Raw genomic sequence first — 56,215 nt, 5'->3', positions numbered from 1 at the left:
ATTCGGTCATTCGGTGTCTCCGTCCTCGTGTCGACCGGTCGGGGTCTCCCGATCCGCGCCATTGCCTTTGCGCTTGCCGTTCGACTTCTCGCCGTCGGCGTTCTGCGCTTTGTCTGTCACCTTGCGCACCACCACGGTGTGCACCCGCACCCGCCCGCGCGCGTCCGCGCCGCCCTCGCCACGCAGCATCAGCCCGTGCACCACGACCTTTGACCCGGGCAGCGGCACTCGGCCGAGCTCGTGCGCCATCAGCCCGCCGACCGTGTCGACGTCCTCCTCCTCGATGTCGAGCCCGTACAGCTCGCCGAGGTCTTCGACTGGAAGTCGCGCCGATACGCGGTAGCGGCCGTCGCCGAGGTCTTCGATGGGGGGCGTCTCGTCGGTGTCGTATTCGTCGGCGATCTCGCCGACGATCTCCTCGAGCACGTCCTCGATGGTGACCAGCCCGGCGATGCCGCCGTATTCGTCGACCAGCAGCGCCATGTGGTTGCGCCTGCGCTGCATCTCGTCGAGCAGGCTGTCCAGGGGTTTGGAGTCGGGCATGAACACGGCGGGGCGCATCACTTCGCGCACCAGCACCTTGCGGCCCCGTTCCGCATAGGGCACAAGGTCTTTCAGGTACACCACGCCGAGGATGTCGTCGACGTTCTCGCCGACCACCGGTATGCGTGAGTGCCCCGATCGCACCGCGAGCGACATCGCCTGTGCCGCAGTCTTATCCGCTTCGATCCAGACCATCTCGGTACGCGGCACCATCACCGCGCGGGCGGCGGTATCGCCGAGTTCGAAGACGGACTGGATCATTCGGCGTTCCTCGTCGGCCACCACGCCGCGCTCGCTGGCCATCTCGACCACTTCGCGCAACTCGATCTCGGACGCGAACGGGCCGTTGCGGAAACCCTTACCGGGTGTGATCGCGTTACCGAGCAGGATGAGCAGTCGGGACAACGGGCCGAGCAGCGCGCCGATGAATTGCAGCGGCAGCGCGGCGGCCAACGCGATCGAATACGCGTGCTGGCGACCCAGGGTTCGCGGGCCGACCCCGATCACCACGTAGGACACCAGCACCATGACGACGGCGGTGACCAACAGCGCCCAGTCGTCTTCCCAGACCGAGATCAGTGCCGCGGCCAGCAGCACGGTGGCGCCGATCTCGCACAGAATGCGCAGCAGCACCATGAGATTCACGTAGCGGGCGCGGTCCCCGACGATCTTGCTCAGCCGCACCGCGCCGGGCCGGTCGGCCCGCACCAGATCGTCGACGCGGGCCTGCGAGATCGTGTTCAACGCCGAATCGACGCCCGCGAACAGTCCACCCACCGGGACCAGCAGGACGGCGGACAGGATCAGGGTCAGCGAATTCACGCGGGTCCTAGTGCGTCACCAGGTGTGGTGAAGCCCGCCTTCCCCAGCAACCTGGCGTCTCGGGCGGCGAGCTCGGCCCGCCGCTGTGCCTCGCGCAGGCTCTCGTACCACTCTTCGAGCAGGGTGGCCTGCAGCGCGAACATCTCCTTCTCCTCCTCCGGCTCGGCATGGTCGTAGCCGAGCAGGTGGAGCACGCCGTGCACGGTGAGCAGCGCGAGTTCGTGGTCGAGTGAGTGACCGGCCTTGCGGGCCTGGCCCGCGGCGAACTCGGGGCACAGCACGATGTCGCCGAGCATGGACGGGCCGGGTTCGGGGCTGTCGGGGCGGCCGCCCGGCTCGAGTTCGTCCATCGGGAAGGACATGACGTCGGTCGGGCCGGGTAGGTCCATCCAGCGCATGTGCAGGTCGGCCATGGTGTCGAGATCGACGAGCACCATCGACAGTTCCGCGGCGGGGTGCACATCCATCCGGGTGATCACGAAGCGCGCGACACTGACCAGATCTTCTTCGGGCACGTCGATACCCGACTCGTTGGCGATCTCGATACTCACCCGGTCAGCCTAATGCCGCAGGTCGACACCCAACGCCGTTGGGTGTCGACCGAATGACCGACATTGTGCGCAACTCAGTGTCGATCGCCTCGACTCGCGGCACGACGCTGCGCCCGGTTGCCCGGATAGTGCGCACCGACCTGCGGCGCCCGCTCCGACTCGGCCCGATCGTAGGCGTCGACGATGTCGGCGACCAGTCGATGCCGGACTACGTCGCTGCTGGTCAGGTACGAGAAGTGGATGTCGTCGATATCGGTGAGGATCTCGCTCGCCGCCCGCAAACCGGAGCGCGCTCCGGTCGGCAGATCGACCTGGCTGACGTCACCGGTCACCACGATCTTCGAACCGAACCCGAGCCGGGTGAGGAACATCTTCATCTGCTCGGCCGTGGTGTTCTGTGCCTCGTCGAGCACGATGAACGAGTCGTTCAGCGTGCGACCACGCATGTACGCCAGCGGCGCGACCTCGATGACACCGGCCGCCATCAACTTCGGAATGGCTTCCGGATCCATCATGTCGTGCAGTGCGTCGTAGAGCGGGCGCAGATACGGGTCGATCTTCTCGTTGAGCGTGCCCGGCAGGAAGCCGAGCCGCTCGCCGGCCTCCACCGCGGGGCGGGTGAGGATGATCCGGGTGACCTGCTTGGTCTGCAAGGCCTGCACGGCCTTGGCCATCGCCAGATACGTCTTGCCGGTGCCTGCGGGGCCGATGCCGAACACGATGGTGTTGGCGTCGATCGCGTCGACGTAGCGTTTCTGGTTCAGCGTCTTGGGCCGGACGGTCTTGCCGCGCCGGGACAGGATGTCCAGGCTGAGCACCTCGGCCGGGGACTCGGAGGAGCCCTCCGTGAGCATCGAAACGGTGTGCCGCACCGCTTCCGGGGTCACCACTCGGTTCCGGCCGGTGAGCGCGACGAGCTGTTCGATCACTCGCTCGGCGAGGGCGACGTCGGCCGCCTTGCCGGTGAGGGTGACGGAATTGCCGCGGACGTGAATGTCCGCGTCGAGCAACTCTTCGAGTTCACGCAGGTTCTGGTCGGCCGAACCGAGAAACGGGAACACGGATTCGGGAGCGAGTTCGATACTTGAACGCACGGTGCGTGCTGCGGGACCCGAGGTGTTGTCGTCAGCGGTGGTACCTGCTGCGGAGGTTGTCGGATCGCCGATCTCGCCTTGTGTTCTCAAAAGTGGCTATAGCCTGCTTTCCGGTCTCGACGTGCTGCTGTGTTGATGAAAGTTTAACGCGCCCCACCGACACCGCCCAGTGAATAAGCCGCTAACGGAGGGACCGGATGATCAGGGGATTCCCCGGCGCCGCTGCGCCCAATCCTCGGTGAAATCACGAAACCGTCGCGCCGCCCCCGGAGCGGACGTCGACGCGGACCAGACCAACCCGACCTCCCGGGTGGCGCCCGCGTCCGCGAGCGGGATCAGCACCGGCCCGGCCAGCCGCACGTCCGCCTTCACACCCGCCACTCGCGGGGCGCTCGCCGGGCCGATGTCCTCCTCCGGCAGCACGCCGACGCCCAGACCTGCGGCGACCAGCCCAGCAACGGTGATCAGGTCGCTGGCCTCGAAGGCGATGCGCGGGCGCAGGTCGGCGGCGGCGCACAGATCGTCGACGATGCGGCGCATCCCGAAGCCCGGATGCATGGCGATGAAGTCCTCCTCAGCGACTTCGTCGAGGCGCACCTGCCTGCGGTTGGCGAGCCGGTGATCGACCGGCACAGCCAGCGCGAGCCGCTGCCGCAGCAGGCCGCGCCAGCCGATGCCCGGCATGGTCGGGCGCGGCGAGACGATACCCAGATCCGATGTCCCGTCGAGCACATCGGTGGCCACCATTTCGGCGGGGCCCTGGCGCAGGGCGAAAGTGATTCTGGCCGAACGGCGGCGGAATTCACCGACCAGTTGCGGAACGAGCCAGCCGCCGAAGGAATGCAGAAAGGACAGGCGCACAACACCGTTGGCGGGACTGTTCAGATCGGCGATGGACTTGGCCGCGGTGTCGAGTTCGGCATGCGCGCGGCGGGCATGTTCGTAATAGATACGGCCGAACTCGTTGAGGACGATGCGTTTGCCGCGGCGGTCGAACAGCTCGACGCCGAGCCTGCGCTCCAGCCTGCCGAGCATCCGGGACAGGGTCGGCTGAGCGATGTGCAGGCGTTCGGCGGCCGCGCCGACTCGTTCCAGTTCGGCGAGCGTGGTGAACCATTCGAGGTCTTCACTCAGCATGGGGTGCCCACCTCCTCAGGCCTGGTGACACGTGTCACAGCGCAGCTCGGAGCGGCATCGACTGCCCTCCCTATATGCGCTCAGTGCATGAACTCCACCATCATTATGCATTTCCCTTCGGAAGGGGTGGCCGGTGATGCTGAGGGCCATGACCTCGACGAAGACCCGGTCTGCCGCCGGGGGCCGCACGTCGCACGAGCGCCGGATCACCACCGCGCTGTTCGCGGCGGGATTGGCCACCTTCGCGACCATGTACAGCGCGCAGGCGTTGCTGCCGAGCCTGTCCGAAGCGTTCGGGGCGACGCCCGCCCATGCGGCGCTTGCGGTTTCGCTGACCACCGCGTTTCTCGCGTTGGCGATCATTCCGGTGAGTGCGCTGTCGTCGCGGATCGGTCGGACGCGGGTGATGACGATTTCCGCGGTCAGTTCGGCGGTGATCGGGCTGCTGCTGCCGTTCAGTCCGTCGCTGGAGGTGCTGCTGACCGGGCGGGCGTTGCAAGGGCTCACCTTGGCCGGGGTGCCTGCCGTGGCGATGGCCTATCTCGCGGAAGAGATCGGCACCGTAGGGCTCGGGGCCGCGATGGGTGTTTACATCGCGGGCACCAGCATGGGCGGGTTGGCCGGGCGGGTGATTCCGGCGTTCACCCTCGGGCTCGGGTCGTGGCGTTGGGCCGAGGCGACCATCTCGGTGGCGGCGGCGGTGTGCACCGTGTGGTTCGTTCGCAGTCTGCCGCCGTCGCGTGGTTTCGTCGCGCGGCCTGCCGGAATCCGCACTGTGCTGGGCGATCTCGCTGTTCAGTTGCGGAACCGTGGGCTGCTCGCGTTGTTCGGACTGGCGTTGGTGCTGGTCGGTACCTTTGTCTCGCTCTACAACTTCCTCGGCTATCGGCTTACTCAGCCGCCGTTCGAATTGCCTGATGCGGTAGCGGGTTTGGTGTTTCTGCTCTATCTCGCGGGTACTGCGGTCGCGACAGTGGCCGGTCGGCTTGCCGATCGTGTCGGCCGTCATCGTGTGCTGGCAGGCACGGTGGTGCTCATGGGCGTCGGGTTGGCGTTGACCATCCCGGACAACCTGGTGACGCTCATCCTCGGCATGTCTCTTTGCACCGCAGGGTTTTTCGGTGCGCACACGGTGGCGAGTGCTTGGGTCGGTGTGCTGGCGTCGGGCAATCGTGGCGCCGCTTCGTCGCTGTACCTGTTCTCGTTCTATGTGGGCAGCGGGGTTGTCGGCGGCGCGGCGGGTATCGCGTACACCCAGCACGGCTGGATGGGACTCGTCGTCTGTGTTGCAGCCCTGTTGGTGGTGGCCTTGATCCTGGTGTCCACCTTGGCGTTTCGCGCCGAGACCCGGTCCTTCCGTGCGGAGCCGTTGCCGAGCAGCTAGGCGCCCGAAGACTCGCTTGCCACACCCGCACACCTTCTGACATACGCACGCGTGTCAGGGCGGCGATTCGGGGTGCGCGGAATCAGAACGTGTGCGGCTGTTAGGACCAGCGGGGCGTCAGGGCGCCGAGCGCGCCCAGGGCAACGGCCGCCGCGGTCGAGGTGCGAAGCACCGTGGGGCCGAGGAGGACGCTGTCGGCACCGGCCTCGGCGAGCGAGGCCAGTTCGGAACCGTCGAGCCCACCCTCGGGGCCGACGATCAGCACGACTTCGGGCACGCCAGCGAACGGCAGTTCGGTGAAGCGCCCCGTGCCGGATTCGTGCAGCGCCGCGACGATCGCGCCGTCCGCCTTGGCTTTTCGAATCAGATCAAGCAGGTCGCGGGTGCGGTGCAGGTCCGCTACCTCGGGGATGTAGGGGCGGCGGGATTGACGGGCGGCCGAGCGGGCGGCGGCACGCCACTTGTCAACGGCCTTGCCCGCCTTGCCTTCCCAGTTCGCGATGCAGCGGGCGGCCTGCCACGGGACGATGGCGTCGGCGCCCGCCTCGGTCATCAGCTCGACGGCCAGCTCGGAGCGATCCGATTTCGGCAGGGCTTGCACGACCGTCACGCGCGGCGAAACAGGTTGCGCCACAGTACGATTCAGAACTCGCAAATCCAGCCGGTCCCGTTGCGCCGCAACGACTTCCGATTCGGCGAGCACACCGCGCCCGTCCGACAACGTGATCGGCTCGCCGACCCGGATGCGGCGCACCGTTGCCGCGTGCCTGCCCTCCGGGCCGTCGAGCACGGCGATGGCGCCCGGTTCGGGCACCTCGTCGAGGTAGAAGACCGTCGCGGCCAATTAGCGCCCGCTGAACGAGGCCCGCAGCCTGGCGAACAGGCCACTGTTGTGCTCGGACTGGGTAGACATGACCTCGGCGCGTTCGCTCGGGCGCATGCCCTTGTACTTGCGCAGCAGCTCAGTCTGCTTGCCGTCCAGCTTGGCGGGGATCACGATGTCCAGGTGCGCGAGCAGGTCGCCGCGCGCGCCGGAACGCAGCCGCGGCATGCCGTGACCGCGCAGCACCGAGACCTCGCCCGGCTGGGTGCCCGGCGCGATGGTGAGTTCGGTGGGGCCGTCCAGGATGGTGTCGATCACCACGGTGGTGCCCAGCGTGGCGTCGACCATCGGGACGCGGATGGTGCAGTGCAGGTCGTCGCCGTCGCGGACGAACACGTCGTGCGGCTGCTCGACGATCTCCACGTACAGGTCACCGGCGTGCCCGCCGCCCGGGCCGACCTCGCCTTGCGCGGCGAGCCGCACCCGCATGCCGTTCGCGACACCGGCGGGGATCGGCGCGGCGATCTCGCGACGCGCGCGCACCCGGCCGTCGCCACCGCACTTGTGGCAGGGATCGGGGATGGTCTCACCGGCGCCGCGGCAGGTCGGGCAGGGACGCGAGGTCAGTACCTGACCGAGGAAGGAACGCTGCACGGATTGCACTTCGCCTGCGCCGCCGCAGGTTTCGCAGCGCACCGGCTTGGATTTGCCGTTGGTGCCCGCACCCGTGCACACGTCGCACAGGATCGCGGTGTCCACGGTCAGATGCTTGGTCACGCCGACCGCGCATTCGGCCAGGCTGAGCCGGGTCCGCAGCAGCGAGTCCGCGCCGGGCTGCACCCGTCCGCGCGGCTTGCGCGCGCCGCCCGAGGAGCTCATGCCGCCGAAGAACGCCTCGAACACGTCACCGAGTCCGCCGAAACCGGCGCCCGAGAAACCGCCGCCACCGCCACCGGACTCGAGCGGGTCGCCGCCGAGGTCGACGATGCGCCGCTTCTCCGGATCCGACAACACCTCGTAAGCGGCAGACACTTCCTTGAACTTGGCCTGCGCAATCTCATCCGGGTTGATGTCGGGATGGAGCTCCCGCGCCAACTTGCGGTAGGCGCGCTTGATCTCCTGGTCGGTCGCGTTCTTCGCGACGCCGAGCAGTCCGTAGTAGTCCCGTGCCACTTGAGTTCTCTAGTCCTTGGTCGTTCTCGACAGTGCCGACGGTGCTTCACCGTTCCAACCGCATGCTGATGGCCAGCATTAGTCGGATGCACTCAACTTTATCCGGCCGGAAGTACGAGGGTATCAGCGGCATCGGAGCCGTCAGCGTTCGGCGAGGACCTCGCCGATGTACCGGGCAACGGCCGCGACCGAGGCGATGGTTCCCGGATAGTCCATCCGGGTGGGGCCGAGCACACCCATGCCGCCGAGGATCGCGCCGGATGTGCCGTAGCCGGTCGACACCACCGAGGTGCCGCGCATCTGCTCGACCTGGGTCTCCTCGCCGATGCGCACGGTCACGGTGCCGGGCTGTTGCGCGGCGGCCAGCAGCTTGAGCACGATCACCTGCTCTTCCAGGGCCTCCAGCACGTCACGCAGCGAACCGGGGAACCCGAAATCGGCCGCGTTGCGGGTCAGATTCGCGGTGCCGCCGAGGACGAGTCGTTCCTCCGGATGCTCCACCAGCGTCTCGACCAACACCGTCGACACCCGGATCAGCACATCGCGCAGGCGCAGCGGCGCCCGCTCGGGTAGCTCCGCCACCGCCGCCGAAGCGTGCGCCAGCCGCTTGCCGTCCATCGCACCGCCGAGCATGCCGCGCAGGGCGGCCAGATCCTCGTCGTCGATCAGCGCGCCGAGCTCGACCAACCGCTGATCGACCCGGCCTGTGTCGGTGATCACCACCAGCAGCAGCCGCGCGGGATTCAACGCGACCACCTCGATGTGCCGCACCGTCGACGCGGACACCGACGGGTACTGCACAACCGCGACCTGCCTGGTCAGCTGGGCCAGCAGGCGCACACCGCGGCGCAACACGTCGTCGAGATCGACCCCCGACTCCAGGAATTCCATGATCGCTCGCCGCTCCGCCCCCGACAGCGGCTTCACCTCGGCGATCCGATCCACGAACTGCCGGTATCCCTTGTCCGTGGGAATGCGCCCGGAGCTGGTGTGCGGTTGCGTGATGTACCCCTCCGCCTCCAACACCGCCATATCGTTGCGCACGGTCGCACTGGAAACACCCAGATTGTGCCGCTCCACCAGGCTCTTCGACCCGATCGGCTCCTTGGTCGCGACATAGTCAGCGACGATCGCGCGCAGGACCTCGAAGCGCCTGTCCTCGGTGCTGGACATCCGCCCCACCTCCTCGCTTCGTCGTCGGGAACGCCGCCACCGGCGAACCCTCATCGCACAACACCATGCGAATCCCGGTCCGTCTGCTCAATCAGTCTAATTGCCTGTACCCGAATCGCCCTGCTTGCACACTGGGCGGGGGCTGGGTCCTCGTCGGGTTGCTTCGAGTTGGCGGCCGGTGATGGAATTTCGGAACTCGGTGGAACCGATCGCCGACTTACTGCGTCGGTAGTAGATAACGGATCGAATCTCGAAACAGGGGGGCAGGCCGGTGGATGATGAGCGCCGTGAGGCAGCGCGAGTGCGCAACGACGAGCTGCGTGGCCAAGTCGATTCGCTGCTGGAGACGTTCGAACAGCAGCGCAGGGACCTGGCCGAGGCGCAATCCACGCTGGCGTCGACCACGGTGACGGCATGGTCCTCGGACAACCTGATTCGTGTGGTGAGCAACGCGGCGGGCGTTCCGGTGGAGGTCCATGTCGAGCCGGAAGCATTCAAACGCTCCAGCCCCGAGAAGCTCGGCCGTTCCATCACCGAGGCCGTGCAGGCCGCCGCTCGGCAAGCCGTGGACGCAACTCAGCAGGCGATCGCGCCGATGGAGGACGTGACCGCGGGGCTGCCCGACCTCTCCGATCTCGTTCCCGGCGCGCCCAGCATCCGCGACCTGGTTCGAACGATGTTCCCGGAACCGCCCACCCCGGAGGCGGCACCTCTACCGCCCGATGACGAAACCGAGGACGAGTACTACCGCAACCGCTCGTATCTGCAGGACCGCCCATGACCGACTTTCGGGCAGACCCAGATGCGTTGCGAGCCACCCGTTCCGGATTCACCGATGTCTCGGACCGAATCGCTGCCGCCGCCAAGAACTTGCAGCGGGTGATCGATGCCGAAGGCGAGTGCTGGGGTTCCGATCAGATCGGCCGGAGCTTCGCCAAGAACTACACGCCGAGCGTGCCGAAAGCATTGAAGGGCGTCGACGGTCTCAGCAAAGCCATGAACAATCTGGGCGACCGCATGGTCACGACGGCTAATACGCTGCAGAACCGCGATCAAGCCAACGCCGCCAAGCTCAACCAGATCCAACCCTGATGGGTATCGAAATCCCGGAGTCCCTGCAGTGGGTCGCCAAATGGATTGTCGGGGCCGGTGATTGGCCCGAGGGCGACGAGACCGCGATGTGGCGCGTGTCCGATGCGTGGACGGCGATGTCTTCGGCGCTCAACGAGCTCGACGATGACGCCGGACACGTAGTCGCGCAGGCGCTGGCCGCCATCGATGGCCAAACCCACGACGCGATCGCCGCGTACTGGGATCAGATGACCGGGGAGAAGGGCTCCTGGACCGGTCTGATCAAGTATCTGGACAGTCTCGCCGACCAAATCGGTGACGGCGCAGCCGATATCGAGCAAACCAAACTCGTCATCATCGGCACGATGGTCATCTTCGCGATCGAGATGGCGCCATTGCTGGCGACCGCGTGGACCGGAATCAGTGCCGCGGGCGCCGTCGCCCTGCGGGTAGCCACCCAGGTCACCATTCGGATTGCGATCAAACAACTGATCGCCCGCATGCTGACCCGCGCCGCGGCCAAAGCTGCCGCTCGGGCCGCGTTGCACGGCGCCATCTACGAGGCGATCGAAGAAGGTGGCCTGGAAATAGGCACCAAGATCCTGCAAGTGGGGATCGGCCACCGCGACGAAATCACCGCCAAGGATTGGAAAGACGCGGGCGTCTCGGCCGCCGCAGGGGCCGCGGGCGGCGCGGTGGGTGCGGGGCTCGGCACCGGTCTGTCCGGTGCCGCCGACGTCGCGGCGACGCGCATCGGCCGCGCCACCGTTGCGGCAACGTCTGAAGCCACGACCGGTATCGCGGGCGAAATCGCCGGTGCCGCAACCGCTGCCGCTCTCACCGATCAGCGCTTCAACCTCACCCTCGACAGCATTACGTCCTCGGCTGCCCAGGGCGTCCCCGCGGGCATCCACTCCGTGAGTAACCATCACAGCGATACCGATGCGCCGAACATCGACGATCTGGGTAATAACCCGCCTGCGCCGCCGAACACTCCGCAACTCGACGGCACCGAGACGGCAGCCAATAACCCGGACACACAAGCCAACCCGAGCGATACGGAGCATGGCACCCCCGCGCCGAGCAACGAGAACACCACACCCGCTCAGACGCAAAACCCCACGGCGCCAACGCCGGACACCACCACTCAGCCGAGCAATACTGAGGCGAAGAGTCTCTCGACACCGAGTCAGGCCGACACCACCAGTCCTGCCTCGACCAATCCCCAGTCGCAGAGCCCCGCCGCCACCAATGTCGGCACCGAGGCGACTGCTCCCAGTAACACCAGCGCGCCGACCGACAGCACTGTCGGGCAACCGAATTCGAGCCCATCGCAGCCGAGCGATACTGCGACCGACGCTCCCTCAGCGCCGAGCCACAACGACACCCCTCAGTCGCAGAATCCGGCCACGAACCTCGCTACCGAGGTAAGCAATCCCGCGCCTACCAGTGCGCCGACCGACAGCACTGTCAGCCAACAGGATTCGAGCCCGTCGACAGCAAACAGCACCGAGACCAGCGCCCCCTCGGCACCGAATCACCCCGACACCCCCGCTTCGAACAGCCCTCAGCCGCAGAACCTCGGCACCGACGCGAGCAATCCGGCGCCAACCAGCGCGCCGACCGATAGCGCCGTCGGCCAACCGAGTACGAGCACGTCCGTACCGAACAGCACCGGAACAGAATCGGTCACGCGTCCCAACGATGCCGCAAATGCCGACCCCAACCACCAGAACCCGGCCGGGACCCCGAGGCCTGCGGATACGACCCAGGTGCCCAGCACGGCTGCCGGGCAGCCGAATCACCCGAGCGCACCGCAGGATTCGACCGCTGCGGCGCCGAGTACGCGCGACAGTCAGCCCGCGACCCCGGTCCAAGCCGACAACGCCGCGAATCCGACACCGCCGACACAGCACACCACTCCGGACCGAGTCGATTCCCAGCCAAGCCAAGCCGCGCCGTCGACCAGTACGCTGCCACCGTCGGCTCCGGTCGGATCAACGCAAAATCAGAACGCAAACTCCACGGCCACAACAACTCCCGAATCCACCACAACCAGCACCGCAACCGCGACGGCGCCGCCCATCGGCACCACGCCCGCGCCCGCCACGCCGACCACATCGGTCGCTCCGACCGCAGACACCACGCACCGCCCAACGACTCCGGCGTTCGACTCAGGCAGCCCCGTCCAGCAGACAACGGCCAGCCCGGCACCGGTCAACCCGGCACAACAGACGCCCGCCACTCCGGCACAACAGACACCGGCTAGCCCGGCACAACAGACGCCCGCCGGCCCGGCACACCAAACACCGGCCAGTCCGGCGCAACAGACACCCGCCAGCCCGGCACATCAAACACCGTCGGCTCAGCAAACACCGGCCAGCCCGGCGCCCGCCACTCGTGGCGTCCCGCAAGCCGGCACCTCCGCACCTGTCGGACCCACACACACCACGGGCGACCAAGCGCGCCCCGCACCAGTCAGCCCCACACAACCCACCGTCGACTCGCGACCCACTCCCCCGAGCCCGGCGCAATCCGCGGCCGACCCAACGCGGTCCACCATTGACCCGACCCGGCCGGCACCCACCAACCCCGCACCATCCATGCCCGAGCAGGCTCACCCCGCACCAGCCAGCCCGACTCAGCCCACGCCGGACCGCACTGCCCCCGCATCGCTCTCCTCGACACCTCGGCCGTTGCCGACCGATCGACCCACGCCTGCGCAACCCCTCACTGCGCCAACAGAATCCGGCACACCCCCGCCAAATCCGACGCAGCATGAAGGACCAGCGCAAACACAGCTCGACAGCCTTCAATCGGACCGCGCGGGTACGGACCGCTCACCCGACCCACACACCGAAGAAACCAACCCCGGCGACCAAAGTCCACAAGACCCCACGCACCCCGATGACACGGCTCATCCTCGCGACGACGCACTCCGAGGAACAGAAGATGGCACTACTGATCTACTACAACCAGATCAGGAACGACCCGACCGAGATGGAGTACCGGTTCGGGCCGACGAGGGACAACCTCGATCGCACCCTGATCATCGACAAGACGACCAACACCGTCCGGACGAACCAACCGGAGGACGGGATCTTCCGCGCCACAGCGGGCCGGATCGCGATTCGAGCCCAACGCGAGAGAACCTGGCCCCAGAGCGGCGTGATCGCCTCGTAGACCCCGCCCCACCCACCCGCGCGACACCCGAGACTTCCACTCCCGCACAACCACACTCGGCGACACCGACGCACACGAACCCCGCTCCACTGGCTGCGGACCACACCCTCGCGCCGGCCACTTCGACGTCGACGCAACCAGATTCACCAACACCGACGCATACGCCGCCCCGCAATACAGCCCCGGCGACCCCCCACCAAGCCACGCCCAGCGTCTCGTCGCTCCCCCCGGGCTACAGCCACCTCGACCCCACCTTCCACCAGCAACAGTCACGCCTACCCGACTGGTGGCCCCGCCAGGCCAACCCCACCCCCACACCCCAACCGGGCGACACACCGACCCACCGCGATCCAGACGCGAACCCCAGAAACCGACCGGACCAACCCCGCCCGGTCATCGATAACTTCATCGCTCGCGCCCCGGAATCCCTTCCGCCGCAACGCCACCCCGGTCGCGACGCGACCCCCAACCGCCGCCCACCCCAGCCGCCCCAAACACCTGCCCACCGTCCGAACCCGGCGACCCGCCAAGCCGATCAAGCCCGCGCGGCCCGCGAGTTCTTCCGACACCAAACACCCGAGGCAGGCCGGGTCACCCAGGTAACCCCCAACGGCAACCCCCTCGCCACCAACCGACCGGCCTTCGACATCCGCCGCTTCCCCAACCAAGCGGTAAGCGTGCTCACCCTCCGAGTACACCTCGCCCCAGGCCAATACACCTCACCCCTGGACATCCAAAACCTCATACAGACAGCCCAAACAGCAACCGACCGAGCCTTCAACACGGCCCCCCGCCTACTCAACGGCGACCGCCTCCTCGTCGACATCGTCTTCACCACCGACCCCTCCACCGCCCACCTCCAAGTAACCGCCACCCAGGCCCCCGGCAACCTCAACAACTGGTCCGTCCACGCCCACCCCGACACCCTCATCGACAACATCCGCCAACAAATCGGGCTGCCCCCAACCCAATCCGGCACCAACCCGAGCCTCAGCCCGACCGACCTGCGCCAGATCAGCAACAATATCGCCGAAGCGAACACCCCAACTTCCTTCACAAACCTTCCCGACACACGGGTCATCGACCACCACCGGCTCGACGATCTGGAATACGCGGAACACCAAGAGGCGGTCGAGGACTCGCTGCGAGACGGTGACCGCTTCACCCGAGGTGCTGACCCCCGAACCCACCCCTACGGCCGGCTGATCAATGACGGTGGGACAACCGTTTCGGGACGCCGCAACAACTGTCTCGACAACGCCCTGGCAGCACTGTCGTCATTCTTCGGTCGCCCGCAGGTCGCCCTGCCGAGATGGCCGGATCTCCTTTCCGACGGGACCATCGACCAGAACAGTGGCGAGGACGGAGGGCTGGAACGCGCGGCCAATTGGCTCGGCAGCTGGATGTCGAGCTACCGGAATCAAGGCCTGTCCCTACCCGAACAGTTCGATGCCGTCCACGACTGGATCGACCAGTTGGGCCCAGGCTCTGCAGCACTCGTCGTCAATTCGTGGCACGCCCGCGACGCCAACAACGTATTCCAGTACGACTCGAACGGAAACCCGATCTCGAGCGGCAGTCACGCGACCGTCATCGTGTATCCGCTCGGCGCGACCGGGCCCGTCTGGTGGGATCCGCAGTCAGGCGCCATATCTGACCACCCACCGGCCTGGATGGTCGACTATTCAACCGATCTAAGGTTCACACCGATTCCACCGGACCAAGGAGCAGGCAATGCCGGAGCAGTATCGAACCAAGGACCAAGTGGAGCAGTACCTGGCACAGATCTTCAATCCCAATCGGAAGTACCGGCTCAATCCGTTCGAGAACGGGTGGGTCTGCAGTTCGATCCTGACGCAGGAGGAGATCGCAGCAGGTCGAGGGTTGGGCTCGACGAGGCTGGTGATCGATTCCGAGACCGGAGTGGTGATCGAGTATCCGAGTTGGTCGGACCAGATGGTGATGGACGACTACAACGAAGCGAAGCGGACCGGACGAGCACCGATGGGCGGTCAGGTGTACCCACCCCGGTGGCAAGTGACCATCGACCGGATTCGGGAGGACCCGACCGAAGTGGAATACCTGGTCCACGTGTCCTCGCAGACGCAACCGGCACTACGACACCAACTGATCATCAACAAACAGACTCTCCGGTCCCGGACCGAAACGTCGGCGATTCCTCCGGCGTGCGCGCAAGCGAAAGCTTGGGCATACGCGAACCGGAGCCCGGACGGGACGTGGCCCCAACGCGGGACGTTCAGCTTCTAGGGCCGACAAACGACACTTCGCCCCAAGACGGCGTCACACCTCCGTCGCAGGTCACACCGACAACCGACGATCAGAACCTCGGAACGAGCCGTGTTGACGACGCGAACTCGGCTACGCGGCAAGCAGATCAGACGTCCGCGGCACACGAGCCCTCCCGGCACGAGATGCCCGAGGCGCAGAGCCAGGGAGCAGTCAGTGCCCGACCAGTATCGGACCAGGCAGCAAGTGGAGCAGTACCTGGCACAGATCTTCAGTCCCGACCAGAACTTTCTGATCTATCAGTTCGAACACGGCTGGGTAGTGAGACCGACGCTAACACCGGAAGAGACGGCCAACGGTCAGGGACTGGGCCTGGGGAACTACGTGGTGAACGCCCAGACCGGAGTAGTGACGGCCCACGCGAGTCTCGCTCCGATGATGATCGGGGAGATGTACGACGAAGCGATACGGACCGGGCAACCAGTCCGGGGCTACCAGGTGTACCCACCGCAGTGGCAAGTGACCTTCGAACGGATACGGGAAGACCCGACCGAAGTGGAATACACAGTCCAAGCATCGTCAGCGACGGAACCACCCACCCAACAACAACTGACCATCAACAAACAGACACTCCGGTCCAGGACCAACACACAAGCGATCCCACCAGCGTGCGCCGAAGCGACAGCCTGGGCACACGCGCACAGGCAACCGGACGGGACGTGGCCGCAACGGGGGACGTTCATCTTCTAGGCACACCGCAAGACACCCGCCCCCGCGACAACACCGCACCCACAGCCACGTCACCAACCACCCGTCAGCCTCTGGCCCCCACCCTGGACTCCGATCACTCGCTGCCTCCCGACCCAGGAGCAAGAGGCCGAGACCGCTCAGGCCGTTCCATAGACGCGGACAACCGCAGATACCCGCCGTACACCAACCCCAACGCCCACACCCGCAACGACAGAGGCCCCCTCGAAAGGTCGACCGATCCGCACGCCGCGCGCAACGCCGACGAAGCTGCGCGAACTGCTCATCCGGTCTCAAATGAACGCCCATCCGACTCCCGGATCGAACGCTCTGACGACCCGAACGCAGCAACGAATTTCGAGGAACAACAACGGGTGGCGAACCCTCCGCTCGGTTGGCGACCGGAGACCCCGCACATCGAGCCGGCGACCCAATCGGCAGATCACAGCCCACCGCAGGACACTCCGGAACGGGGTCAATCAGGACCGTGGGTCGACGCGGATGGCCGCGAACACTATCCCCGCGATCCGCAAAACACGTGGCGTGACGCGAACGGCCAGATTCACGGGCAGGACGGCAGGTTCACCAACGACCCGTATCGGCGCTCCGAGGTGGATGTGGAGGCCCAGCGCGGCGACGCCCGATCGCATGAGATGTCCGATGCTGCTCGGAGTAGACATCTCGAGCTCGCCGCTGAGCGGGAGCAGGCAAAGCGGGAGCGCGACAAGCTGATTCAGCATCGCGACCAGCTGGCCAATGAGCTAGGGGTGGCTGCCAAGGACCTCAACCGGCAAAACAGGCGAGCAACAATCGAAAGATTGAGGATTCATGCTCTGATGGTTGGCGATGCCAGCCAGATAGCACGAATCGATGCGCTGGAAAGGGCGGCAACCGAAACTTCCCAGGCAATTTGGGCTGTCGTCGACCGCGCCGAACAAGCAGGAATGAACGGTGCCCGCGATCTCATCCGAGAGCATGCGCTGATTCTGACCGGCCGTGAAGGAGAGGGCCCGGGGAAAGCGAATACCCTCGATCTCGTGGCCCTGGTGTCTCGTGGTCCGGGGCAAGACCCACACCTGCTGGTCTTGGAAGCCAAGGGGTTCGGCTCAACTCTTGGTTCCCGGATGGTCGACGGGCTCCGTGTCGAGCAGGGAACACGCGAATACCTGGACTGGATGCTCAAGAACGACCAAGCCTTGCAGCAGGCTCGGCAGGAGCTAGCTCGCACGAACCCTGAGCTATCACGTGTAGTGGAACAAGCGATCGCGCAGGGGCGCGTCGACTACCAGCTGGTCCATGTCGAGCTCGATCGCGTCACGGTGACCGAGTTCAATATCGAACCTCGTGTGCAAACTCAGGAACTTGGTGTGGATCTCGTCCGCACGCCAGAGCTGGTCCAGGAGCAGTGGCGCGAGCAGGCGAGGGGGTTCCTGCAGCAGGCCGACGTCAGATTTGTCGAAGCGATCGAACGCCAGATCGAGCAGATAAATCAGCAACCGCTTCGCGCTGACCAGCACGGACCAGCCTTCTCGGCTCGGCAGGTCGAGGAACGTCAACAGCAACGAGAACAAGAGCTGGCCTATCGCCGACAGGATATCGAGAGGTTGCAAGCGCATGCTGCGCAGTATCGAGAGTCGTTGCAGGCCTTGGCCGCCGGCGATCTCGAAAGGGTCGCGGCCGTTGCGAAATTCTACGGTAGAAACCCGGACGCCAGGCTGGTGGCGGAGCCTGTCCGAGAACAGCAACCGGATCGAACCACCGCACCACCGGTGCTTCATATCGAGGTCAACCGCGGGCCTGATCTGGAGCCAGTCCGAGTTCCCTTCGATTCGCAACTACGGCGTGACACTCTCATCGCCCTCCGGATGTGGGAAGGCCTGGATCCGCGGACTTTGGACATCATTAGAGTTACCGACATCGGCGGCGCGACGCCGGCGCAGGCACTGGAATTGCAAGAGATTCAAGAACGGGAGGCCGCGCAGCGTACCGCAGCACGTGAGCGAGACGGGCGCGGTCAGGAACGCGGACGGGAGCGTTGACCAATGCCGCTCAAGTTCGGAGCGAAGCTGACATGGAAGCGCAGGGGCGGCGAGTCGGCCGGACAGCGTCGTGGATTTCAGCAGGGAAGTTGGTGCGATGAGTGACGAAGGCAAGGTCGATGCCGAAGCCGTGGTCGACTTTATCCGAACAGCCGGTCAGTTCGACTGGACGTGGGAGACCGGCGACGTTGAGAGATTCAGTTCAGCTGCCCGTTGGCGACCAGAAACCAGTGCTGATCCAACCATTGTCTGGGCTACAACAGCTGCACGCCCGGGGAGCCACTGCGCTTACTTCGACCTCACCGAAAACAGGATAAAACGAGTGGCTTTCTCAGTCACCGGCATTGTCGACCCGGCCCCGCCAGGATTCTTGGCGGAGGCGTTCGACCAAACCAACAAGAGGTTGACCGCCCGCTTCGGCAAGCCAGACTTGCATGAATCCAGCCTGAGCCTGATGTCGTGGTGGCGAACACCGAAATTCATCATCGAGCTGATACTGGCCGAATACAGTGTGGTCGTAGCGCTGATCAAGCCGGATGATCCGGGGATCATACGTGAGATTGAAACTCGGTCCATCATGACCGAGTACATAGCATCTAAATGGGACGCCTTCACGAAAACCCTGGCTATTTACCTTTCGGAGCTCCCGAGCGGCACCAAGCTGATCGTGGAAGCGGTGGGAAACAAATACGCACAGTTCGCACAATACGATACCGAGTTGTACGCCGAGATTTCGGGCAACGAGTTTCTCGAAGAACCGATGACAGCAGAATCAGAGCAAGCGCTCATCGACAGCGGATGGCATGCGCCCATAAAGCATGTGGAACAGCGCGGGAACTGGTACCGCACCATCTCGGGGCCCAGCTCTATCGAGGAGTTCACGGCACTCGCACACGCTACAACCATTGGGCTGCGAGACGCATTACAAATCCATACAACCGACGACCTTACCGCCTACGGATGGATTGATGGCCCGGGAGAACTCGACCTGACCGGCCTGAAGGCCGCCGTGGGGGCGATACGAAACCGCAGGTAGGGCCCCATCAGTACAGAAACCGCCTACAATTCGATTCCGCGCGCTTGGAGTTCTTCGACAAGCATCCAGTAATCCGGCCTGAACACCGAGGCGAGTACATTACCGTCGAGCATCACCAGTTCGCCGATGAACTTGGAGGTTTTCCAGAATATCTTCTGATCGCCATCGGTTACTCGCAATATAGGCGCGCCAAGAATTTCGTTCAAAGACGCACTTGCCGCGGCGAAGGTATCAACCGACACTTCTCGCGGCAAGGATTCGACAGCGTCGGTCAGGTGGATCACAACTTGATTGAGCGTGCCATCGAAGAGCTGGAACCGTGCGAATGGCTTCTCGAGTGGAGCCTTCGTCAACATGACAATCGTACTCTCGGTACCGAAGTCAGCCGGCTTCCACCCCACAATCTGACTGAACCGCTGAACATCTTCGACTCCCCACGTCCAGTCGAAATCAACGGCCGCACGGAAAAACTCGACCGTGGCCTCGATATCCACTTTCGCGCTCTCGCCCATGAAATCCCCACTCCGCGCTCTACTCGAGGTTGTTGTCCAACCATTATCCTACCGCAATTGGATGCCCATGTTCAGTCCAGCCTCATCCCGCACCGAACGGGAGGTGCGATGCCGTGACAGTGGGTTGTGAAACGGGAGAATTGTCAATAGCAGACGGAACTGACTCATCCGCGGCCCCACCGGTCGATGTCCGACCAGGGTCGCTTGCCGAGGAACTGCTGGCAAGCAGAATGGGCAGTTGGCCTGAGCCATCGGCGATGCCGCTGATCCTGGACACCGACATAGGTAGCGAGCCTGACGATGCTCTTACCCTGGCTGTTGCGGGCGGCCTGCCCAGCCTGTCACTGGTAGGTCACCAGCGATGAGCGCAGCGGTAGCAGGGCGCGCTCGGCTCGCCATCTACTCGATCTACTCGGGCGCACTGACGTTCCCGTCGTTGCCGGGTTGGATCGCGGACACCAATTCTCTTGGGCAGCAGATGACCTCCGCTGCCGCGGACTTTCCGACGCTCAGACACCGCGTGCATAAAGCTCGTCAACGATTGCCCAGTAGTCCAGCCGGATCACCGAAGCCGTCACGTTGTGGTTGAGAACTACCAGTTCCGCGATGAAGTTCGCCGACCTCCACAAGACCTTCGGTTTGCGGCCAACGGATTGCACGAGAGGTTGTCCGAGCGTTTCATTCAAAGAGGTGCTGACGACTGCGAACGCGTTCAACTGGAATTCTCGCGCTGGTGACTCCACGAAGTCGGTGAGGTCAATCGTCACCTCATCGATCCTCCGTCCGTCGAGCGTGAACGTCGCGAACGGCTTCTCTAGTCGAGCCTTCGTCAGCATGACGACCGTACTCTCAGTGCCGAAGTCGGCTGGCTTCCATCCTAGGATCTGACTGAACCGCTGGACGTCCTCGACTCCCCACGTCCAGTCGAAATCAACAGCCGCGCTGAAGAATTCGACTGCGGCCTCGATGTCGACTTTCGCGCTGGCACTCATGAAATCCCCTGCCCCCGGATCAAATTCAGGTCATCGTCCAGCCGACACCCTACGCGTGATTGACTCGCACTCACACGGATGTTTCGGCAGCGCTGGGCTGCTCTGATCCGATCTGGACCTCAGATGAAATGGCATTGGTCGGCGGGGAGTAGGCGGAGTAGGCAGAGGCCGATGGCGCCGAAGAAGACGATGCTGGCGAAGGCGCCGCGGGCGGCTTCGGCGGAGCCGGAATCGAGTAGGTCGATCTGGGCTGCTGTGGCGGTGGGGAGTTCGGCGGTGGCGGTTGCTGGGGCGGTCATGGCGACGGTGGCGGCGATTGTTCCGGCGATGAGGAAACGGGTGGTGGCGTGTTTCATGTCGACTCCTTGATGGCGGCCCCGACCGTGTGGGAAAACGTACGCTTTCCCTGAGCCATCGGGTAGCCGCCAGCATTGGTGGCTTGTCGGTGAGTTGGGTGCCGGAGTCGGGCTAGGGGATCGCGTGCAAGACCGTTGGGGTGATTTGGGCGGCTTGGATGCAGGTGTCGAAGGGGAAGGGTGGGGCGGCGGGGGCGAGGTTTACCGAGACGGTGAGTAGGTGGGCGTTGTTGGCGGTGGGTGGGTCGGCGCGACGGTAGTTCAGAGTGATTGCGCAGCTGGAGTTTTGGCGGGTGGGGTCGGTGGACTGGACGGTGCGGAGCTCTATGCCGGTGAGTCCTTCGACGTTCGTGTGACGCGCGTATTGGATGGACTGGCCGCCGTCTAGGCCGGAGGGTAGGCGCAGGACCTCGCCGGTCTTGACCATCTGCTCGCTGGTTTGGTCGAAGGAGATCTCGACGGTGGTGCGGTGGGCGCCGCCGGGTTGGACGAGGGTGATCGCGCACTTGTAGGCCTTGGACCAGCCGACCGATGTCATCTGCCAACCGGAGAACTGTCCGGTGATCTGCGATGCGGCCGCACAGGGGTTGCGCTGCATCAGTGACCGCCCGGCCTGGTCATCGATGACGCGCGGCGGCAATGCGGCGAGGCTGTCGATGGTCGCGGCGAGGTATTCCCTGGTGAATCGGCAGGGCTGCGACCATGGGACGGGTGTCTTGGCTGAACCCGCCAACTTGGAAACGCTGAGGAAGTGCGCGAATCCGGTGTCTCCGGCGGGGATTCGGTAGTCGCAGCTGTATGCGTCGGGTCTGTCGTCGCTGCTCGCGCTGCGATACACGGTGCGGCCGTTGATCTGCTCGGTTTTGTCCGCCGCTCGTTTGTCCGCGGTGTAGAGCTTGTCGAGTTCGAGGTTGAACGAGTAGTAAGCGTCGTCGGGGGCGCTGAGTATCAATCCGCACCCGGTCCAGCCGCTGCCGCGTTCCACGCGGGGACTGCGGTCGAAGCGCTGGAATACGCCGAGGCGTTCGGCGAATTCGCGATTCAACAGGGCACACGGGTCGGTCGCGCGGATCCGCGCCATGAGGTCGGCCGTGCCGGGCGCGATGGCAGCCAGTTCCGCCGAACCTGGCGTCCCTACCTGCGCTTTCGCTGCCCGCGGGGCAGTGGTTTCGGCGCTGGCTCGCACGGTTGATTCTTTGGAAATGGTGCCGCATCCGCCCAGCGCGACAGCGACCGTGGCTATTGCTACCACGGCCGCCCAGCGCCGACTGCCGCCCACGATCAACGGCAACTCCCTCGGCTTATCGAACGATCCACGGCAGGTTAACCCAATTATGGGCGCTCTCTTGCAGATTCTCGGATACCCGGCAAATCGTGACCGAATCAATGTCGGAATCCATGCCACGCGAACAAAACTCATGATCAACAGCCGCTGGGCAGGCGGCGACGGCCGGCGGTCAGCTCCTCGATGAGGTCCTCGTAGCCGACGGCCAGTTCGGCGAGACGCTCCCAGACGAACCAGAGATCCCAGTCGGACTCGTCGGCGAGGGCCGCGTAGGCGCGGGCGGTGTGCTGGGCGAGGCGGTCGATGATCGCACCGATGGTTTCGGTGTGCAGATAGGCGCCACCGGGCGCGACGGGGAGGTGGGCGGTGACCCAGCGATCGATGTCGCGGACCTGGCGGGTGCGGTATTCGTCTATCTCGTGGATGGTTTCGTGCGCTGCGGTCAGCCTGCGTTGGTGCAGAGAAGTCAGCTCGCGTGCTGCCCCCAGCAATGGATGGTCGGCGCGCATGCCACGACAGGCTTGCAGCACTTGGCTTCTCGTCGGCAACAAGGCACTCAACCGAGCGACCCTCCGATCTTTGGACCGCGTATCCGTTGCGGCAGTGCGGCGCTCATCGGATGGGCTTCCTGGCGCAGGCCCGGAGGTAGTCGATGACGACGGCGCCGGAGGGGCGAAAGGTGTCGCGCGGCGGGACAATCCAGGTGCGGGAAGGGATCTGGGAGTCGGCCGGGGACGGGAGGGCGATTTCGCCGCCGAACGGGACGACGGCGACGTCGAGGCGGAATAGCTCGGTGAACAGGGAGTTGTCCTCGGGGATGTCGGGACGGCACAGGAAAGTCCAACGGCGGGAACGGATGTGGGCCACGACGGGGCCGAGGGGACAGCCGCGGAACAGCATGTCGTCGCGGACGCGCAGGCCGAGGCGGGCGGGCATGGTGATCGCACCGACGAAGCCCGCTTTGACCACGATTCGGCCTGCTTCCGGGTGGATGCCGGCGGGTAGACCGCAGGTGCGGCGGTAATAGGCACAGCGGGAAATGGGGGTATCCGTGAACGTAGGGTCGTTCATATCGAACCTCGACTCGCCTTGATCGGTCGCTTGGTGCGCCCGATCCGAGTGGACCTGAACCCGCTCGCGCAGATAAGGTTTCAGGACTTCGATGACACGGACCGGGGCGCGCCTTCAGTAGAGCACCGGAAATTATCGGCGGGAAAGTTCCCAGTGGTGGAACCAGGGGAAAATTCGCAAGGTTCCAAGGATTCCCGTCATGCGGTTCCAGTTGCATACCTGGCCAATAGTGAGGCTACGAAAGGGAATTGCCGTGACCCCCACCGGATCGACCCTCCCGCGACGCATGCTGGCACGTCAGCTGCGCGAACTCCGGGAGCATTCAGGCGTCAGCGCGGAAATCGCCCGGCAGGCGATAGGCGTTGGCAAGCAAACACTTTGGCGGATGGAAACCGGGCAACCCGTCCGGTTGAATCCGCTGTTCATCGAGCGGTTGTGCGCGGTGTACGGTGCGCGCGACGACGTGACGCGGATGCTGCTCGGATTGGCGGAAGAGGCGCATCGCACCGGATGGTGGCATGCGTATGGGGATGCTGTTCCGAAGCATTTCGATTTGTTTGTCGGGTTGGAAGAGGCTGCTAAGAGGATTGTCTCGTATCAGACCACGCTGATTCCCGGGCTGCTGCAGACCAATGAATACCGGCGCGCTATGACCTGGGTGATGTCCCCCACGATGCCGACAGCAGAAGTCGAACGCCGCATCGAAATGTTCACTCGACGGAAGGCTCGGGTAACTGCCGAAGCCAACCCCGTGATCCTCGATGCCATCGTGGACGAAGCGATGCTTCACCGGGCGATCGGCGGCCCCGCCGTCATGGTGGATCAGCTCAACTACCTTGTGACAGTGGGCAATCTCCCGAACGTCTCGGTGCGGGTGGTTCCACTCAGCGCCGAGGCGTACGGCGGGCTCCGGTTCGGGCCGTTCGTCATGCTCGAATTCCCCAGGCACCCAACAGCACATCTCACCGAACCTCCGGTCATCTACATGCAGGGCTTCACCGGTGCGCTGTACCTTGAGAAGACCGAAGAGGTGCAGCAGTATCAGCAGGCGCATGCCGATCTGCAACGTTCGGCATTGGATGAGACCCGCAGTCGCTCTCTCATCCGCAAGATCGCGAAGGAGTACGCGACGTGAACAGAGACCTATCCAACGCTGCTTGGTTCAAGAGCAGTCACAGCAGCCCGGATCAAGACTGCGTAGAGGTCGCGTTTCTCGATGGGGGCACAGTCGGCGTTCGTGATTCGAAGAACCCGACCGGCCCGGCGCTGGCCTTCAGCTCCAGCGAATGGGACACCTTCACTATGGGTGTCGCCGGTGGCGTGCTCGACCTGCCACGAGGCTGATCAGAGCACGTGAGCCGGGCCCGGGACTTCGCCTGCGCGAGGTCCCGGGCCCCGACCTCGGCCGACGTTGGGCATCCGCCACCCACGGCGGCGACCTGCGGTGCGACTCGCTTGCACGCAGGTAGACCCATCGGTAGCGTCAGCATGATCTGACGGGGGGCGGAGAAGCCGGTCCGGCCCCATGCGATCGATTTCGAGCACCGGCGAGCGAAGGATCTGATGACGAACAGGTCGAACTCGTGGCGGCTGGTTACTCTCGCGCTCGGTGCTGTATTCGCGATCGCTGGGTGCGGGCCTTCGAACGATGGCGACCCCAAACCGACGGGTAACGCTCCGACGTCCAGCTCGGGCGTTGCTGCCGACGTTCCCACCGGCTTTGACCCGTGTAAAGACATCCCCCAGTCGGTCTTGGACTCGGAGAAGCTTCACGGCCAGGACAAGGCCGACTCGAATGCCTCGGGCGGAATCAAGTGGCGCGGTTGTTCGTGGGTTCAGTCGGACGGGTACGCGGGGAGCATCCAGACGACGAACATCACTCTCGACGCGGTGCGGGCGAAGAAGTTTCCCGACGCCAACGAGTTCACCATCAACGGCCGTAAGGCGATATCAACACGACAGGTGGATTCACACCCCGAGGCCGCTTGCACATTGAATGTGGAGATGAAGGGTGGAAGCCTCGAGTTCAACCTCAGCAATCCGCCATCGAATCGCAACACCGGACAGCTGAACACATGCGATCTCACTCGCACTCTGGCAGAGAAAGTCGTGCCGACCCTACCTGCCACGGCATGATATCGAGTTAGCGGTCGCTCTTACTTGGGAGGGATGGATTCATGGGAGACGATAAGGCGCCACAGCCTCGGCCGATGGCGAACATCCTCACCGAGGCGAGGGAGGGGCGGCTAGGTATCGAGATGAAGGCGGAAGACTTCGTCTACATCGACCGTGATTGCCAGTATTTCAAGGAAGCGATCCGGGAAATCCAACGGTCGGCGGATGCCATCTACCGGCAGGATCGATGGGGTCTGGGCGAGACCGAGGATAAGATGGTGTCGGCACAGACTCTGGTCGATCGGTTTCGCAAGAAAGCCAACCAAGCGGCCGACGGTAACTCTGTCTGGCAGATCATGGAAGAGCACTACCGGATAGTCGAAGACATACAGGAAGTGCACCGGGTGATTCGAGAGCGAATGATGCAGGCGGACAGCAACTTTGCCAGCGAGTTCACCTATCTGAACGAAACACTTCCCCAGAAACCGCCCGCTCAACTCCCCGCTGGCCCATACCTCCTCCCGGATGGGACCGGCCGATGAGCGGATACGAGCCGACACGGATTCCAGGCGGCGGCGAGCACACGGACAAATGGGATCACCCCGAGATCAAGGACGCCTTCGCGCCACTCGACACCACCAACGCGATGGAACAGGCCCAGAAGTACTGGGGGTTGCACCAAAAGTGGGAGCAGGGTGTCGAGACCTTCGCACGCTCGATCCAGAAGTCGATCGCGCAAGCATGGTCCGGTCCGGCCGCCGACAAGTCCAAGGAATCAATCCAGAACTACACCAACGAGGCTCGTAACCTCAGCCCTGCCCTGGCGGAACTGCACACCCGCGTCCGCGATGCCGCGACCGCGATCGTCAACACCAAGAAGGCGATCCCGGACCCGGTGGTCGTCACCTGGACCTCATGGGCTTGGCCCCCGCACCGCTGGGACCTGCAGCGCGACCAGTCCGAGGAGACGCAGAAGGCGCGCACCGCGATGAACGAGCACTATGTGCAGCCGTTCAGTCAGATGGACGGCAAGATCCCTGTGCTCCCGACGCCGACCAGCCCGACGAAGGCGGTCGATATCCCGGCCCCACCTCCCGGCGGGTACCACCCCGACGACGGCAACGGCACCCCGAGCCAGCCCAAAACCCCTGGCACCAACCCCAATTCGAACAGCCCCGCGGTCCCGGGCGACAAGGACGGCGACGGCAAGCCCGACGAGCCGACCACCGAGGACCAGCAGCCGACCGACAAGTCGAAGACGGAGCAGACCACACCCTCCTCGACGACCCCGAGCAACACCCAGACCACCCCGGCGAGCACCAACCCGGCCACCACGCCGACACCGGGCACCCCCACCGCCACCGATCCGGCGAAGACGGTGCCGACCGGCACCGGCACACCGCACTCCCCCGGTAGTCCGGGCAGCCCCGGCAGCCCGGGTTCGCCGAATTCGAAGACTCCCCAACCGGGCCGCAGCATCCCCGGCACACCTGGCGCCCCCGGCACCGCATCCAACCCGGCCGCCGCAGCAGCGGCCGCGGCCGGCCGTGGCGCAAGCGGCACGCCAGGCATGGGCGCCCCCATGGGCGGCCGCGGCGGCGGCAAGTCCGAGGACGAATCCGAACACAAGATCCCCGACTACCTGATCACCCAGGAAAACACCGACGAACTACTCGGCGACCTCCCAAAGACCGTCCCCGGCGGCGTAATCGGCGGCGACATCCCCACCTGACCCCGCGCCCCCTTCGGGTCGCCCGAGGCCGAGCAGGACATCACGGCGGCGGCACACCGCGTTTCGCCGCCATATCCCGCTCGCGACTCCGAGATCGTGGTGGCTGGGTTCTCCATATTGCAGTGGCAGCACTCGGCAAGCGGTGGGACGCGGATGACAGGATGCGTGGAACGCCTTCGCGGGCGGGACCACGGAGACGAGGTGCGCGGGACCGATAGGCGGCGCCGCACACACGCAACACTTATCGAACGTACGACATGGAGGGGATCGGACCGGCATGACTGAATGGACTTGGGAACCAGACGATTTCGCGGCCCTCTGGTATTCCGACGCCCACGACCGGTTCCCCAGCCCCCTGCGCTACACCAGCCGATTCGCGCTGCGCGACGAGTTCGCCGCGCACCGGAACACCGTCCGCGACCGCTACACCGCCGACGAGCTGGAGGAGATCCAGCTGGCGCTGCACACGCTGGGCACCTCGGATCTGCGGATCGAAATCCTCGGCGGCACAAGCAAACACAAGAACAGCACCGGCCGCGACGACCTCCGCGAATACCGAATCGTCGGCGCCCGCAACCCCTACCGCGCCGTCACCCTCATGCAGGGCGGCACCGCCACCGACCACGGCCCGATCCGCGTCCGCATGTTCCGCCCGGAAACCCTGCCTGCCCGCATCGTCCAGGCCATCCCGTCCTGCACCCCCGGCAGCGCCGCCCCGGCCACCTTCCACCCCGACGACATCACCCCGCGCCGCAACGGCCACTTCGAAGACGTGGCCCGCCAAACCCCGCGCGAGCAGTACCAACGCCTGCTCGCCCGCCCCGCTGACGGCGGCGGCACCGCCGTCCTCCTGGCCGCCCCGTTGCACACCCTCGCCCAACCGTGGAATGTCCTCCAGTGGCACGACATCACCGACGACGGCCGCTACACCGAAGTCCGCGGCCCCCACATCACTGTCCGCCCCACCACCCCGGCCGAACTGACCACCCACTTCACCACCTGGATAGACCGAGCCCTCAAACGCCTCGAAGAATCCCACGCCGACACCTGGTAATCCAGCGCCCGACCACCGGCGGTCAGCTGGCCTCGCTCCGCCGACCCTGACCATTCGCCGGATCATTCGCCCAAGCCCCGATCCACGAATGGCTCGCTGCCAGTTCCTCTTCGCGCGGCGAGCGCGGCTGGTCCAGGTCTTCGGACAAATACATTCGGAGAACGGGAGCCGATTGCTCGGCGCTGGAAAGCGCGAACTCCGGTTCGGTCCGGCCGACGGGAATCGGTACCGGCGCCTCGTCTTCGGGCACCTCTTCAGCCGGAGCGGAGCGCCCGTCGAGGAGGTTGAGCGCCAACGCGCACAGCACAATCACTGTCCCGCCCGCGATTCCGGTCCAGGTGGGCACCTGGCCGAAGAAGAACAGCCCGAACAGCAGACCCCATACGCATTCGACGGTCAGCATGTTGCCGCTGAGTACCGGGTCGACGCGTTCGAACGAATAGTTGATGAGGAAAACGTTCAGCACGCTGAGCACGCCGGCGAGACCAATTGCGGCCCACAGCATTACCGCCGAAGTATGCGGCGCAACATACGGGAGTCCATCTCCTTGCAAAACGGAAGTTAGCACGACACCCACCGCTCCGACACCGAGTGTCAGCGCGGTGAGCTCGTGATTGTTCAGTGTGCCGTCGTGCCAATCCCGACCTAGATAAGCCAGCGACATTGCCACCATGGCGAGCAGCGCGAGCAGATTTCCATAGTTGAGCGAACTCGCGGCACTGCCACCGAATCCCGACAGGATCGTGACACCCACGGCAGAGCCGCCGACGAAGACCACCCGGACGGCCGAGACCCGCACGCTGCGCATCAGCATCCCGAGGGCCGAGACCAGCGGCAACGCGGCGATGAACGAAATATCGCTCACCGCCGTCATTCCCGCTGCCTTCGAGAACAATGTGGTGCCGATTACGTACAGCAGTACGGTGCGTCCAACGACGACACCCCATTCCCGCGCGCGGATCCGAAGCATGTTGCGCCAGCGGATCCATCGGCTGAATGCGATTATCGCGATGAAGAACGCCAAACCCGTTCGTAGATAGACCTGTTGGGCCGGTGTGAAACCGTTACCGAGATAGCGCGACAACACCGTGAGCATGGCGAATGACGCGGTTAACAGGACCAGCGCACCGATACCGCGCAGGTCAGTTGACTGTCTGCTTTGTACGATCGCGGACCCGTTGATGTCGCTCACATTACCGATATGACCGACACCGGGAACCGTACTCCCGGGTATTTTTTCGCGACTTGCCGCAGCTACAACGGTATGGGGCTAAACGAGTCCCGCTGCGGCGTCACGTGCCCGTGTGTGCCTCAGTTACATGCGGCAATCGACTAGGCAGGACCCCCTGCGGCATGGTGTAACCAGGTATGCCGATGTTCTGGACGGCAGTGGCATCGCCGCCCGCGGGCCAGCCAACCGGCCAGGACCCAAGCGGCGGCCAATACCGTCACGGCCAAGGTGTTCATTGCGGAGGCGCAGGTCACGAAGGTGGCAAGGGCGGTAACCGCAGTCGCGATAGGCGTCATTACATGCACCAACTTATGGGCGAATGACACAGAGTCATCCTCATCGGCGGTGCACGTCGGGTCTGTCACGACCCTGCCGACGATGACGATTTTCTTCATGCCCCCAGCGTGCGGCTTTCCGCACCACCCGGCCAGAGATTGCCCCGCCCTTGCACGCGTTACGCGCAGAACGGCCTGTTTATGGACGTAAGACCAGGACGCGGATACGGTCGGAAGTGCGGGCAACGCGTGATCGATGCGCGTGTCCGACGATCTGGAGCAGCAGGGATCTGGAGATGTCGAGCGAAACGACAACACACTGCGAGCGTGAGCGAGCAGAGCGACAGCACAGTGCGCTTTCGTGCGTGACGGAGCTGAGTGGCAGCAGGTGGGGCCATGAATGACCGGCAACGAGCGAATCAACCGCACAGTGCGCTCTCGTGCATGAGCGTGCGCAGCAAACCGACCGACAACACTGCGCGCGTTCGCGAATTGCGGAGCTGAGCGCAGCAAGGGGGAATCACAAATGAACGGGCCGCACAGTATCGCGTGCGGAAGACGGGTAGTCCGCGAATACGAGGCCGCCGGTGGATCGACGTGGGATCAGGTGCACGCGGTCCGGTCACATTGCGGCGTCTCGTTGCTGCGCGCCCATCGCATCGCGTACGGATTCACCCTCGTCGATGTCGCACACCGATTGCAGGAGATCGTCACGACCGACGGGTCGTCGTGCCGTGGACTGTCGCATCAGAGCGTGTCCCGGTGGGAGACCGGCTTGGACATGCCGTCGTATCAGTTCCTCGACGCGCTGTGCCAGTTGTATCGCACCCGGCCGGATCGGCTGGGCTTCGGACACGACTACACCGACGACGACCCACCGGAGGCGCCACTACCGAGCCGCTTGGTCATCACTACGGCTTCACAGGTCGGATCCACCGCGCGGGACACCGTCCGCGCGCTGGAGGAAGGCCTCGAACTCAGCGGCTATCTCGTCTACGTCCAGCCGCCTTCGGAATACATTCCGGCGCGGATGCGGGATCTGGCCCAGATCCAGCAGGTCAAGCTGACCGACCACTCCGCGGATCTGCACCGGCGGCTGCACCGCGTCGAGGCGATCATCGCGGGCCTCATCGCCTTCCGGCTCAATGATGTCGCCGATCTGCACGACACCTTCATGTGGTTCGCCAAGGCGCGCCGTGCCGCGCGGCAAGCCGGGGATCCCACGCTAGAGGCCTGGTTGGCCGGGCATATGGCGCACACTCACGAGTGCTACCGGCATCAACTCGATCAGGGTTTGGCCGCGGCCCGGTCGGCACAGGCGGCCAGTGGACGGGGTCCGACGGCGGCCGGTGTGTTCGGGCTGCTGGCCGAGGCGGGCATCCAGGCCCGAATCGGGCGGCGCCGCGATGCGCTGGACGCGGTCAACGCCGCGGATCGGATGTTCGCCGCCCTACCCGACACCGCGACGACCGACGACAACCTCGGCACCTCCGAATACATCCTGCGCTGGCATCAGTCGCACGCGTTGAGTTCGATCGGCGACTGGCGGGCCGCCGAATCGATCCGTGATCGGATGCTCGAGCTGCCGATGGCCGAGAAGGACCAGATCGGCCGTGCGCTGCTCGATCTGGACATGGCCACCCTGTGGACCCGGCAGGGCGAACTGGACCACGCGCGCGAACAGATCCGGCAGGTCTGGCAGTCGCTGCCGCCGGAACTGCGGGTCGGCCAGGTCCGCCGGAACGTCTCGCAACTAGTGGTCGCGCTCCCACAAGCCATGCGGGACAACATCATCGAGCGTTGACCCCGCGTCAGGGGCCGACTCGGTTGAAGAGTCGGCCTGCGAGGTCGGCACCGGTGATGTGACGCTGATACGGCGTGTTCACGTTTGCGGTAGGTGGGTGCGCTGGTCGTAGGTCTGGAGGCGATAGCCGTCGGTGGTGCGTTGCCAGCTGGTGATCGAGCCGTTGCCCGCCAGACCCGCATCGGCCAGAGCCAGAACCTCTGTGTCGGTGAGGTTTTCGAGGAGTTGACGGAGGAACAGCACTATCGCGTCGTGTGCCACGATCAGCACACGGCGGTGGCGGTGGTCGGCTGCGAGGTCGGCGACGACGCCGCGCAGGCGGTCGGCAACGTCTTTGAACGACTCGCCGTCGGGCGGGCGATAGCCGAGAGGGTCGCGGGCTTCCTTCGCGGGTTCCTCGGGGAAGCGCTCGCGCACGGTGGGCGGCGGCAGATGGCTGAGCTTGCCGCAGTGTCGATCGTAGAGGCGCTGATCGACGTGGTGGCACGGCAGATCGCGGTTCGCCGTGCGCAATTCCTGTTCGATGAGTTGCCAGGTCTGCATTGCGCGCAGGTACGGCGAGCACAGCACCAGGTCGGGCAGCTGGTTCGAGTCGAGGGCTGCGAACCACTGGCCGACGGCGGTGGCTTGCCGCTCGCCCAGATCGGTCAGACCGATGGACATGTCGTCGGACTCGATGAGTGTGTTCGCGGCGAAGGCTACGTTCGCGGTGCTCTGCCCATGCCGGACCGCGTAGAGCACGTCGACCGATTCGGAATCTTCCGGATGAGTGCATGTCACCGCGAATACGCCTATCCCCCAGGTTCTTTCACCTTCAGATCGCACACCGCCCCCCTTATTGATCACACCGAATGGCATCTTCGCCGCGCCGCATGGAGCGCGAGTGCGACGCGGCGAAGATCCGGAGCTCGGTCAGCGCGGGACAGCCGCCTCCACTACCGCGGCGACATCGGCGGGATGGGAGACCAGCGATGCGTGCGAGGAATCCAGCTCGCTCGTGTGGGCACCCATGCGATTGGCCATAAACCGTTGGGAGGCAGGCGGAATCACTCGATCGGCGCCGGAAACCAGGTACCAGCTCGGTGTGCCGGACCAGGAGGGCGCGCCGGACGGTTCGAGGTTGGCCGCGATCGCGATGGAGTGCTGGTGCGCGATCATGTCAGCGGCAGTGGCGGGGCTGACATCCTGGGCGAAGACGGCGTTGAAGCGGTCGGGCGCGACGAAGCCGTCGAGGTTCTTGCCCGCGATGCCGGTGGGGTCGTCGACGATGCTGAGCTGCAGGACCGGCGGCAGGAGTTGGCTGCCGGGGAAGCGGATCGGATCGAGCAGCAGTTGCGCGGGCTCACCCTGCACTGGGGCGAAAGCCGCTATGTAGACCAGGGATTCGACCTTCGGGTCGTGCACGTTGCTGATCACGGCGCCGCCGTACGAATGGCCGACCAGCACAACGGGTCCGGCGATGGTGTCGAGGGTGCGCTGGATGGCGGCCGCGTCGTTGGCCGGACCGCGGAGCGGATTGTCCGGTGTCACAACGCGATAGCCGTGCTCGCGCAGGGCGGCGGCGACGCCGTTCCAGCTGGTGGCGTCGGCGAAGGCGCCGTGCACGAGCACGATGGTCGGGAGCGGTGCGGCGTTGGCGGGGATGGCCGCCAGGGTCGTCGCGGCGGTGATCGCCACCGCCGCCACGGCTGCCCGCAGCGTGCGAGAGAGGTGCATGGTAGTCCTGTCGGGTCGGGTTTCGCGGCCGGTCGGTCGCGACGAGATCCAGCAGGGTCGGCATTGATCTGCTCGAACTCGCCGTGCAGGCCGTGTGCTGCGTCAGCGTAGCCGTTCAGTTGCGATTTCGGCAGGTCGGCGGGCTTGTGGGGTCCCCCAGACGCGCAACCGCAGCGGGCGACCCGACCCCGTTTGCACGCCGTCGGCGTTACCGTGCGTGACCAGCACCTCGGTATTCAGGCGGTGGGGCGTGCGGGCAGGTTCTGCTTCTCCAGGAAAGCCAGTGCGGTGTCGGCGATTTCGCGCCAGCCGTGGTCGGCGGGCATCGAATGGCCGCGATCGGCGAAGACGACGAGTTCGGTGACGCCGGGGTTCTTGCGCTGAATCTTGTATTCGGAACGCACCGTTGCTTCCGGCACGAGGCGGTCGCGGCCACCGGCCAGCATCAACAAGGGGCCGCGTTCGCGTTCGGTGTCGACGCTCGCTTCGCTGTTCGGCGCGAAATTGGCCAGGCCCGCTTGGAACAGCGGGCGGGCCGGAGCGGGAATGCCGTGGGTGGCGAACAGTTTGTCCGATTCCTCGCGCGGGATTCCGTTGGCAAAAGTGCGGTGGTAGCTCTCCGACGTGTGCGACCACGTTTTGCCGCGCAGCCAGGGCTTGCTGAGTATCGGGAGCACGCTCTGTATCTGGGCGAGCGGCAAGGTCAGCACACCGCGGAATTGAGCGGGGTTGATCGCGATACATCCGCTGGCCGAACCCGAGCCGAGCAGCTTCTGCGCGATCAGGCCGCCGAAGGAATGCCCGATGACCACGGGTGACATCGGCAGGTCGGCGATGAATCGCGCATAGTGATCGGTGACCTCGGCGATGCCGCGATTGTTCAATGCGGCGGGGTTCTTGCGGGTGGCGTCCGCGGTCTCGGCGTCACCGGGCCAACCAGGTGCGAAGGTCTGATAACCCGCGCGGTCGAACGCGTCGAGCCAGGCGCCCCAACTACTGCTGTGCATCCATAGTCCATGAATGAACACGACCGGACGTGCGGTGGGATTCGACACGAAAACCTCCTAAGACGGCGCTGTACAGCGGGTCCGGACCAGCAGACGCGTCCGGACAGCAGACACCGCACGATCGCAATGATCGCGCGGCGCTGGGGTTTTCGTGACCCGATTCGCCCGGCACTCGCGCGCCGCGGACGGGCTGCTCCCCGTAAATGGCGACGGGTGGCGGTCGCCGACAGGGAGATTTGTGACTAGTCGCAGACCCTGGCTTGCTTGCCGGCGAGTGCGTCCAAGCCGAGCATTGCCAATAGGGACTGGCAATCATCGGCATTTTGTGAATAGCTGGCAACGGTGCGTGCGGCCACCGCGCTCTGTCGCGCAGTTTCGGCCTTTTCATTTGCCCGCGCCTCGGCGAATTCGCCCGGTTCGTGGATGAGGGTGATGTGTCGTGCCGGGGACATGAATCTCCTTGGGGTTGATCGAAGCCTACAAGGCGCGCTCTCTCCGCGACAGCCGAACCGACCCAACAGTTCGCTGAGCGGGGTTGGTTGGGCGGCGAGGCGACGACAAACTGGCTGGTGGCGGGGTGGGTCGACCGGGGACAGCCGCCTCGCCTGCCCTGGTGGTGGGAGGGTTGCGGACGCCCCGGAGGAGCCGAGCCCTCTTGACGCCGATGGAGGTTGTTGTGATCGGTAACGATCCGAGCGATGCGTGGGTGAGCGTTGCGTCACATGATCACGGGAACGAGCCGCGCAGCACTCTCCACTGGATCAAGGGACCAGGAGTTGACGGACTACACCGTCGGCCAGGAGGCGGCCTCGGTCGGTGAGGATGAGGCGGTCTGCGGTTCGAGTTGCGAGGCCGTCGGCGATGACGCGGTCGGCGGCGGCAAGACCGACGGGGTCGAGATCGGTGAGAGGTAGACCGATGCGCAGACGGACGGCGAGCATGACGCGTTCGGTGTAGCGCTCGTCCGGGGTGAGGGTTTCCCAGCCCGCGGCGGGGAGGCCGCCGTCGGTGACGCGGTCGGCGTAACGGGCGGGATGTTTGATGTTCCACCAGCGGACGCCGCCGACGTGGCTGTGTGCGCCGGGGCCCGCACCGAGCCAGTCACCACCGTCCCAGTAGCCGAGGTTGTGTCGACAGGCCGCGGCTTCGCTTGCGGCCCAATTGGATACCTCGTACCAGGTCAAGCCTGCGGCGGTGAGGCGAGCGTCGATGCGTTCGTAGCGGGCGGCGAGTACGTCGTCGTCGGGGGCGGGAAGTTCGCCGCGACGTACGCGGCGGGCCAGTGCGGTGCCGTCTTCGACGATCAGTGAGTAGGCGGAGACGTGGTCGACGCCCGCTTCGAGCACCGCGTCGAGGCTGGCGTCGAGGTCGCTGTCGCGTTCGCCGGGGGTGCCGTAGATCAGGTCGAGGTTCACGTGGTCGAACCCGGCGGCGCGGGCCTCCTTCGCGGCGGCGACGGCGCGGCCCGGAGTATGCGTGCGGTCGAGCACTTTCAGCACGTGGGCGGCGGCGGATTGCATGCCGAGGGAGATCCGAGTGAAGCCGGCCGCGCGGAGGCGTTCGAAGAATTCCGGCGCGGTGGATTCCGGGTTGGATTCGGTGGTTACCTCGGCGTGGGCGGCGAGGGTGAAGTTCGCGCGCACGGCGTCGAGCACGGCGGACAGTCCGTCACCGCCGAGCAGCGAGGGGGTGCCACCGCCGACGAAGATCGTCAACACCTCGGGCGTTGCGGTCGGCAGTGCCGCGAACTGTGTTGCGGCCGTAGCCAACTCGCCCCGCAGTGCTTCCAGCCAGGACTGCGGCGACGCGGACGTGCCGAGTTCGCCCGCGGTGTAGGTGTTGAAATCGCAGTATCCGCACCGTGTCGCGCAGAACGGCACGTGCACGTAGATCCCGAACGGACCGCCCCCGAAGTCACTGAGCACCGGACCGGACATCTCGGTGCCGACAGGGATAGCCGCAGGTGAGCTCACCCCTCTAGTGTGCAGGTCCCCCGCCACCCAGCCGCCGCCGGGGAACTGGACGCCCGAGGTCAGTGTTCGGCGATCACGGTGTTCTGGTTGGCGGTGAGCAGCCAGCGGCCATCTTCCTTCGACATCACGTACATCGGGGAGCCCTGGCCGTTGAGTTCACCGTCGTTGGTCAGGTAGCGCTGGACGACCTTGACCGCGGCGACATCGGGGCGGATGAACAGGACGTGCTCGACCTCGTATGTGGCGGTGCCGTCGCGCATCGCACCGGGCAGGACCTCGGCGGTGAACTCGGCGATGGCCGCACGGCCGAACAGTCGTTGGCCGCCGCCGGTGGTCCAGATGGCGTCCTCGCGGAAGAGGCCGACGAACTCGTCGACCAGTTCGTTCTGCTGGGCGTGCTGGATGGTGGCGACTACTTCACGGATGGCGTCGAGATCGGTGTCGACAGATGCGGTACTCATGACGCTCACTCTGATACCTGAAGTGGGCTTCAGGTCAAATCCGATTCCGCGAACGGGACATGGCGGCGGAGAAGTACGCGTGGCCCCGCCGTATGTCCGGTTGGCCGAACGTGGCGCGGTTCACTTCCGGTGGCGTATGCGCATCACCGGCCGCCATCGGCTGATGATCTATGACTGACGTCACATATCAGGTCAACGGTCCAGGGGATTTCCCGCAAAACTGCGGAAAATACGGACACCCCGTCGGAAGGCAGCCGCTGAGGTGGCACAATAGGCTTCATGCGCGCATCGGGAGTACGACTTGTGGCACGTCGCCACGTCGACTACAAGCGCGTCTGTAGTGCCTGCTGTCTGACCGAATCCCCTCGGTAGCTCAGCGACGCCCATCCCCGGGTCTTCCCGGCGATTCCCGATATTCGACTTCATCGGTCCGCTGACCACCGCAGGTGCGAGTCAGCCCCTCGCGCCTCCAGCACGGATACAACCACCCCGCAGGAGCGACCCCAATGACGTCGACTACCGACGCCGGTCCGACCGACCAGTCCGGCCCCGAGCCCAGGCCAGGCCATCACACCCGCGCCGACCGCCCCGCCTCCGAGCGCCGCGTCCGCCCGGACCGCCCGCGCGCCGAAGCCGGTGCCGCGACGGCGACCGCGCCGCGTGCCCGCACCGGTAAGCCGGTGCGCCGCAAGGCGGAGGGCCAGTGGGCACTCGGCTATCGCGAACCGCTGAACCCGAACGAACAGTCCAAGAAGGACGACAACCCGCTCAACGTCCGCGCCCGGATCGAGAACATCTACTCGAAGCAGGGCTTCGACAGCATCGACAAGGGCGATCTGCGCGGCCGGTTCCGCTGGTGGGGTCTCTACACCCAGCGCGAACAGGGCTACGACGGCAGCTGGACCGGCGACGAGAACATCGACATTCTCGAGGCCAAGTACTTCATGATGCGGATCCGCTGCGACGCGGGCGCGTTGAACGTCGAGCAGCTGCGCACGCTCGGCCAGATCTCCACCGAGTTCGGCCGCGACACCGCGGATCTGTCCGACCGCGAGAACGTGCAGTACCACTGGATCGAGGTGGAGAACGTCCCCGAGATCTGGAAGCGGATCGAGGCGGTCGGGCTCAAGACCACCGAGGCCTGTGGCGACTGCCCGCGCGTGGTGCTGGGCTCGCCGCTGGCCGGGGAATCGCTGACCGAGATCATCGACCCGACGCCCGCGATCGACGAGATCGTGCGCCGCTACATCGGCAAGAAGGAGTACTCCAACCTGCCGCGCAAGTTCAAGACCGCGATCTCAGGCCAGCAGGACGTGGTGCACGAGATCAACGACATCGCGTTCGTCGGGGTGAACCATCCCGAGCACGGGCCGGGCCTGGACCTGTGGGTCGGCGGCGGGCTTTCCACGAATCCGATGCTGGCGCAGCGGGTCGGCGCGTGGGTGCCGCTCGACGAGGTGCCGGATGTGTGGGAAGCCGTGGTGTCGCTGTACCGCGACTACGGCTACCGCCGCCTGCGCACCAAGGCGCGGCTGAAGTTCCTGGTCAAGGACTGGGGCATCGAGAAGTTCCGCGAGGTGCTCGAGGAGAAGTACCTGAAGCGCAAGCTGATCGACGGACCGGCGCCGGAGCAGCCGACCAAGCCGATCGATCACGTCGGCGTGCAGAAGCTGAAGAACGGGCGCAACGCGGTCGGGTTCTCCCCCATCGCGGGCCGGGTCTCGGGCACCATCCTGACCAAGGTCGCCGACGCGGTCGAGCGGATCGGCTCGGACCGGATCCGGTTCACGCCGTACCAGAAGCTGATCGTGCTCGACGTCGCCGACGACAAGGTCGACGCGCTGATCGACGAGCTGGCACCCCTTGGCCTGCAGGCCCGCCCGTCGCTGTGGCGGCGAAACCTGATGGCCTGCTCGGGGATCGAGTTCTGCAAGCTGTCCTTCGCCGAGACGCGCAAGCGGTCGCAGGTGCTGGTGCCCGAACTCGAGGAGCGGCTCGCGGATCTCAATGCGCAGCTGGACGTTCCGGTCACCATCAACATCAACGGCTGCCCGAACTCGTGCGCGCGGTCGCAGATCGCCGACATCGGGTTCAAGGGCCAACTGGTCGACGACGGCAGCGGGAATCACGTGGAGGGCTTCCAGGTTCACCTGGGTGGCAGCCTCGGCTTCGACAGCGCCTTCGGGCGCAAGCTGCGTCAGCACAAGGTGACCAGCGACGAGCTCGGTGACTACATCGAGCGGGTGGTGCGCAACTTCATCAAGCACCGCGAGGATGGCGAACGGTTCGCACAGTGGGCCGTTCGTGCCGACGAGGCCGATTTGAAATGAGCCTCGCTTGCAATGGGCACGTGCTCAGGTGATGGGAGATCAACTGTGACAACCGAACTGGTGTCGAAGCTGGCCGAGGACGAGCTCCGGGCCATCGCGGAAAAGGGCGCCGCCGACCTCGGGACGGACGCGTCCGCAACCGATCTGCTGCAGTGGACCGAGGAGCATTTCGGGTCCGGTTACATCGTCGCCTCGAACATGCAGGACGGCGTGCTGGTGCACCTGGCCGCGCAGGTCCATGCGGGCGTGGATGTGTTGTTCCTGGACACCGGCTATCACTTCGCCGAGACCATGGGCACCCGGGACGCCGTCGAGGCGGTGTACGGGGTGAACGTGATCGACGTCCGGCCGGAAAACACTGTCGCGGAACAGGATCAGTTGCTCGGCAAGGATTTGTTCGGGCGTGATCCGGGTGAGTGCTGCAGGCTGCGCAAGGTCGTGCCGTTGAAGAAGTCACTGGCCGGGTACAACGCGTGGGTCACCGGCATCCGCCGGGTCGAGTCGCCGACCCGGGCCAACGCACCGCTCATCTCGTTCGACGAGGCGTTCGGGCTGGTGAAGATCAATCCGATCGCCGCCTGGTCCGACGACGAGATGCAGGACTACATCGAACAGCACGGCATCCTCGTCAATCCCCTTGTCGAGGAAGGGTATCCGTCGATCGGCTGCGCGCCGTGCACGCGGAAGCCGGAGCCGGGAGCCGATCCACGAAGCGGGCGTTGGGCCGGCCTCGCCAAGACCGAATGCGGGTTGCACACCGCCTGACCGAGTCAGGCCCGAAGGAGGCAGCCTGCGTAACCACGTAGGGCCCTCGGGCAGGCAGATTGGACACAGCATGACGGAGACCATTGTGAGTGAACTTCTCGGCGAGTCCTCGAATACCACCGAACGCGCTTTCGGCATCAGCGATTTCGACACCCTGGCTGCGCTGGAGTCGGAGTCGATTCATATCTTCCGTGAGGTGGCAGGGGAATTCGAGCGGCCGGTGATCCTGTTCTCCGGCGGCAAGGATTCGACCGTGCTGCTGCACCTGGCGCTCAAGGCCTTCTGGCCCGCGCCGCTGCCGTTCTCGCTGCTGCACGTCGACACCGGGCACAATCTGCCCGAGGTGCTGGAGTTCCGGGACAAGATCGTCGAGCGCTACGGGCTGCGGTTGCATGTCGCCAAGGTCGAGGACTACCTCGCCGACGGCAGGCTCACCGAGCGGCCGGACGGCATCCGCAATCCGCTGCAGACCGTTCCGCTGCTGGACGCGATCAGCGAGCATCGCTTCGACGCGGTGTTCGGCGGCGGCCGTCGCGACGAGGAGCGGTCTCGCGCCAAGGAGCGAATCTTCTCGCTGCGCAACGCCTTCGGGCAGTGGGATCCGAAGCGGCAGCGGCCCGAACTGTGGAATCTGTACAACGGCCGGCACGCGCCGGGCGAGCATGTGCGGGTGTTCCCGCTGAGCAACTGGACCGAGCTGGACATCTGGCGCTACATCGCCCGTGAGGACATCGACCTGGCGAGCATCTACTACGCGCATCAGCGTCCGGTGTATCAGCGCGACGGCATGTGGATGACGCCCGGCGTGTGGGGCGGACCGCGCGAAGACGAAGCGCTGGAAACGCTTTCGGTGCGGTACCGCACCGTCGGTGACGGATCGTCCACCGGTGCCGTGCTTTCCGATGCGGCCGACAACGCGGCGATTCTGGCCGAGGTGGCCGCGTCCCGATTGACCGAACGTGGTGCTACCCGCGGTGACGACCGGGTGTCGGAAGCCGCGATGGAAGACCGTAAGCGAGAGGGTTATTTCTGATATGTCCGACCTATTGAGGCTGGCTACCGCCGGTTCTGTCGACGACGGTAAGTCCACTCTGGTCGGGCGTCTGCTGTACGACACGAAATCCGTACTGGCCGATCAGATCGACGCGGTCACTCGCGCGTCGGTGGACAAAGGGCTTGCCACGCCGGATCTTTCGTTGCTCGTGGATGGGCTGCGCGCCGAACGTGAGCAGGGCATCACCATCGATGTCGCCTACCGCTACTTCGCTACGCCGCAGCGGTCTTTCGTGCTCGCCGATACGCCGGGGCACGTGCAGTACACGCGGAATACGGTGTCGGGTGCGTCGACCGCGCAGCTGGTGATTCTGCTCGTCGACGCGCGCAAGGGCGTTATCGAGCAGACCCGCAGGCACGCGGCCGTTCTCGCGCTGCTCGGGGTGCCGCGGCTGGTGCTCGCGGTGAACAAGATCGACCTGGTCGACGACGCGGCGACCGTGTTCGCGGAGATCTCGGCCGAATTCAACGGGCTCACCCGCACCCTCGGCTGGTCCGACGACGACGTGCTGGAGATTCCGGTGTCCGCGCTGCACGGCGACAACATCGCCACCCGCTCGGACAGCACCCCTTACTACACCGGTCCATCGCTGATCGAGCACCTCGAGTCGGTGCCGGTCGACGCCGACAGCACCGGCAATCACACACTGGGACTTCGCTTTCCGGTGCAGTACGTGATCCGGCCGCGCACCGCCGAATACCCCGATTACCGCGGCTACGCCGGGCAGATCGCGGCCGGTGCGGTCGCGCCAGGCGACGAGGTGGTGGTGCTGCCCTCCGGGATTCGCACCACCGTCGAGCGGATCGATACACCGGACGGCGAACTCGCGGTGGCGCAGACCGGGCGCAGCGTTACGCTCATCCTGGCCGACGACGTCGACATCTCCCGCGGCGACACCATCGCCTCGGTCGCCGACGCCCCCGAGCCGATCGACACCTTCGACGCCACCGTCTGCTGGCTCGGCGACAAGCCGCTGCACCCCGGTGCACGCCTGCTGCTCAAGCACGGCACCCGCACCACCCAGGCCATCGTCGGCAGCCTGCTCGAACGCTTCGACGAGCAGCGCCTGATCGCCGACCCGAACCCGGAATCCTTGGCCCTCAACGATATCGGCCGCATCTCCCTGCGCGTCGCCGAACCACTCGCGGTCGACGACTACCGGGTGAACCGCCACACCGGCAGCTTCCTGCTCATCGATCCGTCCGGCGGGAACACCCTCGCCGCAGGTCTCGTCGGCGACGTGCTGTCGGCCGTCGAGGTCGGCACCGGAGTCTGAGATGACGGAACCGTTCGGCATCGTGACGCGGTCCGGCACCGCACGCGCGGTGCTGAACATCGCGCCGCTCGGGTTCGGGGGTGCGGCTGCGCATGACAGGCCTGCGCTGATCGCGGTGGCACATGGGAGTCGGGATCCCCGGTCGGCGGCGACCATGTCGGCGGTGGCGGCAGAGCTGGCGGCCACGCGGCCGGGGTTCGATGTGCGGTTGGCGTTTCTCGATCTCAATGCGCCCTCGGTGGAGCAGGTTGTGGATGCTGTTGCGGCGCAGGGGCATACGCATGCTGTCGTCGCGCCGCTGTTGCTCGGCAATGCCTTCCATGCTCGAGTAGATCTGCCCGGCATGCTGGCCGCGGCCCGTGCTCGGCATCCACAGTTGCAGTTGACTCAGGCCGATGTCCTGGGCCCGGATACCCGGCTGGTCGCTGCCCTGCGCGATCGCGTGTCGGAAGCATCCGCCTCGATGCGGGAGTCGTTGGGGGCCTGGTCGAATCGCCTGGGTGTCGCCGTTGCCGCAGTGGGCTCCTCCTCCCCCGCTGCCAACGCCCGCACCGCCGAGGTGGCCCGCCGTCTCGCCGCGCTCACCGGGCACCTCACCGAGATCTGCTTCGCAACCACCGAACCGTCACTGCCCCAGGCAATTTCCCGACTGCGCGCCCGCGGCGCCGACGATGTGCTTGTCGCGCCCTGGTTCCTGGCACCGGGCCTACTCACCAATCGCCTCGTCACCGCCGCCCCGAACGTGGTCCACGCCAACGTCATCGGCCCCCACGCGGTTCTCACCGACATCGTCTGGAACCGCTACGACGCGGCGCTCGCGAACGTCCTCACGATGTCGGCCTGACGCCACGCGCTGTGTGAGCAGGCCCGGACCAAAACGGCACCGAATCCAAACTGGCGCACCACCGCCCGCAGACCTCAGCTCAACAGGTTGTCGACAATGGCGCGGGCCGTCGCCACACCCCACTCATCGTCCATCTGGTGAGAGGTATGAGCCGCACCGATCACGGCGGCCAATTCGAACGCGATCACGTCGGCGTTGCGTTCGCCGAGGTGGCCTTGCTCCTGAGCGCGCCGGATCTCATTGGACAGGAACGTGAGGAAGTCGCGGTTGTCCGCCGAGATGGCATCGCGAATGGGGCCCGGGCGACTGTCGAACTCGGCCAGGGTGGCCACCCGGAAGCAGCCGCCAGGAAAGGCAGGCGCAGTGACCTGCCCGAACCAGCGATCAACGAGGACGCGCAGCCGAGGCATGCCACTGTCCTCGTCCAGGCTCGGTGTGACGACCTGGTCCAGAAACACATCACGCGCCGCTTTGACCGCGGCCAGTTGCAGACTCTCCTTGCTACCGAACAAGGTCGCGATGCCACTCTTACTGAGCCCGAGATCGGCCGCAAGCCTGCCGATACTCAGTCCGGTCAGCCCCTCGACGGACGCCACATCGGCAGCGTGCCGGGCAATCGAAGCCCGGGACCGCGCCCCCTTGGCCAAACGCTGATCGACGCCTTGCTGCCGGTCAGCAGCGGTAATTGACTCGGACATCTACCCATTCTTCCACGAAAACCCACGAAAGCGAACGTACGGTCGTACTTGAAAGAACAACCGGGCACGCCCTCATCCCCTGGCTCCCAGAACAGCCTGCCGCCAGGTAATCGAGCAACTGCCCCACAGTGCTCGCAGTGACCGCCGTCGCGTTGCCTCCAACAGCAGTAGGTTCGCGAAGAGCTCCGCCTCGTCCTCCTGACAACTCTGCAAATCAGTGCGCCCGAGTACTCGCCCGACCACCGCGGGATCAATGTTCGGCAGCAGCCGGCGGCCCCCGACCGACCCCGCCCCCGCAACAGCATGATCGAGCAACATGTGGCCGATTTCGTGCGCGATGATCTGATCGGCGTGATACTCGGTCGTTCTGGCGTCGTAGGCGATCACGTCCGAATCGCCACAGTTCAACCAGACCCCGGACAGTGTGCCGTGGCCGGCCGCCACCGAGTCAGATGGCAAGGGCACCAAGTGGATCGGGCGCCCTCGCACCTTGCTCAGTGCGTCCAAGAACTGGCCGCGATGCCAAGGGCGGGGAATCAGCGGCAGGACAGAATCTCTGGCCGCGACCACCCGCCGAACGCTGTCGTCCATCTGCGTTCACCCCCCATCTCGTGCGCTCCCCTTCTTCATCCAGACGACGGCGGTCAGGGGCGTAGCCGCACCGGTAACGCGGTCAGCCCACGGATGGCAAAGCTTGTCCGCCAATCGAGTTCGGAGTTCGGCGAGAGTTCCAGATCGGGGTACCGCTGCAGCAGGCGAGCCAGTCCGATGCAGCCCTCCATGCGGGCCAGGGGCGCGCCGACGCAGTAGTGGATGCCGTGGCCGAAGGCGAGGTGACCGTTGTCGGATCGGTCGATGTCGACGCTCTCCGGCTCGGCGAATCGACGAGGATCGCGGCCGGTTGCCGCCACCGACAAGACGATCAGCTCCCCGGCGGCGATGTCGATGCCGCCGAGGGTGATCGGGGTAGTGGTGTAGCGGAAGGTGGTTTCACTCGTCGGTGACCGATGCCTGAGCACCTCCTCGATGAACGCGGGAATTCGCCCGGGATCGCTGTGTAGCCGCCGGTGCAAGTTGTTGTCGGACAACAGCGTGACCACCGCGTTGCCGATGAGGTTCGCAGCCGTCTCGAAACCGGCGACCAACAGCACGAGAACCATGCTGCGCAGTTCGCGGGCGGTGAGCCGGTCGCCGTCCGCCCCCGCCACGATGAGCTCGGAGAGCAGGTCAGCGCCCGGTTCGGTGGTCCGCTCGGCGATGAGGTGATCGATGTACGCGACGAACTCGGCGGCGGCCGTCATCCGCTCGCGCGGCGCGTGCTCGCCGGACACGATGACCGTCGACCAATGCTGAAACCTGCCGCGGTCTCCGTCGGGCACTCCGAGCAGTTCACAGATCACCGACATCGACAGCGGCACCGCGTAGCGGTCCAACAGGTCGACGACATCATCGGCCGCGGCGGCCAGCTCGGTCAGCAGCCCATCGGCGAGCTCGGCGACGCGCAGTGCCAGCCCGCGCACGGCTCGGGTGCCGAACGCTCCGCTGAGCAAGGTCCGTAGCCGGGTGTGCTCGGGCGGGTCGTAGAAGACCAGCATGTGCTCGAACGGACCGCTTTGGACCTGGTGGCCCGCATTGTTGGCCGCGAGGGCCGACCGCGCGCCGTCCGAGCCGAGGCGCTTGCTGATACCGGGATGGGTGAACGCCTCTTTCACTTCGGCGTGGCCGGTGATCAGCCATCCGGTGCTGCGATCAGGAAATACCACTCGGTTGACCGGTCCCCGGTCCCGCAGCGCGCGGTAGGCGGCATGCGGGTCACGATAGAAATCGGGGGTCAACACGAACGCCGAGTTCGCTAATCCGTCGGCGGCAGAAGCGGTTTCGATCTCCATGTGGTGAAGCTATCAGCGCGGCGGCGACCACCGTCCGGCGAACAACATGCACTGTTAGTGCATGTCCGGTCTCCGTACTATCTTGGCAGTGGCGGAGCTGACGCAGCAGCCAGCCGCATCGGATGGGGGAATCACAAACATGCTCGACGCCGATACCACCACCTTGGGGCAGGCGCTCACCCGCCTTCGACGGCGCGAGCAAGCCCGCCGACGTGAGGTCGGGATGCTTTTGCCCGCAACGGTATTCAGTCGTGAGATGGCGGCCGAGGAAGCGCATATCTCCGCCAGCTACCTGACCCAGCTGGAGCGGGACACCGCCGCCGGTCAGGTCGGCGTGGGGATCCTGCGCCAACTGATCGACACCTATCACGCCAGTGAAAACGACTGGCAGTACGTGTGCGACCTGGCCGGTCACCAAGCACCGTATCCAGGCTTGGCGGGGATGAGTCCGACGATGGACATCCCCTCGCTGGAACAGCACCTACAGGCACTGACCCCGATGATGCGCGCCGAGATGGACGAGGCCGCAGCCGATCTCGTGTCGTACTACACCAGCCCGCAGCGCAGGCTACTGGCCGCGAACCGTGCGTACTTCGACGTCTTCCCCGACCAGCGACCAGGTCTGTACATGCTCGAATGGGCCTTCGGTAGCCCGGCCGCCCGCGATGTGATGATCACCTGGGAAACCGATGCTCGTCTCGGCGTCGCCTGGCATCGCGGCATCATGGGCCGCTACGGCAAGACCGAGTGGGCCCAGCAAGCGCATCGACGACTGTGGCAGTTCCCCGAATTCCGGGACATGTGGGAGGCCGGGGACGTCGCGTATGCGATGGCCAAAGACTATGTGGCGCAGGTGCGCTTCGATGGCCGTGCCTACGGCATGACGATGGAGAACTGGCACCTGTACAGCGTCAGCGACGCACCGATCCTCCGGTCCAGAGGACGGCTGTACCCCCTCTGAAGGCTGCGCCGGACTCATCGGTAGCGGTCGACGAGTTCGGTGCCTATTCGGGCGAGTTCGGTGCGGACTTCCGGAGGGTCGAGGACTTCGATGGAGGCGCCCCAGCCTGCTAGTTGCTGGGCGAGCATCCAGGCGGTGGGCGCGGTGACCTGGACTCGGATGCGGCCGTCTGCGATCGGGCCGTCGACTACGCAGTGCCTGCCCTGCTGGTTGCGCAGGATCGGCAGCAGGCGATCGGAGATGAGGACGGTGGCGGCGGTGGCGGCGCGGCGTTGCTCGAGTTCGTCGACCACCTCGTTCCAGGTCGCGGAGAGGTCGAAATCGGCTGGGCGGTGGGCGGTTTCGTCGGTGAGGGTGGCGTCGGCAATGCGATCGATGCGGAAGGTGCGTTGACCGTGGTCCGTTCCGGCGATGAGATACCAGATAGCGTCCTTGTCGATCAGGCCCCACGGGTCGACCAGGCGTTCGGTGTGTTCGCCCTTCTTGCTGGCGTAGCGCAGGCGAACCTTGTTGCGCTGCACCACTGCTCGTTGCAGTAGCGCGACTACCGGCGGCAGTTCCCGGTCTGTCTGACCCCATCGGGCCGGGTCGATCACCACGGCGTCGGCTGCCGCGGCGGCGTCGGTGCGGAATGGCTGAGGCAAGGCGCGAACCAGTTTGCGCAGCGCCGATTTCACCTCCGGTACCGCGTTAGCCGACGGGCCCGCCAGTAGGAACAGCGCTCGCGCCTCGCCAGCGGTCAAACCGGTGAGGTCGGTTCGCGCGCCGCCCACCAGCGACCACCCGCCGCCGCGTCCGGGCTGCGGGTACACCGGGACGCCTGCCGTGGACAACGCCTCGAGGTCACGTCGCGCAGTGGCGACCGAGGTCTCGAGTTCCTCGGCGACTTCGGCGGCGGTCACCCGTCCGCGCGTCTGCATCATCAGCAGGATCGCCACCAATCTGTCCGCTCGCATGCGCACAATTCTGCCCGAGAAAGTGCTCATTTGGTGAGCACTTTAGGGCGGAGGATGGTTTCTACAAGCAGGGCACGAACCGATGAAGGAGACCGAAATGCTGCGAGGAATGGCGACGAGCACGTTCTACGCCGACGACCTGGAGGCCGCGAAGGACTGGTACCGCGAGTTCCTCGGCGTCGAGCCGTACTTCACCGTCCCCGGCGGCTACTACGAGTTCCGCATCGGCGACTACCTGGCCGAATTCGGCATCGTCAACCGCGCATACGCACCGGGGGGCGCCCGCAACACACCCGGCGGCGCCATCGTCAACTGGCACGTCGACGACCTCCAGGCCACCTTCGACCGACTGCTCGAACTGGGCGCCAAGGAGTACGACCCGATCACCGAGCGCGGCGAGGGCACCGGCTTCGTGACGGCCTCGGTCGTCGACCCTTTCGGCAATGTCCTCGGCCTCATGTCGAACCCGCACTACCTCGAGGTGCTCGCCAAAACGGGCCCGGCTTAGCCTCGAAACGGTGACATGGTGCCGGACGGGACTCGTTCGTCCGGCACCATGTACCGCCGCGTGGCCCGGCCGGTCGCCTCGGCCGGGACACCGCGCGAGCCGCCGCTGGCAGGCAGGCTCTGCATAGAAGTCGAAGCCGGAGCGCGTGCGGATTGGTCCGGATTTCCGCGGCGCGCGGGGTAGCGAGGGCGTTGCGGCGACGGGGGCGTCATATGATCTGGCCCACATCCGCCGTTGCCTCGCGCACGGCTTCCGGCTCGGTCAGGCTTGGAAGGACACCTATGGTCAGCCGCGCCCGTGCACTACCCGGCGCCCGCACCCGCGACGACATGACCGATCCAGCGAACACTCCGGAACTATTGTTGCGCCGCGTCGCCCGCGGCGACGAGCAAGCCTTCGCCGCGCTCTACGACATCGTGGCGGGTCCGGTGCTCGGCATCGTCGCCGCGGTGCTGCGCGACCACGCCCAGTCCGAAGAGGTCGCGCAGGAGGTGCTGCTGGAGATCTGGCTCAAGGCAGCACAATTCGACGAGCACGGCCGCAGCGCCATGGCCTGGGTGCTGACCATCGCGCACCGGCGCGCCGTCGACCGGGTGCGCTATCAGCACGCCAACGTCGAACGGGAAAACCGCGCAGGGCAATTGGCGCCGCGCCACGAATTCGACGAGGTGGTGGAGGCGACGCTGGACAAGATGGAGCACGAGGCGGTCCGGCAGGCACTCGACGACCTCACCGACCTGCAACGCCGATCGATCGTCCTCGCCTACTACGGTGGCCGCACCTACCGCGAGGTTTCCGAGGCGCTCGACAAGCCGGTCGGCACGATCAAGACCCGGATGCGCGACGGCCTGATCCGTCTGCGGGAGAGTTTGGGAGAACGCTCGTGACACCGGACCTGCACACCCTCACCGGCGCTTACGTTTTGGACGCGTTGTCCACCGCCGAGCGCGTCGCCTTCGAGCAGCATCTGACCGACTGCGCGGCGTGCCGCACCGAGGTCGACGAGCTGAGCGAGGTCGCTATGCAGCTGGCCGTCGCGATGCCGCCGCTGCCTGCGACGGACATGAAGGAACGGGTGCTCGCCGACATCCGCGCGCGGCCGCAGCGGCGCCTCGATGACCCGCTCGGGCGGACGCAGTTGCTGCCCGTGCTGGACGCGCTCGGTCGCACGGACATCATGCCCGCGCTGAATGGGTTGTCGGACAACCACATTCCCGCGGCCAACCGTACCTGGATCATCCGGGCGGCGGTCGGCGTCGCAGCCGCGGTCGCGGTGGTGGCCGTACTGATCACCGGGCTCACGCTCATCGGCGGCGAGCGCGGCGGCGAGGTGGTCGCGGCGGATCAGGTGCGCAATGCGCAGGACGCGGTCACCAGGAACGGTGCGCTCACGACGGGCGACGGTGCGGCGACGGCGGTGTGGTCGGCCAGCCTGGGCAAGGTGGTTGCCACTGCCACCTTGCCCACGCCGGACGACGACCACGGCTACCAGTTGTGGACCATTCCGGCCGACGGCACGCCTCGGTCGGCCGGAATGATGCAGTTCTCCGATGGCCGCGCCGAGTTGGCGACGGACCTCGCGCCGGATGCCGTGCTGCTCGCGATCACGGCTGAACCGAGCAATGGGTCGGTTCAGCCGACGACACCTATCGTGGCGCGAATTCCGTTGAACTGAACTACTTCACACAGGTGAACTGCATGACGTCGAGGTGGCCTGCCCGGAAGTGCTGGGCGCATCCGGTCAGATATCGCATGTATATCTGATAGGTGTCCGCGCCGCACAGGGCTTCCGCCTCGTCGCGGTGCTCCGCCAGTGCGACCGCCCAGTGGTCGAGGGTTTTCGCGTAGTGCAGTTGCAGCGGGTGGATCCGTTCGACGGTGAAGCCCGCGTTCTGTGCGTACTGGCGGACGCCCGGCGGGAATGTGCTGCTGTGGAAGGGCAATTGGCCGCCGGGGAAGATGACGTCGCGAATGAAGCGGAAGAAGTCGATATCGGTGCGGTCGAACCCGATGTGGTGCTCGCGCAGGTACGTCAGGCCGTAGATGACGATGCTGTGCAACAACATTCGGCCGTCCTCGGGCAGCGCCCGGTAGGCGAAGTCGAAGAAGTCGGCGTACCGCTCGTGCCGAAAGTGTTCGAACGCACCGATACTGACGATGCGGTCGACCTTGCCGTCGAACTCCTCCCAGCCCTGCAGGCGGACTTCGGCGCGGGCACCGTAGCCGCCCTCGTCCAGCATCCCCTGCACATAGCTGTGCTGGTTCTTGCTGAGCGTCAGCCCGATGACGTCGACGTCGTAGCATTCCAGCGCGCGCATCATCGTCGAACCCCAGCCGCAGCCGATGTCGAGCAGGGTCAGGCCGGGACGCAGGTCGCACTTGCCGAGGGCGAGATCGATCTTCGCGCGCTGGGCCTGTTCGAGGGTGTAGTCGTCCTGCTCGAAGTACGCGCAGCTGTAGGTGCGGGTCGGGTCGAGAAACAGGGCGAAGAAATCGTCGGACAGGTCGTAATGGGTCTGCACCTCCGCATAGAACGGCGTGCGGGTCATGTCGATAACCTCCGTCGAGTCCATCGATGGTCGACCGATCCGACCGCTTGACGGCGGGATCGGGCGATGAACAGGTGATCGAGCAGCGGCGGCCGCGGACGGCGCCGTGACGTTCACGCAGCGGCGATGCTTGGCCAGGCGACGGTCCTGACATCAGCTACGAACATCAGTGTTCACAATAGCGCAGGGGCTACCCGGCGACCAGGTCAGGGTCGAAACCAGCGCTCCAGGACGGTGGCGACGCCGTCTTCCAGGACGTCGGCGGTGACCTCGTCGGCCAGGTTCCTGACCTCTTCCGGTGCGTTCGCCATGGCTACGGAATGTGCTGCCCAGCGCAGCATTTCACGATCGTTGTAGCCGTCGCCGATGGCCAAGGTGGCGGAGCTCGGGATGTCGAGAGCCAGACGGAGACGTTCGAGGGCCCAACCTTTGGAGACGCCTTGGCGGGAGACGGTGAGCCAGGGGCCGAATTCGCCGTGCACCCAGCTGGCGCCGGGGACTTGGAGCTCGTGCAGCAGGCTCAGCATCTCCTCGAGCGAACCCTCGGGCCACCAGCCGTTGAGCCGGGGCGTCGGCTCGCTGCTCAAGGCGCTGTGGTCGACGAGCAGGTACTCGCCGACCGAGTACTCCCACGGGCTGACACCGGTGGCCCAGTAGCCGACGCCGACCTTCTCCACGGCGAAGATCATCTCCGGGATCAGGGCGCGCAGCGCGACGACCGCTGGTGCCGGGTCGAAGTCCTGCACGGTCAGCGGTTCGCCTTTGGCCACATCGACGTGCACCGCGCCGTTGGAACACAACGCGTGCCCTTCGACGAGGCCGAGTTCGTTCAGCACCGCGCGGGTCGCCAGCACGGTGCGCCCGGTCGTCACCACCACATGCGCGCCCGCCGCGACGGCCGCACGCACGGCCGCGGCCACGCGCTCGCTGACCGGGCTACCGGTGTCGAGCAACGTCCCGTCTACATCCAGCGCTATCAGCTGGGGACCCCCGCTTGCCACCAGCCCATTGTGCCTCGGCAGTGCGGTGCCCGTCTGTCGATCAATCGCACCGAAACTTCAGCCCTAGTGGCCGCCTGCGCCGCCGCCCGACGAACCGCCTGCGGAGGTGCCGCCGGACGTTGAACCGCCGGAGGTCGAGCCACCAGAAGTGGAAGCGCCGGAGGTGGATCCGCCGGAGGTGCTGCCGCTGGTGGAGGTGCCGCTCGAGGTTCCGCCCGAGGAGGTGCTGCCGGATGTGCTTCCGCCCGAGGAAGTTCCGCCCGAGGTCGAACCGCCGGACGAAGTGGAGCCGCCCGATGAGGTCTCGGAGGAACCGCCGGTGGAGCCACCGGAAGTGGAGCCACCCGTGGAGGTTTCGCCGGAGGATGAACCGCCCGTGCTGGATTCGCCGGATGCGGTTCCGCCGGAGGACGTGCTACCTGACGTCGATCCGCCTGTGGATTCGGAACTCGTTGTGCCGGTTGAAGTGCCGGTGCCGGTGGAGGCTCCGGAGGTCGGGGTGTCCACGGCGCCGCCGGTGGCCGGGGTGCTGGCGGCGGGCGGGGCGGCGGCCGGGTCCGGTACTGCGGGGGCCGGATTGGCCGGGGGCGCAGCGGGTATGGAGCCGGGTGCAGGGGCCGGGGGTACCGCCGGGACGCCTGCGATCGGGGACGCGGGTTGGGCGGGAGTGCCTGGCACCGCGGGCGGCGCCGGCTTCGGCGCGAGCTGGCCGAAGGGCAGCGGGTTGATGAAGTAGGCCGGGTCGGCGTACGTGCCGCCGTTTTTCGTGGTGGCACCGGGGATTCGGACGTCCTCGTGGGAGGCGAGGTGGGATTCGGATTCGGCGATGGTCGGGCCGAGTTTGGTCGTGTGTGCGGCGGGGGTGATGAACAGGCCGTATGCCGAGGGCGTCGGCATACCGGCGCCGGTGGCGAGGGCTCGCGAGGTGGTCCACCCCGCAGGTGTCGCCACCCAGGCGTCGCGGTGACCGGCCAGGTGGTCCGCGCTGGCGTCGTATAACAAGGTGTCGGTGTTCGGCGTGCCGAGGCCGGGGAAATGCTCGAGCACCGGCGACGCGCTGGGGGCCGACGGGCTACCGAATACCGTCACCGCCGACATGGCTACCGCGGAAACGACAGCGGCGCTGGAGAATACGGCGACGCGCGGCGACTGCTGCTTGCCGCCGGACGCGGCGAGGGCCATGGTGCGCGCGGCCATCAGTGCGGCGCCCGCGGCGACGGTCTGGCCCGGGTCGGCCGAAACCACCAGGGGGCGGCCGAGTTCGGCGAGGGTCCGGGCGACCTCGGCGGGCCGGGACGCGCCGCCGATCACCAGGATGCGGCTGATGTCGGACAGGGTGAGGTCGGCCGAGCGGACGGCGGTACGCACCACCTCGAGGGTGTCGTGCACATGCGCGGTGCGCAGGCCGTCGATGTCGACCATCGACAGCATCGACATCGGCGTGGTCGCGCCGGGCCCGGTGTCGTGGGCGTAGCGCGCGATCATCGCGCCGAGCGGCCTGCCGCCGAAGTCGTAGGAGCGCACCGGCTTTCCGACCATCGGGTGGTTGTCCCAGTCCGGGCCGACCCGCACGACGGTGACGTCGAGACTGGTCCCGCCGAGGTCGTAGACGAGCACGAAGCCGGGCTCCAGCGGACCGTGTTCGTTTTCCAGCCATTCGGCGGCGGCCACGGGTTCCGGCACCAGCGCAACATCGCTCGCCCCCGACAGGTCCAGCGCCTGCCGCAGCAGCGACACCTCTTTGTCGGAATACGTTGCGGGATAGGCGGCTACGGCACCCGACTCGGACGCGGCAGGCTCGGCGTCGCGCAGGCCGTTCACCACGGCGGCGACCAGATTGGCGGGCGACCAGATGCGCCCGCCGACGATCATCGGCTCCGGGTCGCGACTCAGGTCGGCGAAATCCGTTACGGCCATGCTGAACTGCGGGATGCCACCGATGCGTAGCCCGCCCGCGCTGTCGAACGTCACCGCGGTGCGCCGACTGCGCACGACAGGCCGGGTTCGCGCACCGGTCACCGAAGCCGTCATAGAGTTCACTGCGCCGATGCTGAAACCCAGACCTGTGGTCATATGCTATCCCGTCAACGTACCGAGACCACGTCCATCACACAGAGAACCATGTGGCCGCGGTCGTCTTCCAAACAGCCAGCACAGATTAGCTGTTCGGCTCGCTGGAAGGATGTGGAATTGATATGAACGGCGAGAGAATGGCGCTGAACGTTTAGCTCCCGACGGCAATGATCCACGTCACCTGCGGCTATGCTCGCGCATCAGAATTGTTCAGCCCACTCGACAGACTTCGATTCGGTAGCGCCCCACACGATCTGGTTACCCCACAGCGATTCGGACAATGCTCCGATAACCGATCATCGGCCCGCATTCGCCAGAGAATCATAGATTACATAAAACACTAACTGGTCGGTAACTAAACCATTGCCAGCTTTACAGATTTCATAACAGGCCTACGCCTCCCGCTAAATAGATGACGCATCAACTCGAGGTCCGTTTCCCGCCAGCGCGGCCGACCCGCTCCGGCTTGACTTGGTTCTGCGACCGCACCACCGAGGTGAGATCGCAAGGACGAGAAGCGAAATGGGAGACCATGGCAACACGGTTCGCGGAAAAGGTCGTGCTGATCACGGGCGCCAGCTCGGGTGTCGGCAAGGCGGTGGCGCTGCGAGTGGCGAATGAAGGCGCCGTCGTCGTGCTCGGCGCCCGCGGCAAGGACGCGGGCGAGCAGGTGGCGTCCGACATCCGGGCGGCAGGCGGACGGGCGCTGTTCGTGCCGACCGATGTCACGGTGGAGGAAGATGTGGCGCGGCTCACCCAGGCGGCGCTCACCGAATTCGGGCGACTCGACGCGGCCTTCAACAACGCGGGCGCGGTCAACGCCTTCGGTCCGATCGGCGAGATCGATGAGGCGGGCTGGCGGGCCGACCTGGAGCTCAACCTGACGAGCGTCTTCTATGGTCTGCGCCACCAGGTGCCCGCGATGATCGCCAACGGCGGTGGCGCGATCCTCAACAACGCCTCGAACCTCGGGGTGGTCGGCATGGGCTCGGTCGCGCCGTACGTGGCGGCCAAGCACGGCGTCGTCGGCCTGACCAAGGCGGTCGCGCTGGAGTCCGCCAAGCAGGGGGTCCGGGTGAACGCGATCGTGTCCGGCGCGATCGACACCCCGGCGTTCCGCAACTCGATGGGTGCCACACCCGAAGGTGAGGCGGCCATCGCCGCGCTGCATCCGCTGGGCCGGATCAGTCAGCCGACGGAGACCGCGTCGTTCTGCGCGTACCTGCTCAGCGACGAAGCCAGCTTCATCACCGGCGCCGCGCTCGCCATCGACGGCGGCTTCACTGCCCAGTAAGGCCCGGACACAAGAAAGCCCGGACGGGTCGCCGCGCGCGACCCGTCCGAGCGGTAGCAGAACCGACCCGACGTGGGCCTGCTAGATCACCAGGCAAGAACTCCCGGCGTTGATCCCGGTGCCGGCGTTCAGGGCGAATCAGCACGCCGCGCACGGATCAGCACGCCGCGCGCGAATCAGCTGGCAATTGAGTGCGCGGCACACTGATTCATGCGCAGCGCTTCATGGCGGATGGGTGCGGGAGGTTCGGCGCCGGCGGTTCCCATCGCGAGGCCGGGGCAGGGCACCATCGACGGCGACGTTGGCGTCGATGGTGACGGCCTCGCGGGACAGCGTGGTCCCGCGAGGAGTTCGATCAGGAGCGGGTCAGGAGGCGGCGGACCGGGCTGCGGCGCTTGGTGGCGCCCGCAGTGCGGACAGCGGGCTGGCGCTGGTGCACCAGGCGGTCGAATTCCGTTGCGGTACCGGCAGGTTCGGGAAGGCGACCGGCGTTGTAGTCGTCGGCGAGCTGCTGCACCGTCTGCTGAGCGCAGGACTTGTTGGTGCCGATGAACCCGGTCGGACCACGCTTGATCCAGCCGGTGACATACGTGCCGGGCAGTACCGCACCGTCGACGCGCTCGAGCACACGGCCGTCCCGGTTCGGGATCACGCTGGCCACGGCGTCGAACGGCAAGCCGGGCAGCGCAACACCGCGATAGCCGACCGAGGTGAGCACCAGGCCCGCGTCGAGGCGTTCGGTGACGCCGGTGGCGACCGCACGGGTGTTGCCGTCCGCGTCGGTGACGAGTTCGTTGCGGCTGACCTCGATGCCCGCGACCCGGTCGGTGCCGAGAATCTCGGTGGGCGAGGCGAGGTAGCGGAAGACGACCCGCTTGCGTTCGCCGAACGGCCGGTTGCGCACGCTGTGCAGCAACCGCAGCTTCTGCTCGACCTGGTACGGCAGCCCGTCGGTGACCTCGGGCAGTTCGCCCTCGATCGCGATGTCCACGTCGGCGCCGAGCAGCCCGACGAATTCCGGCACGGTGAAAGCGGATTCGAGCGGACCGCGGCGGCCGAGAATGACGACCTCCTCGATCTTACTCTCCCGCAACGCCCGTAGCGCGTACGGCGCAATGTCGGTGCCCGCCAACGACTCCGGGTCGCTGGTCAGAATCCGCGCGACATCGAGGGCGACATTGCCGTTGCCGACGATGACGGCCCGCTGCTGCGACAGATCGAAGATTCGGTCCACGTGATCGGGATGCCCGTTGTACCAGGCGACGAAGTCGGTGGCGGAGATGTTGCCGGTCAGGCCCTCACCGGGGATGTCGAGTTTGCGGTCCGCCGACGCGCCGACCGCGTAGATCACCGCGTGGAAGTGATCGAGCAGCTCTTCGTGCGAAACATGGCCGCCCACTTCGACATTCA

At 65.9% G+C, this 56,215-nt stretch carries 59 protein-coding genes and 1 pseudogene (2 of these 60 running past the window's edge); 26 read left to right on the top strand and 34 right to left on the bottom strand.

Features of this window, described 5'->3' with window-relative positions:
• From ACQPW1_RS13295 to ACQPW1_RS13275, 5 genes are all read right to left on the bottom strand, one after another.
• A protein-coding gene (locus tag ACQPW1_RS13295) for a cytidine deaminase (protein WP_433663019.1) crosses the window boundary here: on the bottom strand, positions 1–10 show its 5' end (the start). It extends 371 nt beyond the left edge of the window; the window shows 10 of its 381 coding nt (coding positions 1–10); its start codon is at positions 8–10; the stop codon falls past the left edge of the window.
• The gene (locus ACQPW1_RS13290) at positions 7–1,365 is read right to left on the bottom strand and encodes a hemolysin family protein (protein ID WP_433663018.1); all 1,359 of its coding nucleotides are present in this window, start codon (positions 1,363–1,365) and stop codon (positions 7–9) included. The genes ACQPW1_RS13295 and ACQPW1_RS13290 overlap by 4 nt, the downstream gene beginning before the upstream one ends.
• Complete coding sequence (gene ybeY, locus ACQPW1_RS13285) at positions 1,362–1,916, bottom strand: rRNA maturation RNase YbeY (protein WP_040732959.1); 555 nt, start codon at positions 1,914–1,916, stop codon at positions 1,362–1,364. Before ybeY ends, ACQPW1_RS13290 begins: the two co-directional genes overlap by 4 nt.
• A gap of 74 nt (positions 1,917–1,990) precedes the next feature.
• A complete protein-coding gene (locus ACQPW1_RS13280; protein WP_433665221.1) occupies positions 1,991–3,082 on the bottom strand; it encodes a PhoH family protein in 1,092 nt (363 codons plus the stop codon).
• A 129-nt stretch (positions 3,083–3,211) separates the two neighbouring features.
• Positions 3,212–4,147 (bottom strand): LysR family transcriptional regulator, encoded by a 936-nt coding sequence (locus ACQPW1_RS13275; protein WP_433663017.1) that lies wholly within the window; start codon positions 4,145–4,147, stop codon positions 3,212–3,214.
• 148 nt (positions 4,148–4,295) lie between these two features.
• Between ACQPW1_RS13275 and ACQPW1_RS13270 the strand changes: the two genes are divergently transcribed.
• Positions 4,296–5,531 (top strand): MFS transporter, encoded by a 1,236-nt coding sequence (locus ACQPW1_RS13270; protein ID WP_433663016.1) that lies wholly within the window; start codon positions 4,296–4,298, stop codon positions 5,529–5,531.
• Between the two features lie 100 nt (positions 5,532–5,631).
• On the opposite strand, the gene ACQPW1_RS13265 is transcribed toward ACQPW1_RS13270, so the two are convergent.
• From ACQPW1_RS13265 to hrcA, 3 genes are all read right to left on the bottom strand, one after another.
• A complete protein-coding gene (locus ACQPW1_RS13265; RefSeq protein WP_433663015.1) occupies positions 5,632–6,375 on the bottom strand; it encodes a 16S rRNA (uracil(1498)-N(3))-methyltransferase in 744 nt (247 codons plus the stop codon).
• Positions 6,376–7,527, bottom strand: coding sequence for a molecular chaperone DnaJ (gene dnaJ, locus ACQPW1_RS13260; protein ID WP_433663014.1), 1,152 nt, complete (start codon positions 7,525–7,527; stop codon positions 6,376–6,378).
• Between the two features lie 141 nt (positions 7,528–7,668).
• Positions 7,669–8,700, bottom strand: coding sequence for a heat-inducible transcriptional repressor HrcA (gene hrcA, locus ACQPW1_RS13255; protein ID WP_357382850.1), 1,032 nt, complete (start codon positions 8,698–8,700; stop codon positions 7,669–7,671).
• A gap of 271 nt (positions 8,701–8,971) precedes the next feature.
• On the opposite strand from hrcA, the gene ACQPW1_RS13250 reads away from it, so the two are divergent.
• Both ACQPW1_RS13250 and ACQPW1_RS13245 read left to right on the top strand, forming a co-directional pair.
• On the top strand, positions 8,972–9,481 hold the full coding sequence (locus tag ACQPW1_RS13250; RefSeq protein WP_433663013.1) for a YbaB/EbfC family nucleoid-associated protein: 510 nt from the start codon (positions 8,972–8,974) through the stop codon (positions 9,479–9,481).
• Positions 9,478–9,792, top strand: a complete 315-nt coding sequence (locus ACQPW1_RS13245) for a WXG100 family type VII secretion target (RefSeq protein ID WP_433663012.1) — start codon at positions 9,478–9,480, stop codon at positions 9,790–9,792. Before ACQPW1_RS13250 ends, ACQPW1_RS13245 begins: the two co-directional genes overlap by 4 nt.
• On the opposite strand, the gene ACQPW1_RS13240 is transcribed toward ACQPW1_RS13245, so the two are convergent.
• The 4 genes from ACQPW1_RS13240 to ACQPW1_RS13225 form a co-directional block, all read right to left on the bottom strand.
• Entirely contained in the window at positions 9,753–10,838 is a 1,086-nt protein-coding gene (locus ACQPW1_RS13240) for a hypothetical protein (RefSeq protein WP_433663011.1), read from the bottom strand. The two genes, ACQPW1_RS13245 and ACQPW1_RS13240, sit on opposite strands and share 40 nt — an antisense overlap.
• 122 nt (positions 10,839–10,960) lie before the next feature.
• Positions 10,961–11,152 (bottom strand): hypothetical protein, encoded by a 192-nt coding sequence (locus tag ACQPW1_RS13235; RefSeq protein WP_433663010.1) that lies wholly within the window; start codon positions 11,150–11,152, stop codon positions 10,961–10,963.
• A gap of 186 nt (positions 11,153–11,338) precedes the next feature.
• The gene (locus tag ACQPW1_RS13230) at positions 11,339–11,464 is read right to left on the bottom strand and encodes a hypothetical protein (RefSeq protein WP_433663009.1); all 126 of its coding nucleotides are present in this window, start codon (positions 11,462–11,464) and stop codon (positions 11,339–11,341) included.
• A gap of 315 nt (positions 11,465–11,779) precedes the next feature.
• On the bottom strand, positions 11,780–11,914 hold the full coding sequence (locus ACQPW1_RS13225) for a hypothetical protein (RefSeq protein ID WP_433663008.1): 135 nt from the start codon (positions 11,912–11,914) through the stop codon (positions 11,780–11,782).
• Between the two features lie 809 nt (positions 11,915–12,723).
• On the opposite strand from ACQPW1_RS13225, the gene ACQPW1_RS13220 reads away from it, so the two are divergent.
• Complete coding sequence (locus ACQPW1_RS13220) at positions 12,724–12,954, top strand: hypothetical protein (RefSeq protein ID WP_433663007.1); 231 nt, start codon at positions 12,724–12,726, stop codon at positions 12,952–12,954.
• 794 nt (positions 12,955–13,748) lie between these two features.
• On the opposite strand, the gene ACQPW1_RS13215 is transcribed toward ACQPW1_RS13220, so the two are convergent.
• Entirely contained in the window at positions 13,749–14,075 is a 327-nt protein-coding gene (locus tag ACQPW1_RS13215; protein WP_433663006.1) for a hypothetical protein, read from the bottom strand.
• Here ACQPW1_RS13215 and ACQPW1_RS13210 point away from each other — a divergent pair.
• The 4 genes and pseudogenes from ACQPW1_RS13210 to ACQPW1_RS13195 form a co-directional block, all read left to right on the top strand.
• Positions 13,959–14,588 (top strand): annotated as a pseudogene (locus tag ACQPW1_RS13210) (toxin glutamine deamidase domain-containing protein); the annotation flags it as partial. The gene ACQPW1_RS13215 and the pseudogene ACQPW1_RS13210 sit on opposite strands and share 117 nt — an antisense overlap.
• Positions 14,589–14,688: 100 nt before the next feature.
• Positions 14,689–15,222, top strand: coding sequence for a hypothetical protein (locus tag ACQPW1_RS13205; RefSeq protein ID WP_433663005.1), 534 nt, complete (start codon positions 14,689–14,691; stop codon positions 15,220–15,222).
• 1,100 nt (positions 15,223–16,322) lie between these two features.
• A complete protein-coding gene (locus tag ACQPW1_RS13200; protein WP_433665606.1) occupies positions 16,323–17,987 on the top strand; it encodes a hypothetical protein in 1,665 nt (554 codons plus the stop codon).
• Between the two features lie 97 nt (positions 17,988–18,084).
• Positions 18,085–19,023, top strand: coding sequence for a DUF6301 family protein (locus tag ACQPW1_RS13195; RefSeq protein ID WP_433663004.1), 939 nt, complete (start codon positions 18,085–18,087; stop codon positions 19,021–19,023).
• Positions 19,024–19,046: 23 nt separating this feature from the next.
• Here ACQPW1_RS13195 and ACQPW1_RS13190 read toward each other — a convergent pair whose 3' ends face one another.
• The 6 genes from ACQPW1_RS13190 to ACQPW1_RS13165 all read right to left on the bottom strand — a co-directional run bounded on the left by ACQPW1_RS13190 (position 19,047) and on the right by ACQPW1_RS13165 (position 23,239).
• Positions 19,047–19,535: a DUF6301 family protein gene (locus ACQPW1_RS13190; RefSeq protein ID WP_433663003.1), complete on the bottom strand. Its 489-nt coding sequence runs from the start codon at positions 19,533–19,535 to the stop codon at positions 19,047–19,049.
• Between the two features lie 509 nt (positions 19,536–20,044).
• A complete protein-coding gene (locus ACQPW1_RS13185; protein ID WP_433663002.1) occupies positions 20,045–20,527 on the bottom strand; it encodes a DUF6301 family protein in 483 nt (160 codons plus the stop codon).
• Positions 20,528–20,646: 119 nt separating this feature from the next.
• Positions 20,647–20,883: a hypothetical protein gene (locus ACQPW1_RS13180; RefSeq protein ID WP_433663001.1), complete on the bottom strand. Its 237-nt coding sequence runs from the start codon at positions 20,881–20,883 to the stop codon at positions 20,647–20,649.
• A 112-nt stretch (positions 20,884–20,995) separates the two neighbouring features.
• The gene (locus ACQPW1_RS13175) at positions 20,996–22,303 is read right to left on the bottom strand and encodes a DUF3558 family protein (protein ID WP_433663000.1); all 1,308 of its coding nucleotides are present in this window, start codon (positions 22,301–22,303) and stop codon (positions 20,996–20,998) included.
• A gap of 2 nt (positions 22,304–22,305) precedes the next feature.
• Entirely contained in the window at positions 22,306–22,698 is a 393-nt protein-coding gene (locus tag ACQPW1_RS13170; RefSeq protein WP_433662999.1) for a DUF4254 domain-containing protein, read from the bottom strand.
• 82 nt (positions 22,699–22,780) lie between these two features.
• Complete coding sequence (locus ACQPW1_RS13165) at positions 22,781–23,239, bottom strand: DNA-directed RNA polymerase subunit beta (RefSeq protein ID WP_433662998.1); 459 nt, start codon at positions 23,237–23,239, stop codon at positions 22,781–22,783.
• 253 nt (positions 23,240–23,492) lie between these two features.
• Between ACQPW1_RS13165 and ACQPW1_RS13160 the strand changes: the two genes are divergently transcribed.
• The 6 genes from ACQPW1_RS13160 (at position 23,493) to ACQPW1_RS13135 (ending at position 28,140) form a co-directional block, all read left to right on the top strand.
• Entirely contained in the window at positions 23,493–24,374 is an 882-nt protein-coding gene (locus ACQPW1_RS13160; RefSeq protein WP_433662997.1) for a helix-turn-helix domain-containing protein, read from the top strand.
• On the top strand, positions 24,371–24,583 hold the full coding sequence (locus ACQPW1_RS13155) for a DUF397 domain-containing protein (RefSeq protein ID WP_433662996.1): 213 nt from the start codon (positions 24,371–24,373) through the stop codon (positions 24,581–24,583). Before ACQPW1_RS13160 ends, ACQPW1_RS13155 begins: the two co-directional genes overlap by 4 nt.
• A 219-nt stretch (positions 24,584–24,802) precedes the next feature.
• Positions 24,803–25,375: a DUF3558 domain-containing protein gene (locus tag ACQPW1_RS13150; protein ID WP_433662995.1), complete on the top strand. Its 573-nt coding sequence runs from the start codon at positions 24,803–24,805 to the stop codon at positions 25,373–25,375.
• A 74-nt stretch (positions 25,376–25,449) separates the two neighbouring features.
• Entirely contained in the window at positions 25,450–25,896 is a 447-nt protein-coding gene (locus ACQPW1_RS13145; RefSeq protein ID WP_433662994.1) for a hypothetical protein, read from the top strand.
• Positions 25,893–27,086, top strand: coding sequence for a WXG100 family type VII secretion target (locus ACQPW1_RS13140; RefSeq protein WP_433662993.1), 1,194 nt, complete (start codon positions 25,893–25,895; stop codon positions 27,084–27,086). Before ACQPW1_RS13145 ends, ACQPW1_RS13140 begins: the two co-directional genes overlap by 4 nt.
• 277 nt (positions 27,087–27,363) lie before the next feature.
• Positions 27,364–28,140: an ESX secretion-associated protein EspG gene (locus ACQPW1_RS13135; RefSeq protein WP_433662992.1), complete on the top strand. Its 777-nt coding sequence runs from the start codon at positions 27,364–27,366 to the stop codon at positions 28,138–28,140.
• Between the two features lie 22 nt (positions 28,141–28,162).
• Here the strand turns inward: ACQPW1_RS13135 and ACQPW1_RS13130 are convergent, their stop codons facing one another.
• Positions 28,163–29,332, bottom strand: a complete 1,170-nt coding sequence (locus ACQPW1_RS13130; RefSeq protein WP_433662991.1) for a DMT family transporter — start codon at positions 29,330–29,332, stop codon at positions 28,163–28,165.
• Positions 29,333–30,172: 840 nt separating this feature from the next.
• Here ACQPW1_RS13130 and ACQPW1_RS13125 point away from each other — a divergent pair.
• The gene (locus ACQPW1_RS13125; RefSeq protein ID WP_433662990.1) at positions 30,173–31,450 is read left to right on the top strand and encodes a helix-turn-helix domain-containing protein; all 1,278 of its coding nucleotides are present in this window, start codon (positions 30,173–30,175) and stop codon (positions 31,448–31,450) included.
• Positions 31,451–31,528: 78 nt separating this feature from the next.
• On the opposite strand, the gene ACQPW1_RS13120 is transcribed toward ACQPW1_RS13125, so the two are convergent.
• From ACQPW1_RS13120 to ACQPW1_RS13095, 6 genes are all read right to left on the bottom strand, one after another.
• Positions 31,529–32,230: a histidine phosphatase family protein gene (locus ACQPW1_RS13120; RefSeq protein WP_433662989.1), complete on the bottom strand. Its 702-nt coding sequence runs from the start codon at positions 32,228–32,230 to the stop codon at positions 31,529–31,531.
• Between the two features lie 132 nt (positions 32,231–32,362).
• A complete protein-coding gene (locus ACQPW1_RS13115) occupies positions 32,363–33,166 on the bottom strand; it encodes an alpha/beta fold hydrolase (RefSeq protein ID WP_433662988.1) in 804 nt (267 codons plus the stop codon).
• A 236-nt stretch (positions 33,167–33,402) separates the two neighbouring features.
• Entirely contained in the window at positions 33,403–34,221 is an 819-nt protein-coding gene (locus tag ACQPW1_RS13110; protein ID WP_433662987.1) for an alpha/beta hydrolase, read from the bottom strand.
• A 194-nt stretch (positions 34,222–34,415) separates the two neighbouring features.
• A complete protein-coding gene (locus ACQPW1_RS13105; RefSeq protein ID WP_107654883.1) occupies positions 34,416–34,625 on the bottom strand; it encodes a hypothetical protein in 210 nt (69 codons plus the stop codon).
• A 309-nt stretch (positions 34,626–34,934) separates the two neighbouring features.
• Positions 34,935–36,110: a radical SAM family heme chaperone HemW gene (hemW, locus tag ACQPW1_RS13100; protein WP_433665220.1), complete on the bottom strand. Its 1,176-nt coding sequence runs from the start codon at positions 36,108–36,110 to the stop codon at positions 34,935–34,937.
• Positions 36,111–36,205: 95 nt separating this feature from the next.
• A complete protein-coding gene (locus ACQPW1_RS13095) occupies positions 36,206–36,607 on the bottom strand; it encodes an SgcJ/EcaC family oxidoreductase (protein ID WP_433662986.1) in 402 nt (133 codons plus the stop codon).
• A gap of 279 nt (positions 36,608–36,886) precedes the next feature.
• Here ACQPW1_RS13095 and ACQPW1_RS13090 point away from each other — a divergent pair, with 279 nt between their 5' ends.
• The 6 genes from ACQPW1_RS13090 to ACQPW1_RS13065 all read left to right on the top strand — a co-directional run bounded on the left by ACQPW1_RS13090 (position 36,887) and on the right by ACQPW1_RS13065 (position 42,876).
• Entirely contained in the window at positions 36,887–36,979 is a 93-nt protein-coding gene (locus ACQPW1_RS13090) for an Ms4527A family Cys-rich leader peptide (RefSeq protein ID WP_357382870.1), read from the top strand.
• Between the two features lie 134 nt (positions 36,980–37,113).
• Positions 37,114–38,937: a nitrite/sulfite reductase gene (locus ACQPW1_RS13085; RefSeq protein WP_433662985.1), complete on the top strand. Its 1,824-nt coding sequence runs from the start codon at positions 37,114–37,116 to the stop codon at positions 38,935–38,937.
• Positions 38,938–38,982: 45 nt separating this feature from the next.
• The gene (locus ACQPW1_RS13080) at positions 38,983–39,702 is read left to right on the top strand and encodes a phosphoadenylyl-sulfate reductase (protein WP_433662984.1); all 720 of its coding nucleotides are present in this window, start codon (positions 38,983–38,985) and stop codon (positions 39,700–39,702) included.
• 70 nt (positions 39,703–39,772) lie between these two features.
• The gene (cysD, locus tag ACQPW1_RS13075) at positions 39,773–40,735 is read left to right on the top strand and encodes a sulfate adenylyltransferase subunit CysD (protein ID WP_433662983.1); all 963 of its coding nucleotides are present in this window, start codon (positions 39,773–39,775) and stop codon (positions 40,733–40,735) included.
• A 1-nt stretch (position 40,736) separates the two neighbouring features.
• Positions 40,737–42,032, top strand: coding sequence for a sulfate adenylyltransferase subunit 1 (locus tag ACQPW1_RS13070; RefSeq protein ID WP_433662982.1), 1,296 nt, complete (start codon positions 40,737–40,739; stop codon positions 42,030–42,032).
• Between the two features lies 1 nt (position 42,033).
• Positions 42,034–42,876, top strand: a complete 843-nt coding sequence (locus ACQPW1_RS13065) for a sirohydrochlorin chelatase (protein WP_433662981.1) — start codon at positions 42,034–42,036, stop codon at positions 42,874–42,876.
• 74 nt (positions 42,877–42,950) lie between these two features.
• Here ACQPW1_RS13065 and ACQPW1_RS13060 read toward each other — a convergent pair whose 3' ends face one another.
• The 3 genes from ACQPW1_RS13060 to ACQPW1_RS13050 all read right to left on the bottom strand — a co-directional run bounded on the left by ACQPW1_RS13060 (position 42,951) and on the right by ACQPW1_RS13050 (position 45,463).
• Positions 42,951–43,574, bottom strand: a complete 624-nt coding sequence (locus ACQPW1_RS13060) for a TetR/AcrR family transcriptional regulator (protein ID WP_433662980.1) — start codon at positions 43,572–43,574, stop codon at positions 42,951–42,953.
• A 72-nt stretch (positions 43,575–43,646) separates the two neighbouring features.
• The gene (locus ACQPW1_RS13055; RefSeq protein WP_433662979.1) at positions 43,647–44,165 is read right to left on the bottom strand and encodes a hypothetical protein; all 519 of its coding nucleotides are present in this window, start codon (positions 44,163–44,165) and stop codon (positions 43,647–43,649) included.
• A 53-nt stretch (positions 44,166–44,218) separates the two neighbouring features.
• Positions 44,219–45,463: a cytochrome P450 family protein gene (locus ACQPW1_RS13050; RefSeq protein WP_433662978.1), complete on the bottom strand. Its 1,245-nt coding sequence runs from the start codon at positions 45,461–45,463 to the stop codon at positions 44,219–44,221.
• A 139-nt stretch (positions 45,464–45,602) separates the two neighbouring features.
• On the opposite strand from ACQPW1_RS13050, the gene ACQPW1_RS13045 reads away from it, so the two are divergent.
• Positions 45,603–46,424, top strand: coding sequence for a hypothetical protein (locus tag ACQPW1_RS13045; RefSeq protein WP_433662977.1), 822 nt, complete (start codon positions 45,603–45,605; stop codon positions 46,422–46,424).
• Positions 46,425–46,438: 14 nt separating this feature from the next.
• Here the strand turns inward: ACQPW1_RS13045 and ACQPW1_RS13040 are convergent, their stop codons facing one another.
• Positions 46,439–47,380: a helix-turn-helix transcriptional regulator gene (locus ACQPW1_RS13040; RefSeq protein ID WP_433662976.1), complete on the bottom strand. Its 942-nt coding sequence runs from the start codon at positions 47,378–47,380 to the stop codon at positions 46,439–46,441.
• A gap of 97 nt (positions 47,381–47,477) precedes the next feature.
• On the opposite strand from ACQPW1_RS13040, the gene ACQPW1_RS13035 reads away from it, so the two are divergent.
• The 3 genes from ACQPW1_RS13035 (at position 47,478) to ACQPW1_RS13025 (ending at position 49,563) form a co-directional block, all read left to right on the top strand.
• The gene (locus ACQPW1_RS13035; protein WP_433662975.1) at positions 47,478–47,888 is read left to right on the top strand and encodes a VOC family protein; all 411 of its coding nucleotides are present in this window, start codon (positions 47,478–47,480) and stop codon (positions 47,886–47,888) included.
• 281 nt (positions 47,889–48,169) lie between these two features.
• On the top strand, positions 48,170–48,775 hold the full coding sequence (gene sigK / locus ACQPW1_RS13030) for an ECF RNA polymerase sigma factor SigK (RefSeq protein WP_433662974.1): 606 nt from the start codon (positions 48,170–48,172) through the stop codon (positions 48,773–48,775).
• A complete protein-coding gene (locus ACQPW1_RS13025; protein ID WP_433662973.1) occupies positions 48,772–49,563 on the top strand; it encodes an anti-sigma factor in 792 nt (263 codons plus the stop codon). The genes sigK and ACQPW1_RS13025 overlap by 4 nt, the downstream gene beginning before the upstream one ends.
• Before the next feature lies 1 nt (position 49,564).
• On the opposite strand, the gene ACQPW1_RS13020 is transcribed toward ACQPW1_RS13025, so the two are convergent.
• The 3 genes from ACQPW1_RS13020 to ACQPW1_RS13010 form a co-directional block, all read right to left on the bottom strand.
• Positions 49,565–50,437: a cyclopropane mycolic acid synthase family methyltransferase gene (locus tag ACQPW1_RS13020; RefSeq protein ID WP_433662972.1), complete on the bottom strand. Its 873-nt coding sequence runs from the start codon at positions 50,435–50,437 to the stop codon at positions 49,565–49,567.
• A gap of 206 nt (positions 50,438–50,643) precedes the next feature.
• Positions 50,644–51,438, bottom strand: coding sequence for an HAD family hydrolase (locus ACQPW1_RS13015; RefSeq protein ID WP_433662971.1), 795 nt, complete (start codon positions 51,436–51,438; stop codon positions 50,644–50,646).
• 63 nt (positions 51,439–51,501) lie between these two features.
• Positions 51,502–53,511 (bottom strand): Hsp70 family protein, encoded by a 2,010-nt coding sequence (locus ACQPW1_RS13010; protein ID WP_433662970.1) that lies wholly within the window; start codon positions 53,509–53,511, stop codon positions 51,502–51,504.
• 532 nt (positions 53,512–54,043) lie between these two features.
• On the opposite strand from ACQPW1_RS13010, the gene ACQPW1_RS13005 reads away from it, so the two are divergent.
• Complete coding sequence (locus ACQPW1_RS13005; protein ID WP_433662969.1) at positions 54,044–54,805, top strand: SDR family NAD(P)-dependent oxidoreductase; 762 nt, start codon at positions 54,044–54,046, stop codon at positions 54,803–54,805.
• 355 nt (positions 54,806–55,160) lie between these two features.
• Here the strand turns inward: ACQPW1_RS13005 and ACQPW1_RS13000 are convergent, their stop codons facing one another.
• Positions 55,161–56,215: the 3' portion of an FAD-dependent oxidoreductase gene (locus ACQPW1_RS13000; protein ID WP_433662968.1), read on the bottom strand. Its footprint extends 571 nt past the window's final position; 1,055 of the gene's 1,626 nt are visible here — the last part of the coding sequence; the start codon falls outside the window, past its right edge; it ends in the stop codon at positions 55,161–55,163.

Origin of the sequence: Nocardia sp. CA-128927 (assembly GCF_050955855.1) — a bacterium.
Taxonomy (GTDB): Bacteria; Actinomycetota; Actinomycetes; order Mycobacteriales; family Mycobacteriaceae; genus Nocardia.
The sequence above is the reverse complement of the archived record's forward strand: the minus strand, read 5'-3'. Positions and strand labels throughout refer to the sequence as shown.

What these genes read in the sequence shown, in the direction of transcription:
- ACQPW1_RS13275 (WP_433663017.1), bottom strand. Translation starts at nt 4,147, where the DNA reads ATGCTGAGTGAAGACCTCGAATGGTTCACCACGCTCGCCGAACTGGAA.
- ACQPW1_RS13270 (WP_433663016.1), top strand. Translation starts at nt 4,296, where the DNA reads ATGACCTCGACGAAGACCCGGTCTGCCGCCGGGGGCCGCACGTCGCAC.
- hrcA (WP_357382850.1), bottom strand. Translation starts at nt 8,700, where the DNA reads ATGTCCAGCACCGAGGACAGGCGCTTCGAGGTCCTGCGCGCGATCGTC.
- ACQPW1_RS13245 (WP_433663012.1), top strand. Translation starts at nt 9,478, where the DNA reads ATGACCGACTTTCGGGCAGACCCAGATGCGTTGCGAGCCACCCGTTCC.
- ACQPW1_RS13240 (WP_433663011.1), bottom strand. Translation starts at nt 10,838, where the DNA reads ATGCTCCGTATCGCTCGGGTTGGCTTGTGTGTCCGGGTTATTGGCTGC.
- ACQPW1_RS13220 (WP_433663007.1), top strand. Translation starts at nt 12,724, where the DNA reads ATGGCACTACTGATCTACTACAACCAGATCAGGAACGACCCGACCGAG.
- ACQPW1_RS13205 (WP_433663005.1), top strand. Translation starts at nt 14,689, where the DNA reads ATGCCGGAGCAGTATCGAACCAAGGACCAAGTGGAGCAGTACCTGGCA.
- ACQPW1_RS13195 (WP_433663004.1), top strand. Translation starts at nt 18,085, where the DNA reads ATGAGTGACGAAGGCAAGGTCGATGCCGAAGCCGTGGTCGACTTTATC.
- ACQPW1_RS13190 (WP_433663003.1), bottom strand. Translation starts at nt 19,535, where the DNA reads ATGGGCGAGAGCGCGAAAGTGGATATCGAGGCCACGGTCGAGTTTTTC.
- ACQPW1_RS13185 (WP_433663002.1), bottom strand. Translation starts at nt 20,527, where the DNA reads ATGAGTGCCAGCGCGAAAGTCGACATCGAGGCCGCAGTCGAATTCTTC.
- ACQPW1_RS13180 (WP_433663001.1), bottom strand. Translation starts at nt 20,883, where the DNA reads ATGAAACACGCCACCACCCGTTTCCTCATCGCCGGAACAATCGCCGCC.
- ACQPW1_RS13175 (WP_433663000.1), bottom strand. Translation starts at nt 22,303, where the DNA reads ATGAGTTTTGTTCGCGTGGCATGGATTCCGACATTGATTCGGTCACGA.
- ACQPW1_RS13165 (WP_433662998.1), bottom strand. Translation starts at nt 23,239, where the DNA reads ATGAACGACCCTACGTTCACGGATACCCCCATTTCCCGCTGTGCCTAT.
- ACQPW1_RS13150 (WP_433662995.1), top strand. Translation starts at nt 24,803, where the DNA reads ATGACGAACAGGTCGAACTCGTGGCGGCTGGTTACTCTCGCGCTCGGT.
- ACQPW1_RS13145 (WP_433662994.1), top strand. Translation starts at nt 25,450, where the DNA reads ATGGCGAACATCCTCACCGAGGCGAGGGAGGGGCGGCTAGGTATCGAG.
- ACQPW1_RS13140 (WP_433662993.1), top strand. Translation starts at nt 25,893, where the DNA reads ATGAGCGGATACGAGCCGACACGGATTCCAGGCGGCGGCGAGCACACG.
- ACQPW1_RS13135 (WP_433662992.1), top strand. Translation starts at nt 27,364, where the DNA reads ATGACTGAATGGACTTGGGAACCAGACGATTTCGCGGCCCTCTGGTAT.
- ACQPW1_RS13125 (WP_433662990.1), top strand. Translation starts at nt 30,173, where the DNA reads ATGAACGGGCCGCACAGTATCGCGTGCGGAAGACGGGTAGTCCGCGAA.
- ACQPW1_RS13115 (WP_433662988.1), bottom strand. Translation starts at nt 33,166, where the DNA reads ATGCACCTCTCTCGCACGCTGCGGGCAGCCGTGGCGGCGGTGGCGATC.
- ACQPW1_RS13105 (WP_107654883.1), bottom strand. Translation starts at nt 34,625, where the DNA reads ATGTCCCCGGCACGACACATCACCCTCATCCACGAACCGGGCGAATTC.
- hemW (WP_433665220.1), bottom strand. Translation starts at nt 36,110, where the DNA reads ATGTCCGGTCCGGTGCTCAGTGACTTCGGGGGCGGTCCGTTCGGGATC.
- ACQPW1_RS13095 (WP_433662986.1), bottom strand. Translation starts at nt 36,607, where the DNA reads ATGAGTACCGCATCTGTCGACACCGATCTCGACGCCATCCGTGAAGTA.
- ACQPW1_RS13090 (WP_357382870.1), top strand. Translation starts at nt 36,887, where the DNA reads ATGCGCGCATCGGGAGTACGACTTGTGGCACGTCGCCACGTCGACTAC.
- ACQPW1_RS13085 (WP_433662985.1), top strand. Translation starts at nt 37,114, where the DNA reads ATGACGTCGACTACCGACGCCGGTCCGACCGACCAGTCCGGCCCCGAG.
- cysD (WP_433662983.1), top strand. Translation starts at nt 39,773, where the DNA reads ATGACGGAGACCATTGTGAGTGAACTTCTCGGCGAGTCCTCGAATACC.
- ACQPW1_RS13070 (WP_433662982.1), top strand. Translation starts at nt 40,737, where the DNA reads ATGTCCGACCTATTGAGGCTGGCTACCGCCGGTTCTGTCGACGACGGT.
- ACQPW1_RS13065 (WP_433662981.1), top strand. Translation starts at nt 42,034, where the DNA reads ATGACGGAACCGTTCGGCATCGTGACGCGGTCCGGCACCGCACGCGCG.
- ACQPW1_RS13060 (WP_433662980.1), bottom strand. Translation starts at nt 43,574, where the DNA reads ATGTCCGAGTCAATTACCGCTGCTGACCGGCAGCAAGGCGTCGATCAG.
- ACQPW1_RS13055 (WP_433662979.1), bottom strand. Translation starts at nt 44,165, where the DNA reads ATGGACGACAGCGTTCGGCGGGTGGTCGCGGCCAGAGATTCTGTCCTG.
- ACQPW1_RS13050 (WP_433662978.1), bottom strand. Translation starts at nt 45,463, where the DNA reads ATGGAGATCGAAACCGCTTCTGCCGCCGACGGATTAGCGAACTCGGCG.
- ACQPW1_RS13045 (WP_433662977.1), top strand. Translation starts at nt 45,603, where the DNA reads ATGCTCGACGCCGATACCACCACCTTGGGGCAGGCGCTCACCCGCCTT.
- ACQPW1_RS13040 (WP_433662976.1), bottom strand. Translation starts at nt 47,380, where the DNA reads ATGCGAGCGGACAGATTGGTGGCGATCCTGCTGATGATGCAGACGCGC.
- ACQPW1_RS13035 (WP_433662975.1), top strand. Translation starts at nt 47,478, where the DNA reads ATGCTGCGAGGAATGGCGACGAGCACGTTCTACGCCGACGACCTGGAG.
- sigK (WP_433662974.1), top strand. Translation starts at nt 48,170, where the DNA reads ATGGTCAGCCGCGCCCGTGCACTACCCGGCGCCCGCACCCGCGACGAC.
- ACQPW1_RS13020 (WP_433662972.1), bottom strand. Translation starts at nt 50,437, where the DNA reads ATGACCCGCACGCCGTTCTATGCGGAGGTGCAGACCCATTACGACCTG.
- ACQPW1_RS13010 (WP_433662970.1), bottom strand. Translation starts at nt 53,511, where the DNA reads ATGACCACAGGTCTGGGTTTCAGCATCGGCGCAGTGAACTCTATGACG.
- ACQPW1_RS13005 (WP_433662969.1), top strand. Translation starts at nt 54,044, where the DNA reads ATGGCAACACGGTTCGCGGAAAAGGTCGTGCTGATCACGGGCGCCAGC.